At 73.7% G+C, this 57,457-nt stretch carries 51 protein-coding genes (1 of these 51 running past the window's edge); 24 read left to right on the plus strand and 27 right to left on the minus strand.

Features of this window, described 5'->3' with window-relative positions; all coding sequences use genetic code 11:
• The 3 genes from PSD17_RS11020 to PSD17_RS11030 all read right to left on the minus strand — a co-directional run.
• On the minus strand, positions 1–2,714 hold a 2,714-nt coding region (locus PSD17_RS11020), incomplete at its 3' end, for a BTAD domain-containing putative transcriptional regulator (protein WP_339122569.1).
• A gap of 353 nt (positions 2,715–3,067) precedes the next feature.
• On the minus strand, positions 3,068–4,207 hold the full coding sequence (locus tag PSD17_RS11025) for a CaiB/BaiF CoA transferase family protein (protein ID WP_339122570.1): 1,140 nt from the start codon (positions 4,205–4,207) through the stop codon (positions 3,068–3,070).
• Complete coding sequence (locus tag PSD17_RS11030; RefSeq protein WP_339122571.1) at positions 4,204–5,313, minus strand: zinc-binding dehydrogenase; 1,110 nt, start codon at positions 5,311–5,313, stop codon at positions 4,204–4,206. Before PSD17_RS11030 ends, PSD17_RS11025 begins: the two co-directional genes overlap by 4 nt.
• A 116-nt stretch (positions 5,314–5,429) precedes the next feature.
• On the opposite strand from PSD17_RS11030, the gene PSD17_RS11035 reads away from it, so the two are divergent.
• On the plus strand, positions 5,430–6,779 hold the full coding sequence (locus PSD17_RS11035; protein ID WP_013676214.1) for a hypothetical protein: 1,350 nt from the start codon (positions 5,430–5,432) through the stop codon (positions 6,777–6,779).
• A gap of 27 nt (positions 6,780–6,806) precedes the next feature.
• Here PSD17_RS11035 and PSD17_RS11040 read toward each other — a convergent pair whose 3' ends face one another.
• The 10 genes from PSD17_RS11040 to PSD17_RS11085 all read right to left on the minus strand — a co-directional run bounded on the left by PSD17_RS11040 (position 6,807) and on the right by PSD17_RS11085 (position 18,911).
• Positions 6,807–7,424, minus strand: coding sequence for a TetR/AcrR family transcriptional regulator (locus PSD17_RS11040; RefSeq protein ID WP_339122572.1), 618 nt, complete (start codon positions 7,422–7,424; stop codon positions 6,807–6,809).
• A 65-nt stretch (positions 7,425–7,489) separates the two neighbouring features.
• Positions 7,490–8,368, minus strand: a complete 879-nt coding sequence (locus PSD17_RS11045; RefSeq protein WP_339122573.1) for an LLM class flavin-dependent oxidoreductase — start codon at positions 8,366–8,368, stop codon at positions 7,490–7,492.
• Positions 8,369–8,497: 129 nt separating this feature from the next.
• Positions 8,498–10,339, minus strand: a complete 1,842-nt coding sequence (locus PSD17_RS11050) for a helix-turn-helix domain-containing protein (RefSeq protein WP_339122574.1) — start codon at positions 10,337–10,339, stop codon at positions 8,498–8,500.
• 14 nt (positions 10,340–10,353) lie between these two features.
• A complete protein-coding gene (locus tag PSD17_RS11055) occupies positions 10,354–12,297 on the minus strand; it encodes a helix-turn-helix domain-containing protein (RefSeq protein ID WP_158703464.1) in 1,944 nt (647 codons plus the stop codon).
• 119 nt (positions 12,298–12,416) lie between these two features.
• Positions 12,417–13,667, minus strand: a complete 1,251-nt coding sequence (locus tag PSD17_RS11060) for an LLM class flavin-dependent oxidoreductase (protein ID WP_013676209.1) — start codon at positions 13,665–13,667, stop codon at positions 12,417–12,419.
• Positions 13,668–13,700: 33 nt separating this feature from the next.
• The gene (locus PSD17_RS11065) at positions 13,701–14,462 is read right to left on the minus strand and encodes an SDR family NAD(P)-dependent oxidoreductase (protein WP_013676208.1); all 762 of its coding nucleotides are present in this window, start codon (positions 14,460–14,462) and stop codon (positions 13,701–13,703) included.
• Positions 14,459–15,244 (minus strand): alpha/beta fold hydrolase, encoded by a 786-nt coding sequence (locus PSD17_RS11070; RefSeq protein ID WP_013676207.1) that lies wholly within the window; start codon positions 15,242–15,244, stop codon positions 14,459–14,461. The genes PSD17_RS11065 and PSD17_RS11070 overlap by 4 nt, the downstream gene beginning before the upstream one ends.
• Positions 15,245–15,389: 145 nt before the next feature.
• Complete coding sequence (locus tag PSD17_RS11075; RefSeq protein WP_013676206.1) at positions 15,390–16,727, minus strand: MFS transporter; 1,338 nt, start codon at positions 16,725–16,727, stop codon at positions 15,390–15,392.
• Positions 16,728–17,026: 299 nt separating this feature from the next.
• Complete coding sequence (locus tag PSD17_RS11080; RefSeq protein ID WP_013676205.1) at positions 17,027–17,821, minus strand: SDR family NAD(P)-dependent oxidoreductase; 795 nt, start codon at positions 17,819–17,821, stop codon at positions 17,027–17,029.
• A 31-nt stretch (positions 17,822–17,852) separates the two neighbouring features.
• Positions 17,853–18,911 (minus strand): zinc-dependent alcohol dehydrogenase, encoded by a 1,059-nt coding sequence (locus tag PSD17_RS11085; RefSeq protein ID WP_339122575.1) that lies wholly within the window; start codon positions 18,909–18,911, stop codon positions 17,853–17,855.
• A 358-nt stretch (positions 18,912–19,269) separates the two neighbouring features.
• On the opposite strand from PSD17_RS11085, the gene PSD17_RS11090 reads away from it, so the two are divergent.
• From PSD17_RS11090 to PSD17_RS11110, 5 genes are all read left to right on the plus strand, one after another.
• Complete coding sequence (locus PSD17_RS11090) at positions 19,270–20,082, plus strand: alpha/beta fold hydrolase (protein WP_339122576.1); 813 nt, start codon at positions 19,270–19,272, stop codon at positions 20,080–20,082.
• Between the two features lie 91 nt (positions 20,083–20,173).
• Positions 20,174–21,169 carry a 3,4-dihydroxy-2-butanone-4-phosphate synthase gene (locus PSD17_RS11095; protein WP_013676202.1) on the plus strand — a complete coding sequence of 332 codons (996 nt, stop codon included), beginning with the start codon at positions 20,174–20,176 and terminating at the stop codon, positions 21,167–21,169.
• Between the two features lie 17 nt (positions 21,170–21,186).
• A complete protein-coding gene (locus tag PSD17_RS11100; protein WP_013676201.1) occupies positions 21,187–21,855 on the plus strand; it encodes a nitroreductase family protein in 669 nt (222 codons plus the stop codon).
• 149 nt (positions 21,856–22,004) lie between these two features.
• Positions 22,005–23,738, plus strand: coding sequence for an L-lactate permease (locus PSD17_RS11105; protein WP_339122577.1), 1,734 nt, complete (start codon positions 22,005–22,007; stop codon positions 23,736–23,738).
• Between the two features lie 190 nt (positions 23,739–23,928).
• The gene (locus tag PSD17_RS11110; RefSeq protein ID WP_013676199.1) at positions 23,929–25,017 is read left to right on the plus strand and encodes a VIT1/CCC1 transporter family protein; all 1,089 of its coding nucleotides are present in this window, start codon (positions 23,929–23,931) and stop codon (positions 25,015–25,017) included.
• Positions 25,018–25,138: 121 nt separating this feature from the next.
• Here PSD17_RS11110 and PSD17_RS11115 read toward each other — a convergent pair whose 3' ends face one another.
• The gene (locus PSD17_RS11115; RefSeq protein ID WP_339122578.1) at positions 25,139–25,582 is read right to left on the minus strand and encodes an SRPBCC family protein; all 444 of its coding nucleotides are present in this window, start codon (positions 25,580–25,582) and stop codon (positions 25,139–25,141) included.
• 177 nt (positions 25,583–25,759) lie between these two features.
• Between PSD17_RS11115 and PSD17_RS11120 the strand changes: the two genes are divergently transcribed.
• The gene (locus PSD17_RS11120; RefSeq protein ID WP_013676197.1) at positions 25,760–26,101 is read left to right on the plus strand and encodes a YciI family protein; all 342 of its coding nucleotides are present in this window, start codon (positions 25,760–25,762) and stop codon (positions 26,099–26,101) included.
• Positions 26,091–27,299, plus strand: coding sequence for an RNA polymerase sigma factor (locus PSD17_RS11125; protein WP_339122579.1), 1,209 nt, complete (start codon positions 26,091–26,093; stop codon positions 27,297–27,299). Before PSD17_RS11120 ends, PSD17_RS11125 begins: the two co-directional genes overlap by 11 nt.
• On the opposite strand, the gene PSD17_RS11130 is transcribed toward PSD17_RS11125, so the two are convergent.
• Positions 27,286–29,382, minus strand: coding sequence for an ATP-dependent Clp protease ATP-binding subunit (locus PSD17_RS11130; protein WP_339122580.1), 2,097 nt, complete (start codon positions 29,380–29,382; stop codon positions 27,286–27,288). The genes PSD17_RS11125 and PSD17_RS11130 overlap by 14 nt on opposite strands.
• A gap of 157 nt (positions 29,383–29,539) precedes the next feature.
• On the opposite strand from PSD17_RS11130, the gene PSD17_RS11135 reads away from it, so the two are divergent.
• Positions 29,540–30,361, plus strand: coding sequence for an oxygenase MpaB family protein (locus tag PSD17_RS11135; RefSeq protein WP_013676194.1), 822 nt, complete (start codon positions 29,540–29,542; stop codon positions 30,359–30,361).
• Positions 30,362–30,374: 13 nt separating this feature from the next.
• Here the strand turns inward: PSD17_RS11135 and PSD17_RS11140 are convergent, their stop codons facing one another.
• From PSD17_RS11140 to PSD17_RS11165, 6 genes are all read right to left on the minus strand, one after another.
• Positions 30,375–30,725 carry a VOC family protein gene (locus tag PSD17_RS11140; protein ID WP_339122581.1) on the minus strand — a complete coding sequence of 117 codons (351 nt, stop codon included), beginning with the start codon at positions 30,723–30,725 and terminating at the stop codon, positions 30,375–30,377.
• 97 nt (positions 30,726–30,822) lie between these two features.
• On the minus strand, positions 30,823–31,332 hold the full coding sequence (locus PSD17_RS11145) for a MaoC family dehydratase (protein ID WP_013676192.1): 510 nt from the start codon (positions 31,330–31,332) through the stop codon (positions 30,823–30,825).
• A 41-nt stretch (positions 31,333–31,373) separates the two neighbouring features.
• Positions 31,374–32,525: an acyl-CoA dehydrogenase family protein gene (locus tag PSD17_RS11150; RefSeq protein WP_339122582.1), complete on the minus strand. Its 1,152-nt coding sequence runs from the start codon at positions 32,523–32,525 to the stop codon at positions 31,374–31,376.
• 39 nt (positions 32,526–32,564) lie between these two features.
• Positions 32,565–33,749 (minus strand): CaiB/BaiF CoA transferase family protein, encoded by a 1,185-nt coding sequence (locus PSD17_RS11155; RefSeq protein ID WP_013676190.1) that lies wholly within the window; start codon positions 33,747–33,749, stop codon positions 32,565–32,567.
• The gene (locus PSD17_RS11160; RefSeq protein WP_339122583.1) at positions 33,746–35,146 is read right to left on the minus strand and encodes an MmgE/PrpD family protein; all 1,401 of its coding nucleotides are present in this window, start codon (positions 35,144–35,146) and stop codon (positions 33,746–33,748) included. The genes PSD17_RS11155 and PSD17_RS11160 overlap by 4 nt, the downstream gene beginning before the upstream one ends.
• Positions 35,143–36,192 (minus strand): HpcH/HpaI aldolase/citrate lyase family protein, encoded by a 1,050-nt coding sequence (locus PSD17_RS11165; RefSeq protein WP_267895054.1) that lies wholly within the window; start codon positions 36,190–36,192, stop codon positions 35,143–35,145. Before PSD17_RS11165 ends, PSD17_RS11160 begins: the two co-directional genes overlap by 4 nt.
• Between PSD17_RS11165 and PSD17_RS11170 the strand changes: the two genes are divergently transcribed.
• Together PSD17_RS11170 and PSD17_RS11175 are read left to right on the plus strand one after the other, a co-directional pair.
• The gene (locus PSD17_RS11170; RefSeq protein WP_339122584.1) at positions 36,170–36,931 is read left to right on the plus strand and encodes an IclR family transcriptional regulator; all 762 of its coding nucleotides are present in this window, start codon (positions 36,170–36,172) and stop codon (positions 36,929–36,931) included. The genes PSD17_RS11165 and PSD17_RS11170 overlap by 23 nt on opposite strands.
• A gap of 242 nt (positions 36,932–37,173) precedes the next feature.
• Positions 37,174–37,788: a hypothetical protein gene (locus tag PSD17_RS11175; RefSeq protein ID WP_339122585.1), complete on the plus strand. Its 615-nt coding sequence runs from the start codon at positions 37,174–37,176 to the stop codon at positions 37,786–37,788.
• Positions 37,789–37,815: 27 nt separating this feature from the next.
• Here the strand turns inward: PSD17_RS11175 and PSD17_RS11180 are convergent, their stop codons facing one another.
• The gene (locus PSD17_RS11180; RefSeq protein ID WP_339122586.1) at positions 37,816–39,333 is read right to left on the minus strand and encodes a catalase; all 1,518 of its coding nucleotides are present in this window, start codon (positions 39,331–39,333) and stop codon (positions 37,816–37,818) included.
• Positions 39,334–39,613: 280 nt separating this feature from the next.
• Here PSD17_RS11180 and PSD17_RS11185 point away from each other — a divergent pair, with 280 nt between their 5' ends.
• The 5 genes from PSD17_RS11185 to PSD17_RS11205 all read left to right on the plus strand — a co-directional run bounded on the left by PSD17_RS11185 (position 39,614) and on the right by PSD17_RS11205 (position 43,963).
• Complete coding sequence (locus tag PSD17_RS11185; RefSeq protein WP_013676184.1) at positions 39,614–39,769, plus strand: hypothetical protein; 156 nt, start codon at positions 39,614–39,616, stop codon at positions 39,767–39,769.
• 184 nt (positions 39,770–39,953) lie between these two features.
• The gene (locus tag PSD17_RS11190) at positions 39,954–41,033 is read left to right on the plus strand and encodes an NADH:flavin oxidoreductase/NADH oxidase (RefSeq protein WP_339122587.1); all 1,080 of its coding nucleotides are present in this window, start codon (positions 39,954–39,956) and stop codon (positions 41,031–41,033) included.
• A gap of 62 nt (positions 41,034–41,095) precedes the next feature.
• Positions 41,096–42,790 (plus strand): AMP-binding protein, encoded by a 1,695-nt coding sequence (locus PSD17_RS11195; RefSeq protein ID WP_339122588.1) that lies wholly within the window; start codon positions 41,096–41,098, stop codon positions 42,788–42,790.
• A 47-nt stretch (positions 42,791–42,837) separates the two neighbouring features.
• Complete coding sequence (locus PSD17_RS11200) at positions 42,838–43,095, plus strand: DUF7218 family protein (RefSeq protein WP_013676181.1); 258 nt, start codon at positions 42,838–42,840, stop codon at positions 43,093–43,095.
• A gap of 70 nt (positions 43,096–43,165) precedes the next feature.
• Complete coding sequence (locus PSD17_RS11205; protein ID WP_339122589.1) at positions 43,166–43,963, plus strand: SDR family NAD(P)-dependent oxidoreductase; 798 nt, start codon at positions 43,166–43,168, stop codon at positions 43,961–43,963.
• 51 nt (positions 43,964–44,014) lie between these two features.
• On the opposite strand, the gene PSD17_RS11210 is transcribed toward PSD17_RS11205, so the two are convergent.
• The 4 genes from PSD17_RS11210 to PSD17_RS11225 form a co-directional block, all read right to left on the minus strand.
• Positions 44,015–44,311, minus strand: a complete 297-nt coding sequence (locus tag PSD17_RS11210) for a hypothetical protein (RefSeq protein WP_339122590.1) — start codon at positions 44,309–44,311, stop codon at positions 44,015–44,017.
• A 90-nt stretch (positions 44,312–44,401) separates the two neighbouring features.
• Positions 44,402–45,547, minus strand: a complete 1,146-nt coding sequence (locus tag PSD17_RS11215; protein ID WP_339122591.1) for an acyl-CoA dehydrogenase family protein — start codon at positions 45,545–45,547, stop codon at positions 44,402–44,404.
• Positions 45,548–45,557: 10 nt separating this feature from the next.
• A complete protein-coding gene (locus PSD17_RS11220; protein ID WP_339122592.1) occupies positions 45,558–46,358 on the minus strand; it encodes an enoyl-CoA hydratase-related protein in 801 nt (266 codons plus the stop codon).
• Complete coding sequence (locus PSD17_RS11225) at positions 46,355–47,026, minus strand: TetR/AcrR family transcriptional regulator (RefSeq protein WP_339122593.1); 672 nt, start codon at positions 47,024–47,026, stop codon at positions 46,355–46,357. The genes PSD17_RS11220 and PSD17_RS11225 overlap by 4 nt, the downstream gene beginning before the upstream one ends.
• Before the next feature lie 107 nt (positions 47,027–47,133).
• Between PSD17_RS11225 and PSD17_RS11230 the strand changes: the two genes are divergently transcribed.
• From PSD17_RS11230 to PSD17_RS11240, 3 genes are read left to right on the plus strand one after another with little or no spacing between them, the layout of a single operon-like run.
• Complete coding sequence (locus PSD17_RS11230) at positions 47,134–48,072, plus strand: LLM class flavin-dependent oxidoreductase (protein ID WP_339122594.1); 939 nt, start codon at positions 47,134–47,136, stop codon at positions 48,070–48,072.
• Between the two features lie 31 nt (positions 48,073–48,103).
• On the plus strand, positions 48,104–49,771 hold the full coding sequence (locus tag PSD17_RS11235; RefSeq protein ID WP_339122595.1) for an AMP-binding protein: 1,668 nt from the start codon (positions 48,104–48,106) through the stop codon (positions 49,769–49,771).
• A complete protein-coding gene (locus PSD17_RS11240; protein ID WP_339122596.1) occupies positions 49,768–50,499 on the plus strand; it encodes an SDR family NAD(P)-dependent oxidoreductase in 732 nt (243 codons plus the stop codon). The genes PSD17_RS11235 and PSD17_RS11240 overlap by 4 nt, the downstream gene beginning before the upstream one ends.
• Positions 50,500–50,576: 77 nt before the next feature.
• Here PSD17_RS11240 and PSD17_RS11245 read toward each other — a convergent pair whose 3' ends face one another.
• The gene (locus PSD17_RS11245; protein WP_339122597.1) at positions 50,577–51,059 is read right to left on the minus strand and encodes an SRPBCC family protein; all 483 of its coding nucleotides are present in this window, start codon (positions 51,057–51,059) and stop codon (positions 50,577–50,579) included.
• A gap of 441 nt (positions 51,060–51,500) precedes the next feature.
• On the opposite strand from PSD17_RS11245, the gene PSD17_RS11250 reads away from it, so the two are divergent.
• The 5 genes from PSD17_RS11250 to PSD17_RS11270 form a co-directional block, all read left to right on the plus strand.
• Positions 51,501–52,496, plus strand: coding sequence for an ABC transporter permease (locus tag PSD17_RS11250; protein WP_339122598.1), 996 nt, complete (start codon positions 51,501–51,503; stop codon positions 52,494–52,496).
• A gap of 66 nt (positions 52,497–52,562) precedes the next feature.
• Entirely contained in the window at positions 52,563–54,314 is a 1,752-nt protein-coding gene (locus tag PSD17_RS11255; protein WP_013676170.1) for an ABC transporter substrate-binding protein, read from the plus strand.
• A gap of 108 nt (positions 54,315–54,422) precedes the next feature.
• Positions 54,423–55,436, plus strand: coding sequence for an ABC transporter permease (locus PSD17_RS11260; RefSeq protein WP_013676169.1), 1,014 nt, complete (start codon positions 54,423–54,425; stop codon positions 55,434–55,436).
• Between the two features lie 17 nt (positions 55,437–55,453).
• The gene (locus tag PSD17_RS11265) at positions 55,454–56,536 is read left to right on the plus strand and encodes an ABC transporter ATP-binding protein (RefSeq protein ID WP_339122599.1); all 1,083 of its coding nucleotides are present in this window, start codon (positions 55,454–55,456) and stop codon (positions 56,534–56,536) included.
• Positions 56,533–57,457: the 5' portion of an ABC transporter ATP-binding protein gene (locus tag PSD17_RS11270; protein WP_339122600.1), read on the plus strand. It continues 188 nt past the right edge of the window; the window shows 925 of its 1,113 coding nt (coding positions 1–925); it begins with the start codon at positions 56,533–56,535; the stop codon falls past the right edge of the window. The genes PSD17_RS11265 and PSD17_RS11270 overlap by 4 nt, the downstream gene beginning before the upstream one ends.

Consider the following 57,457-nt stretch of genomic DNA (forward strand, 5'->3'; position numbering starts at 1 on the left):
AGCGCGGCGGCGTGCAGCCGTCGTGCCTCGTCGGCCTCGCCCGCGGCCGCGGCGACCCGTCCGCGGGCGGTCAGCACCGCGTGGCCCGACCCGGCCCCCGCCAACGCCTCCCGCGCCGCCGCCACCTGCCCGCGGGCCAGCGCGATCTCCGCCGACGACAGCAGCGCCTCGTCGGGCAGCGGGGTGCGGCCCGCCGCCGCCCACAGCTCGCGGGCGTGCGCGACGTCGGCGGTCGCGGCATCGAGCTCCCCGTGCCGGAGCAGGCTCGCCGCCCGGTGACACAGCACCTCGGCGCACTCGTCGAGCGCACCCAGCTCCTCGTGCAGCCGCAGCGCGGCGGCCCACAGCTCGTGCGCCCGGGTCCACTCCCCGCGCCGGCTCGCGATCAGCGCCGACCAGTCCAGGGCCTGCGCACCGCCCCACCGCTCGCCGAGCGCACCGAACGCCTCCCGGGCCGCGGACAGCTCCGGTTCGGCCTCGGCAGGTCGCCCGTCGAGCAGGGCGAGCAGGGCGCGGCTGAGCCGGTCGAGGGCGCGGCTCCACGCGTCGGACCCGAGCAGCCGCGGGTCGGGGTCCGAGCTGTCGGGCGGTCCCGCGACCATGCCCCACAGTGCCGCGCCGAACGGGTAGCGCAGCTCCCGGCCGTGCGTGCGCATGATCGCCTCGCCGCGCGCCCAGTGCTCGGGGGCGGCGCGCGGCACGGCGTGCGCCACGACCGCGACGTACTCCTCGGCCATGCCCTCCGGCACCTCGGCGGCGAGCAGCTCGGCCGCGACCGGACCCGGTCTGCTGTGCCGCCCGGAGAGCCACCAGTACGCGGCGAGCGCCGCGACCAGCGCGAACGCCGTCGGCCGGTCGTGGGTGGCGGACCAGCGCAGTGCCGCAGTCAGGTTCGCGTCCTCCGCGGACAGCCGGGCGAGCCACCGCAGCTGGTCGGCCCCGCGCAGCTGCGGGTCGGCCTCGCGGGCCAGCGCGAGGTGGTGACGGGCGTGCGCGGCGGCGACGGCATCGCGCTCGCCGGCCTCCTCGAGCCGGGCGAGGCAGAACAGCCGGACCGTCTCGAGCATCCGGTAGCGCTCGCCGTCTGTCTCGACGAGCGAACGGTCGACCAGGTCGGCGAGCACGTCCTCGCCGACCCCGCACACCGGCTCGACCGCCTCGGCAGGCGCCCCGCCTGCGAAGATCGCGAACCGGCGGGCGAGCGTCTGCTCCTCGGCGCCGAGCAGGTCCCAGCTCCACGCGACGACCGCCGCCAGCGTGCGGTGCCGGGCGTCGGCGGTGGGATCGCCGCGCGACAGCACCCGGAACCGGTCGTCGTCGGAGAGCTTGCGCGCCAAGGTGTCGACGCCGAACGTCCGCAGCCGCGCCGCCGCGAGCTCGACGGCCAGCGGCAGACCGTCGAGGTCGGCGCAGATGGCCTCGACGGTGGCGGCGTTGCCGTCGTCGACGACGAATCCGGGCCGCACCGCCGCGGCCCGCTCGGCGAACAGGCGTACCGCATCCGGCAGCGGGCCGAGCGGCAGCAGCGTCTCGCCGGTCAGGCCCAGCGGCTCGCGGCTGGTCGCGAGCACCCGCACGCGCGGACATGCGGTGAGGACGGTGCGGGCCACGGCGCCCGCCCCGCCGACGACCTGCTCGCAGTTGTCGAGCACCAGCAGGACCTCCTGCCCGGCGAGTGCCGTCACGAGGCGGTCGAGGGGCCCGTCGGAGCCGGTGGGGGAGTCGCGCACGCCGAGCGCGGCGAGCACCGCGGCGGCGACGGCCTCGCCGTCGTCGGCCGGCCCGAGCGGGGCCAGCTCGACCCAGCACACCGGTGCGCCCGTTCGGGCGGCGTGCTCGGCGGCCAGCCGCGTCTTGCCCATGCCGCCGGGACCCAGGATCGTCACCAGCCGGGCGTCGCCGAGTGCGGCCAGCCGATCGAGCTCCACCCGCCTCCCGACGAACGACGTCAGCTGCGCCGGCACCCGGCGCCGCCGACGCGGGGCGGGGTGCTCGGCCCGCAGGATCGCCGCGTTCACCTCGGCGAGCTCCGGGGACGGGTCCGCGCCGAGCTCGGTGCGCAGGAGCCTGCGGACCTTCTCGTACTCCTCGAGTGCCTCGGCCGGCCGGCCCGCGGCGTGCAGGGCACGCATCAGCAGCCCGCGCAGGTGCTCCCGCATCGGGTGCTCCGCGGCGAGCGCCGCCAGCGTCGCGACGGACGTGCCGCCAGGCAGCGCCAGCTCGGCCTCGGCGAGGTCCTCCCGGGTGTCGAGGTGCAGCCCGTCGAGCCGGGTCGGGTCCGGGCCGGGCGGCAGGTCCGGAACTGCGGGCCCGCGCCACAACGCCAGCGCCGCCCGCAGGACGGCGGCCGCCTCGGCGGTACGGCCCGACCGCAGGAGCCTGCGCCCCTCGGCCGCGAGCCGGGCGAAGCGCAGGGCGTCGACGTCGTCGGGATCGGCCACCACCCGGTACCCGCCGCCGGTGAACTCGATCGTCCCGGGTGGCAGGGCCCGCCGTAGCCGCGACACCTGTGCCTGCACCGCGTTGGCCGCACCCGCGGGCGGGTCGTCGCCGTACTGGCCGTCGACCAGCGCCTCCACCGGGACGACGCGCCCGGCCCGCAGCAGCAGCATCGTCAGCAGCGCCCGCGGCCGAGGGCCGCCGACGGCGACCTCCTCACCCTCGGGGGTCCGGACCTGCAGCGGTCCGAGGATGCCGAACTGCACGATCTCCATCCTTGCAGGGCGGCCCCCGAGTGCAGGAGCTGCGCCGGGGGCGCGCCCGGGAGATCGCGCGCAACCTCACCGTCGTCGGGTGGCCGTCGGGGAGCAGTGGGTTGCGCTCGGGTGGGTGTCGCGGACCACGCCGGTGAGCGCCGGGGTTGCGCTCCCGAGAGCGGGCGCAACCTCACGGTCGCCGCGACGCCGCGACGCAGCAGTCAGGTTGCGCTCCGGGGCTGCCGCGGCGACTTCCGTCGTATCCACCGGATGGGCATCATCGCCTGCCACTACCGGGCCGCGGAGGGGCGGCACAAGGAGATCGAGCTCGCCGCGCACGAGCTGCTGCAGTACCTGGACGCCGCCACGGCCTAACGGATCTCGCGCAGCACCTCCTCGGTGTGTTGCCCCGGCGTCGGCGGGTTGCGGAGCGCGACGTCGGGGGACAGGAACGGCAACCGCGGCAGGGCGGGGGCGCCAGGAGGGGCGTCGACCGGGTCCACCAACATCCGGCGTTCCTGCGCGACGGGGGTGGCGAGGGCCTCGTCGAGCCGGTTGACCGCGGACACCGGGACCTTGGCGTCGCCGAGGAGCTTCTCCAGGTCACGACGGGTGTGCAGCGACGTGCGGGCCTCCAGCAGCGCGTGCAACGCCTCCCGGTTCACGACGCGTTCGCCGACCGACCCGAACCGCGGGTCGTCGGCGACCTCGGGGACGCCGAGGGCGGCGCACATGCGTCGGAAGATCGCGTCGTTCCCCGCGGCGACCATCAGCTCGCCGTCGGCGCAGCGGAAGGTCTCGTAGGGGGCGGCCATCGGCGTCACCGCACCGGTCTTGACGGGCGGGCGGCCCGTCGCGACGAGGTTGACCATCTGGTGGCACATCAGGGCGAAGCCCGAGTCGACGAGCGCGACCTCGACCCGCTCCCCGCGGCCGCTCTCCGACCGGCGGGCCAGCGCCGACATGACGCCCATCGCCGCCCACATGCCCGTCGTGATGTCGACGACCGACGCCGGCACCCGCGCCGACGGCCCGCCGGGGTGCCCGGTGGCGTCGACGATGCCGGTGAAGGCCTGCACGACGGGGTCGTAGCCGGGCAGCTCGGCGCCGAGCGGGCCACGGCCGAAGGCCGACACCGAGCAGTAGACGAGCCGCGGGTTGCGCGCCGACAGCGTCTCCCACGACAGCCCGAGCCTGTCGAACTTCCCTGGCCGGTAGCTCTCCATGACGACGTCGGCCCCGTCGCACAACCGCAGCGCCGTCTCGCGTCCCGCGTCGGTGGTCAGGTCGAGGACGACGCTGCGCTTGTTGCGGTTGAACGTCGTGAAGATCGTCGAGATGCCGTCGGCGGCGAAGGGCGCGAGGCGGCGCGAGTCGTCGCCACCGGGCTTCTCGATCTTGATGACGTCGGCGCCCTGGTCGGCCAGGATCATCGCCGCGAACGGCCCGGCGATCATGGCGGTGAAGTCGACGACCCGCAGCCCGGCGTAGGTCCGACCGGGGCTCGTCACGGCCGGGAGGGGTCGAGCACCGGCTTGATCTCGGCCATGGCGCGCATGGCATCCATGGCCCGGTCGAGCTCGGAGAGGCCGTAGGTCGAGCCGAGGATCCGGTTCCAGTCGAAGCGGTCGGAGAACCGGTCGAGCGCGTCGAGGGCGACGGCGTAGTCGCCGATGTCGCCGCTCATCGAACCGCGGATCCGCAGCCCGTGGCCCACGATACGGGCGACGTCGACCTCCTGCCGGGGGCCGCCGAGCGTGCCCATCAGGACGTAGCGGCCGTTGCGCCCCGTCATGTCGATGCCTTCCGCGCCCGCACCCGGGGCGCCCGCCATCTCGAACCCGACGCTCGGCCCGCCGCCGGTGAGGTCGCGGACCAGCTCGACGCGTGCCGCCGGGTCGGGGTGCTCGTCGACGGACACGACGTCGGTGGCACCCCATTCCTGCGCGACGGCCAGCCGGTCGGCCGGACCCCCCACGACGACGAGCTTGCGGGGGCCGTGCAGGGAGGCGAGCGCCGTCGTGAACAGGCCGACGGGACCCGCGCCCTGGACGAGGACGGTGTCGGTGAACTCGATGCGCCCCATGACGTCGAGCGCGCGGACGACGGTGCGCACGGCGCAGCTGCCCGCCGCGGCCCAGGTGCTCTCGACACCGTCGGGGACCACGAGCCGGCCCGCTCCCGGGACGACGTAGCCGACCTCGGCGAACGTTCCGGTGAAGTGCGGCGGGCGGCTGCAGTCGGACATGTAGCCGATGTAGCGCTGCGGGCACAGCGTCGGCTCCTTGTCCAGCGTGCACTGCCGGCAGCGCCCGCACGGGGTGTGCGCCCAGACGACGCGGTCCCCGATGCGCACGGGGTTGCCGAGGCTGTCGACGTCGGCGCCCGCGCCGATCGCGGTGACGCGCCCGGCCATCTCGTGGCCGAGGATCAACGGGAGGGAGATCGGGAGGCGTCCTTCGAGGTCACCGGCCCACACGTGCACGTCGGAGCCGCAGACGGTGGCGGCCTCGATGTCGACGACGAGCGCGCCCGGCTCGGGCTCGGGGCGGGGGAACGTCTCGACGGTGAACGGGGCCCGGTACTCGGTGAGGACGGCTGCTCTGGCGTCGGTCACCCCCTCTTCCTAGCCGATCCCGCCGCGACGCGCCCGGGTTCTCCGGGGTCCCGAGGCCGGGCCCTCGATCGGGTGAGGTGCCGGGCCGGAGCGCTCGGCGATGCCACTCTGACGCCATGCGCGAGGGTGGGCGACGGGTCACGACCGCACTCGCGGGTGCGGTGGTCGCCGGTGCGGTCGTCGTGGCGGGTCTGGCGGGTGTCCCGACGCCCGCGGCGGCGGCCGCGCCCCCGCCGACAGCCCAGCCGACGGCCCTGCCTCCGGCGCCCTCCGCCGCGCCGAGCACCCTGCCGTTGCTCGTCCCGCCGACGTCCGAGCTGCCGCTGCTGGTCCCGACGAGCACCGTCCCGGCGACCGCGTCCGCTCCGGCCCCGGCGCCGACCTCCTCGGTCGTCCCCACGACGGGACCGTCGGCTCCGAGCGGCGTCACGATCTCGGGGCTGGACCTGCACGACGGCACGATGCTGCAGTCCGGCGGTGTCGACCTGCTCTACGGGACGATGTACGGCTGCGGGTTCGAGTGGGGCGTCTCGTCACCGTGGTGCGGGTTCGGGGTGTCCGAGGCGTCGACGCCCGCAGGCCCGTGGTCGGCCCCGACGCGCCTGTTCGCGCCGACCGACGTCAGCCCGTTCACGGGTACGACCTGGCAGGCGATCTGCGGCGACTCGGGCGCGGGCTGCTTCAACCCGCGCATGTTGCACCGCAGCGGCTGGGGTGACGACGACGGCGCCTGGATCCTCTGGTTCAACGCGCCCGACGACTTCGCCCGGACCCGGGCGAACGCGTACTACGCCATGGAGTGCGCGGGCCCCACCGGCCCGTGTGGCGGTGCCGGCCGCACGACGACGAAGCCCTCGCTGCACGACTGCACCGACAACGGCGACTTCTCGCTCGTCCCCGACGACCCCCGCCCGCCGATGATGCTGTGCACCATGGCCGACCAGACGCTCGCGTCGGAACGGCTGAGCGCATCGGGCACCGCCGGCGCCGGCGGCGGCTCGCACGACCTCGCGGGCCTGACGAACACCGAGGCCCCCGGCGCCTACCGCGACCCGTCGACGGGGACCTGGATCCTGACCTACAGCGACCCGAACTGCGGGTACTGCGCCGGCGCACCGACCGGGTACGCGACCGCGCCGGGTCTCGACGGGCCCTGGACCGCGCCGGCCAACACCAACCCCGACTGGGGCGCGCCGCCCTCGGGACGCCGGGCGATCTCCGCGACGTCGTGCGGCGGGCAGAGCCGCACCGTCGTCACCCTGTCCGGGCAGGCCTATCAGCTGATCGACCTCTGGCTCGGCACGCGCAACGAGACGCGGGCGGGTATCCGGCTCGAACCGCTGGTCTACCGCGGCGCCTCGGCGCCGGGGACGCCGCTGCAGGCCTTCGCGCCGTGGACGTGCGGCGCCGTCGAGGGCGGCCCGCACGGGACGGGGCACCGCGGCTCGGCCGCGTCCCCGGGGTGAGGCCGGAGCGCCGGGAGAGTCACCGCATCAGGCCACGCCGACGTAGGCGAGCACCCCGTCGAGCGCGCGCTCGAGGTGGACGAACTCGCCGGTCGACTGGTACATCGACGCCCCGCCCTGCACGGCCGCGAGCACGACCGAGGCGGCGGCCTCCGGGGCGACGTCGCCACCGCCACCGGGGGTGGCGACGTCGCCACCGCCACCGGAGGACCACAGCCGCGCGACGGCCTGCGTCATCAGGGCGTGCCAGCGCGTCTGCATGTCGACGACGATGCCCTCGGCCTCCGGACCGGTCCGCGAGATCTCGACGACGAGCGCCGTGACCGGGCAGTACCGCCCCAGCTCCGAGTAGCGCGCGATCACGGCGGCCCGCCAGGCGCGCCACGACTCCGGTGTGGACAGGTCCTCGATGTAGGGCTGCTGGTCGGCGATCACCCGGTCGGCCTCGAACCGGGCGATCGCGGCGAACAGCTCGGAGCGGCCGTCGGGGAAGTAGTGGAAGAGCTGGCTCTTGCTCGCGCCGGTGCTGGTGCAGATCCGCTCGAGGCTGACACCCGCGGTCCCGTTGGTGCGCAGCAGTTCGGCGGCACCCTCGAGGATTCGGCGACGGGTCTCCGCGCCCTTGGCCGTCAGCACCCGCTGCATGGCACGATCCTACGTGCGTCGCGGACGGTCCGAAACGGCCCGATGGCCTTCCGTCGCCAGTCCACTCACGCCGTCGTCGTCAGAGTGCGTCGCTGCGTGGCGGTTTCCCTTGCGCGAGCTGCTCGTCCCGGCGTGAGGACAGGGGCGACGACGTCCGCGATCGCCCGCATCGTCGTGACGTGCCCGGTGAGCCGCACGGCCGGCGGGCTGGTCTGGACGACGAGCTCGGTCGCCCAGTGCAGCGCCGGGTCGCGCCGCAGCCGGGCCACGGTGACGGCCGGGTCCTCGCCCGCGGGGACCAGTCGCGACACGGCCACCCGTGGGCTGCCCGCGGCGCGTGACCAGTACCGCGCCAGGTCCGCGGCGACGGGGGAGCCGGCGACGTCGGCGGGGCGACCGGTGAGCACCCCGATCCCGCGAGCGGCCGCCTCGTCGATCGCGACTCCCGAACCCGTCGCCCACCAGAGTCGCTGCGCGACCCCGGGCGCCGCCGGCACCAGCCGTGGACCCCGCAGGACGGTGCGCACCCGGTCGAGGACGGCGAGCGTCTCGTCGTGGCGGGCGCCGTGGTCGCGGCCGAACGCGGCCGCGGCGGCGGCGTCGGTTCCGGTGCCGACCCCGAGCTCCAGCCGGCCGCCGGACAGGGTGTCGACGACGGCGGCGTCCTCGGCCAGTCGCAGCGGGTCCTCGAGCGGAGCGGCGACCACCCCGGTCCCGAGCCGGATGCGCGACGTCGCGGTCGCGATCGCGGCCAGCAGGACCAGCGGGGAGGGCAGGAGGCCCGCCGAGTCGTCGGCGTGGTGCTGGGCGACCCAGAACGTGTCGAAGCCGAGCTCCTCGGCGGCGACGGCGGCGGCGATCGTGTCGCGGTAGGTCTCGGCGGGTGCGCCCCGACCGCTGACGTGCGTGAGGTAGCCGAGCCGCATGTGCGGAACGTAGCGCACCGTTGACACACCGTGGCGCCCGCCGTCACCGCTCGGGCCGGCCGCGACCGACGGAGCAGCGGGCGGCCGCGCGGCCATCGGACCAGCGGCGGCCGCGCGGACCACCGGATCATCGGCCCACCGCGGTGGCTACCGGAGCAGCTCGAGGAACCGCAGCACGACCTGCATCTCCAGGCTGCCCCGCGCCGACCGCCAGTCCTCGTCCCCGAGCACGGCGTCGATCCGTGCGATGCGCTGGTAGACGGTGTTGACGTGGACGCCGAGGGCCCGGGCGGTCGCCGGCGGGTTGCGGTCGTGCGCGAAGTAGCAGCGGACGGTCTCGACGAGCGGCGTCCCGTGCTCGCGGTCGTACCCGGTGAGCGGCCCGATCCGGCGATCGAGCAGCGCCCGCACGCGCTCGGGGGCCACGTCGTCGAGCAGCGCCCCGAGCACTCCCAGCTCATCGGCGGCCACCCCCTGACCGGCGCGCCCCAGCGCCCCGAGCAGCCGGGCGCTGCGCGCCGCGCCGGGATGCAGGTCGCGCAGGGCGGCGATCTCGCCCGCGGGGCCGTCCGCGCCCGCCGCCACGGGTGTCCCGGTCGTCGCCGACAGCGCGGCCGCGACCCGGCGGGCCGCCGCCCCCGCGTCGGCGTCGGGCAGCACCAGCACGGCGAGCCCGCCCTGCTCACCCGCGAGGCCGCCCTCGTCGTCGGCGAGATCGGCGGCGGCCGCGAGCAGGGTCCGCCGCGGCAGCGTCCCGCCCACGACCACCACGACGCAGTGCGCGCGCCCGGGATCGAGCACACCCAGGCGCGCGGCCCGCCGCTGCAGCACGTCCGGGTCCGCGGCGGACGCCCCGACCAGGTCGGCGACGAGCTCCGCGCGTAGCTCGCGGGCGACGCCGTCGGTCTGCCGGCGCATGAGGACGAGCAGCGCCGCGGTCTGGGCGGCGCGTTCGACGATGCGGGCGTCGCCGTCGTCGAAGGGAGCCGCGCGGTGCACCCGCAACGTCCCGAACGACTCGTGGCCCGCCTGCACGGTGACCTCGCGGGCGGCGCCGGCTCCGGCAGCGGGGAGAGCCGCGCCCGCCTCGGCCAGTACCGAGCCGTCGACGCCCACGAGGCTGACGCCCGCGTCGAGCAGCGCCGCCACGGCCGTCGCGAACTCGTCGAGCCCGGCCCGGCGCAACGCCATCGGCATCAGCTCCTCGTGGGCGCGGGCGGCGCGTTCGAGCGCCTCGCGGTGGGCGTCGAGCCGGGCGTTCGCCGCCCGCAGCCCGGCGGAGTCGGCCTGCACCCGCTCGAACAGCCGCGCGTTCTCGATGACGATCGCGGCGTGCGCCGCCAGCGAGGCGAGCAGCGCGATCTCGTCCTGGTCGAACGTGCGGTGGTGCCGGTCGGCGGCGAACAACGCCCCGATCACCGCGCCGCCCGAGGTCATCGGCACGCCCGCGATGCTGACGACGGCGTCGGCCGCGACCGCGGCGGCGACGTGGGGGTCGTGACGGATGCGCTCGTCGTTGAGGTAGTCGGAGGTGGCCAGCGGCCGCCCGGTCTGGATGACGTAGCCGCCGACGCCGTAGCCCATCGCCTGCCGGACCTGGCGCAGCGCGAGTGTCCGGGTGCCGGCCGTGACGCGCATGTAGGCGTCCCCGGTGTGCTCGTCGACGAGCGCGATGTAGCTGGAGTCGCAGGCCAGCAGCCGGCGTGCGCGGTCGACGATCGCGACGAGCACGTCGTCGCCGGGGCGCAGCGAGGTGAGGTCCGCGGCGGTCTGCAGCAGCGCCTGGCCCTCCCGCTCGCGCCGGGCGGTGCGCTCCAGCAGTGCCCGGACCCGCCCCGCGTCGGCGAGGGCCGCGGCGACGGCGGGTCCCGGCCGGTCGGTGCCGTCCAGGACGGCGGTGAGCTCCTCGGCGGGGGCCTCGTCGGCCAGCATCCGCAGGAGCGCGGTCAACGACCCCGTGCTCGTGCTGTGCTCGGCGGCGATGGGCACGCGGCGAACCTCCCTCACGTCCCCGTCGCGGGGACGAGCTCCTCCAGCGGGATCTCCGCGGTGAGGCGGTGCAGCTGCAATCCCAGCTGCATGGTGACCGCCCCCTCGCCCTCGCGCCAACGGCGGTGCCCGAGCACCAGGTCGATGCGGTCGAGGCGCTGGTAGACGGTGTTGGGGTGGACCTGCAGGGTGCGCGCGGCCGCGCGCGGGTTCTGCCCGGCGGCGAACCAGGCGTCGAGGGTGTCGAGCAGCAGCGCGTGGTGGGTGTCGTCGTAGCGGCGCACCGGGTCGACGGTCCGGCCCAGTAGCGCGCGAACCTGCTGCTGGGTGGTGCCGTCGAGGATGACGCCGAGCATCCCGAGATCGGTGGGACACGCGCCCTGGCCGTGGCGCCCGAGCGCGACGAGCAGGCGCAGGCAGCGCTGCGCCTCGCGGTGCCGCGCCCGGATCTCGGCGGCGGAGTCGGCCGGCCCGGCGACGCCCGCGGTGACGACCCCGCCGGCCAGCCTCTCCAGCTCGGACGCGACGGACCGGGCGACGGCGTCGGGGTCCTGGCGCGGCAGCACCATGACCACCCGGCCGTCGTGCTCGGTGGCCAGCCCCCCGCGCACCCCGACGTACTCGTTCGCGGCCCGTAGCAGCCGGGCGCGGGTCACACCCGTCGCCGCCGCGACCACCACGGTGTGCGCGACCCGCAGGTCCAGCGCACCCGAGCTGCGGGCCCGGCGCGTGAGCGCCGCCCAGTCGGGCTCGCGCGCGGCGAGCAGGTCGTCGATCAGCTCGCCGCGCACCTGGTGCTCGGCCGCGCCCACCTGCTGCTCGATCAGCAACATCAGCGCCGCGGTCTGGGCGGCCCGCTCGAACGTCCGGACGTCGGCGTCGGAGGGCACCTCGTCGGTGACGAGGACGAGATGGCCGAACGTCTCGTCACCGGCGCGCACCGGGACCGTCCAGCACGTCGGTGTGCCGCCGGGCTGGGCGGCGTGCGCGTCGTGCGGCGGCGCCGGCAAGGGGCTGGGAAGGTCGCCGTCGCCGCTGGTCACGAGCAGGCCGCCGTCGACGCCGACCGCGGCGACCGTGCCACCGAGCATGCTCGCGACGGACTCGACGAGCTCGCCCAGGTCGGCGCGGCGCAGCGCCAGCGGCATCATCTGCTCGTGCGCGGCGCTCGCCCGCTCCAGCGCCCGCTGCCGCTCGGCGAGCTCCTCGTTGACCGCGCGCAGCTCGGCGGCCGTGCGCTCGGCCCGCTCGAACAGCTCGGCGTTGCCGATGACGATCGACGCGTGGTCGGCCAGCGAGCACAGCAGGTCCATCTCGGCGTCGTCGAACGCGCGCTCGTAGCGGTTGGCGACGAACAGCACCCCGATGACCTCGTCGCCGAGCCGCAACGGCGCGCCCGCGATGCTGACGATGCCGTCCTCGATCACCGCGTCGGTGACGTGGGGGTCGCGGGACAGCCGGGCGTCGGCGAGGTAGTCGGCCGTCGCGAACGGCACCCCGGTGGCGACGACGCGGCCGCCGATGCCGGTGCCCACCGGCTGCCGGATCGACTCGATCGCCTTGGTCAGGGTGCCGAGCGTGATCCGCATGTAGACGTCGCCGCGCTCCGGGTCGCGCAGCGCGAGGTAGGTCGCGTCGGTGCCGAGGAGCTGGCGGGCCCGCCGGACCATCGCGTCGAGGACCTGGTCGACGTCGCGCATCGCGGCCAGGTCACGTGCCGACTCGACCAGCGCGAGCGCCGCCTTCTCCCGCCGCCGACGGTGTGCCAGCAGGTCGCGGACGCGTCCGGCGCTGCCGAGGGCCAGGAACATCTCGTCGCGCGCCGGCCCGGGCGGGCAGGCCTCCACCTCGGCGGCCAGCAGGTCGAAGGCGGCGGGCGGGGCCTCGGTCGCGAGCAGGTGCAGCAGCCGTGCGGCCAGCCGTTCGGCTGTCCGGGGAGCCGGGTCACCGTCGGCCATCGTCGCTCACCTGCCTTCTCGTGTCGTGACGTCACTCACCCGGCCTGCCGCCCGCCCGGACCACCCGCCGTTCACGCTAGGCGGGCGGTCCGGCCGACGGGCATCGGCCGATCAGGCGCTCAGGCCGCGGGCAGTCCCGCGTTCGCGCCGAACTTCGCCGCGACCCGCTCCTGGCTGACCCTGGGCGTCCAGCGGTCCTCCTCGTCCGCCCAGACGTCGCGCAGCTTCGGGATGACCTGGGTGCCGAACAGCTCGTTGTTGCGCATCGCGACCTGCTCGGGCAGGTCACCGACGTGCATGCACGTGATCAGCTGGCCGATGCGCAGCTCGGTGGCCAGCTCGCGGACACGCTGCTCGACCCGCTCGGGCGTGCCGGCGATGATGTAGCCGAGCTCGTCGTACTCCCAGAACGACAGCTCGCCGCGCGCCGCCTTCGTCCGCTCCTCGGCCGACTGCGTGCGCGCCCGCTCGAGGTTGGCCCGGATCGAGGGCAGGGTGTTGTAGCCGGGCGGCGTCGCGAACTCCAGCCCGGTCGGGTTCTGCCGGTAGAAGTACTTGACGGCGTCCGCGTACTGCTCCTCGGCCTCCTTCTCGGAGTCGGCGCAGCAGATGATCTGGGTGAACGCCATCCGGTTCGGGTTCATGTTGGCGCTCTGGCTCGCGGTGTAGTCCCAGAACCCGCCGACGATGGGCGCCGCGCTCTGCTTGCCGGAGAACGACAGGTAGCCGTAGCAGTAGTCCAGCGCGTTGACGACGTCCCAGGTCTCCGGGCTGCCCGAGCCCGGGATCCAGACGGGCAGCTCGTCCTGGATCGGCCGCGGCCAGGTGTTGACGTAGCGCAGCTGGGTGTACTTCCCGTTGAACGCGAAGGGCTCCTGCGCGGTCCACGCGCGCGTGATCAGCTCGCGTGCCTCGTGGAACCGTTCGCGCAGCTCGATCGGCGGCACACCGTAGGAGAACGCGGTGTCCATCGGGGTGCCGAAGACGATGCCCGCGATGATCCGGCCGCCGGAGAGGCAGTCGAGCATCGCGATCTCCTCGGCCACCCGCACCGGGGGGTTGTAGAGCGCCAACGAGTTGCCGCACAGCGCGATGGCGGCGTTCTCGGTGGTCGCGGCGAGGACCGACGCGATCAGGTTGGGCGACGGCGTCATCGCGAGGGTGGTCTGGTGGTGCTCGTTGAGCAGCAACGAGTCCCAGCCGAGGGTGTCGGCCTGCTGCATCAGCCGGATGTAGAGGTGGTAGTCCTCGCCGACCTGCTGCGGGTCGGCCACCGAGATCGGCGGCGTGACCCACGAGCTGTGGACGGTCTCGCCGAAGTCGGCGGGCAGTTTCGTGTAGTACTGCTGGGCGAACCAGTGGAACTTCACTTCGTCAGCTCCTGCTCTCGAAAGAAGGGGGCGTCAGCCGGCCGTCATCCCGCCGCCGTCGACCCGGTAGACCTCGCCGTTGACGAACTCCGAGTCGTCCGAGGCCAGGAAGAGGACCATGTTCGCGATGTCCGACGGCTCGCCGACCCGCGGCGCCGCGACACCGGCGAGTGCCTGGGCGGGTAGGTCCGGCACCGCGTCGAGCAGCTGCTGGGTGCGGATGACGCCGGGTGCGATCGCGTTGCAGCGCACGCCCTGCTTGCCGTGCTGCGCCGCCACGTAGCGGGTCAGCCCGATCACCGCGGCCTTCGACGACCCGTAGGCCGTCAGCGCGGGGGAGCCGCGCAGGCCGGCGACCGACGCCATGTTGACGATCGAGCCCCTGCCCGCCGCGGCCATGTGCGGCAACACGTTCTTGCACATGACGAAGATGCTGCGGACGTTCGTCGCGAACGCGCGGTCCCACATCTCGATCGAGGTGTCGACGACCGAGCCGTCGGTGAACCACGCGTCCGGCCCGACGAGCGCCGCGTTGTTGTGCACGACGTCGATCCGGCCGTGGCGCCCGATCACCTCGGCGACGAGCGCCTCGATCGAGGCGGCGTCGGTGGCGTCGAAGTGCAGGGCGGAGGCACGTGCCCCGATCTCGTCGGCGACCTGCTTCGCCCGGTCGAGGTCGATGTCGGCGACGACGACCTCGGCACCCTCGCGGGCCAGCGTCCGCGCGGTCTCCCGTCCGATGCCCGCGGCGCCGCCGGTGACCAGCGCGATCTTGCCCTCGACGCGGCCGGTCACGACGCGTCCCGGGCGGTGAGGAACTCGCTGACGACGGACACGAACGCGTCCTCCTGCTCGATCTGCGGGTAGTGGCCGGCCTCGGGCAGCACCTCGAGCCGGGCGTCGGGGATGAGCCGGGCGAACTCGTGGGCGTAGGAGACGGGCAGCAGCCCGTCGGACGCGCCGTGCACGACGAGGGTCGGCGCGTGCACCAGCGGCAGCCGCCTGCGCAGGCCGCGGTCGGCGATGGGCCACATGAACTTGGTGGCCGAGCCCAGGTTGCGGGCGCTGAACAGGATGGCGGCGTGCGGGTCGTCCGGGTCCGCGACGAAGTTCGACGGCTCCCGCTCGGGCGGGGTGCCGTGCCACTTCGCGGCGGCGACCTCGGCGGCGGGACCGAACGGGTCGAGCGCGGGCTCGTCGTCGAGCCACAGCCCGAACGCGTCGACCAGCACGAGGCGGCGGACGAGCTGGGGCGCGAGCACGGCCAGCTCCGCGGCGAACATGCCGCCGAGGGAGTGCCCGACGACGTCGATGCGGTCGACGCCCCACGACGCGACGAGCTCGCGATGGAACAGCGCCACGTCGTGGACGTCGACGAAGGCCTCGAAGCCGGTGGAGCGCCCCCAGCCCGGCTGCTCGGGGGCCAGCACCCGGCGGTCGGCGGCCAGCCGGGTCAGGAACCCCGCCCCGCCGGGATGGCGCTCGTATCCGTGCAGGTAGAGCAGCGGCTCGCCGCTGCCCTGCTCCCACACGTCGACGTCGAACGCGCCGACGTGCGGGATCTCGAGGGTGGTCACGCGGTCCTCCTTCCGGCGCGGCACGACGGATGAGCGTCGTGTCCGCGCAGCGAGTCTGTGGCGGCTGCCCGGGATGGACAACGGGACGATGTCCACCCCGGGCGGCATCGGTGTGTGCGGAGACCCATCCGCCGGGTGGCGGGCCTCAGGTGGTGAGCGACGGCTGCGCCGCCGGTTCGGCCTTCGAGGCGACGGCCTGGTGCACGCGCACCTCGCGCGAGAGCAGCACCGGCACGATGGCCAGGGCGAAGATCACCGCGCCGACGATCCAGACCGTGTTGAGCTGCGCGCGGCCCTCGACGGCGGTGTTGATCCACTTGCCGCTCTGGTCGGTGATGATCCAGCCGACGGCGACCTGCATGGCCGCCGACGCCCCGTTGAGCGTTCCGGTCACCTCGGGACGGGCGATGCCCGACCAGTAGCTGTTGACGGTGCCCCAGAACATCGGGTCGCACAGGAACGCGAACGCGCCGATGAAGAAGCCCCACAACACCCAGGTCGAGTTGTCGAGCACCACGCCCATGAGGAACCCGACGACGCCGCACGCTGGGCCGGCCACCAGCCACGGCCGGGTGCGACCACCGAAGAACCGTGCGACGAGGGAGCCGTTGACGAGCCCGAACAGCACGGGCACGACGGCGATGAGCGGGCTGACCCAGGCGACGGTGTCGGGGTTGACCTTCTCGAGGGTGATCAGCCCGTAGGGCAGCCACGGCCCGGACAGCCACGTGGGCGTGGTGGCGAACGCCGTCGCGATGATCATCGTGAGGACGCTGCGGCTGCGCAGCGCCCGGCCGAGCTCGCGGAAGGTGAGCTTCTCGCGGACCGTCGCGCCACGGTGCTCCTCCTGGATCGTGGCGATCTCGGCGGCGCTGATGCCACGCAGCTTCTCGGGCTTGTTCGACGTGAACAGCAGGAGCAGCACGAGCGCCGGGATGCCCAGCGCCGCGACGATCAGGAACGCGTCACGCCACGACAGGTGGTTGGCCAGCGGCAGCGCGATCGCGGGTGCGATCACCCCCGCGACCAGGCAGGAGCTCATCCAGGTCGACGTCGCCCGTGCGTTGAGCGCACCGGGGAACCACACCGAGAGCAACCGCTGCGACGGTGCCCACAGGAACCCGAAGAAGATGCCGAACAGGAAGTTCCGCCACCACATCTCCTCGTAGGTGTGGACGAAGGCCATCGTCGCCGACAGCACGGTCACACCGGCGATGCAGATGACGAGCATCAGCTTGGCGCCGATGCGGTCGGCCATGATCCCGGCGAGCAGCAGCAGGGGGAAGTAGCCGAGCAGGTAGCTCGCGGTGACGCTGGAGATCTGGGCCGTCGTCAGGTGCAGGTCGACCGACCAGAACGGGTTGAGCAGGCTGAACTTCGCGCTGTCGAGCCAGACGACGAAGTTGAGGAAGAGGATGCTCGCGAGCATCAGGCCGCGCTTGCCCGCGAAGAGGCGCGGAGACGCGGTCGCGGTGATCGACATGGTTGTCCTCCGGTCGGCCGGCGGCGGTGCCGGCGCGGATCGGCCCGGACACGGCGGGCGGATGCGCCCGCGACCCGGCGGAGGTCCCCCTGGGAGGGACCTCCGCCGGTTGACGTCCGGGGTGGTGCGTCCTGAAAGGACCGAGGGGCGGCCGTGCAAGGGCGTCACCACGAGGACGCCCCGGTTCATGACGTGGTGACCGGTTCACTGTGATCGCGCTCGCACCCGCTCACAACGGGAGGACGACCAGGCCGGCCAGGGTGCGGGTGGTCGGATCCACACTGCGGGATCCGTGTGGTTCACCCGGTGAACTGACCACCCGCCGGATGGAGCATCTGTCCGGTCATGAAGGACGACTCGTCGGTCGCGAGGAACAGGCACGCCGCCGCGATCTCCTCGGGTCGGCCGAGCCGGTTCATGGGGGTGATGCTCATCGCCGACGCGAACGCCGCGGGTTGCTGCTCGATGCCGTCGATCATCGGGGTGGCGGTGTACCCCGGCCCGACGGCGTTGACCCGCACCCCCGTCGTCGCCAGCTCGAGGCCCAGCACCTTCGTGAGCATCCAGACCCCGGCCTTGGAGACGCAGTAGGGGGCGGCCCCCGCCAGCGGGATGCGCGCGGCGCTGGACGCGATGTTGACGATCGAGCCGCTGCCCTGCGCGACCATCCGCCGCGCCAGCGCGCGGTCGGTCTGCATCACACCGACGACGTTGACGTCGAGCACCCGCTCGAACGTCTCCGTCGCCAGATTGACCACGTGCGTCGCGTTCGCGGCGTCGCCCGCGCGGGTCTGGACGTTGCTCGGGCCCGCGGCCGTCGCGATGCCGGCGGACGCGACGCCCACGTCGACCCGGCCGAACCTGTCGACGGCCGCGGCGACGAGCGCCTCGCAGTCGTCCTCGCTGGTGGTGTCCGTGCGCAGGTACACCGCGCGGCCACCGGCCTTCTCGACCTCGGCGACCGCGTCGTCGCCGGGGGCGAGGTCGCCGATGACGACGTCGGCCCCCTCGGCCGCGAAGCGGACGGCGGTGGCGCGGCCGATGCCGCTCGCCCCACCGGTGATCACGGCGACCTTGCCGTCGAGCGCACCCATCTGGGCTCCTCTTCTCCGAGAACGTCGGGGGTCAGGGACGGTCCGGCAGCACGACGACCTTCACCGAGCCGTCCGTGGCGTGCTGGGCGGCGAAGGCCTCGTCGACCTTCGACAGCGGGATGCGGTGGGTCACCAGCGGGGCGACGTCGACCGCACCGCTCGCCAGCAGCCGGAAGGCCTCCGTCGCGTCGTCGCCGGTGTAGGCGAACGTGCCGCGCAGCCGCAGCTCCTTCTGCACGACGGTGTCGAGGTCCACGCGCGGCCGCGAGCCGGACAGCCCGGTGAGCGCGACGACGCCGCCCGCCCGGGTGACGGCCGTCGCGACGCTGATCATCGCCTGGGCACCGGAGCACTCGAAGAACGCCGCGACGTTGCCGCTGCCGGGCTGGTAGGGCGAGTCCGAGGTGCCCCAGCGGTCCCGGACCGCGGCGACGACGCCGTCGCCCCCGCCCTCGCGGGCGTCGAGCACGTCGATCCCGGCGGCCGCCGCGATCTGCAGCCGCGGTGGCGAGACGTCGACCCCCAGCACGTCGGCGGCACCGTAGGCCCGCAGGACACGGACCACGCACTGCCCGATCGAGCCCAACCCGGCCACGACGATCGGCGCCGCGAGGTCGGCGTCGACCGTGCGCACGGCGCGGACCGCGACCGACAGCGGCTCCAGGAACGCGCCCTCCTCGAACGACATCGTGTCGGGCATCCGGAAGAGCCGGGCGCCGGACTCGGCGTGCGCGACGAGGACCTGGTCACCCAGCCCGCCGAACGAGCTGTGCACGGGCCGCGCGCAGAGGTTCGACGACCCGGCCGCGCACTGGGCGCAGGACCCGCAGGGCCCCATGGGGTTGACCGCGACGCGGTCCCCGACCGAGAAGGCGGAGACCTCGGACCCGACGGCGCCGACCGTTCCGGAGAACTCGTGGCCCATCGGGTCGCCCGTCGAGATCCAGGCACCCTCGGCGAAGGCGTGCACGTCGGAACCACAGATCCCGCAGGCGCCGACGTCCAGGACGACGTCGTACGGGCCGGCCTGCGGTGCCGGCACCTCGACGAGACCGACCGTGCCGATCGTCTGCCATCGCGTGGACCGCACGGTGCTTCTCGCGGTCGCTGTCACAGCGCACCACTCTCCTCGACGTCGTCGTCGGTGGGATCGGGCAGAGCACCCGGGAGGCCGTCCGGACCGGGGTGGGCCGGGCGGCGGGACGGTCCGACTGTAGGAACCGGCATCGGGCCGGCGCGATGTGAAGGGCTCCACGAAATCCGCGGCCGGAGTGGTCACCGCTCCGTTGCCGGGCCCGTCGTGGCGACCCACGATGATCGGGCCGGCGTGCAGGCGGCCGGCGTCGCGGCGCCGGCGAGCCGCGTGCCGGGGGCGGTCCCGTCGTGAGTGGCGATGGTCGCCGTGGCGACCTGCCACTCACAGACCGCAGGTCCCGAGGGGAGAACCGATGGCACAGTCCACTGTGAACGGGGTCCGGCTGCACCACGAGACCGTCGGGTCGGGCCCGCCGCTGCTGCTCGTCTCGGGCCTCGGCGCGAGCTCCGCGGCCTGGGCGGGCGTGGTCCCGGTGCTCGCGCAGCGCTACACGGTGACGACGCTGGACAACCGGGGGACCGGCCGCAGCGACGTGCCGCCCGGCCCCTACGCGATCGACGACCTCGGTGACGACGTCGCGGCGCTGGTCGACCGGCTGGGGGCCGGCCCGACGGCGGTCGTGGGCTGGTCGATGGGTGGTTCGATCACCCAGTCGCTGCTGGTGAGGCACCCCGGGGTCGTGTCGCGGGCCGTGCTGCTCAACGCCTTCCCGTCCTACACCCGGCTCCAGGACGCCTGGCTCGACGCGGGCCTCGCGCTGCGCCGCGCGGGGGTCGACCCCGTGACGACGGGGATCGACTCGATGCCGTGGGTGTACACGCCGCGGCTGCTCACCGACCACGACGCCGCCCTCGCCGCGGCCGAGCTCGCGCGCAAGGACCCCTACCCGACCACGCTCGCCGGGTTCGAGGCGCAGGCCGCCGGGCTGCGCGTGTACGACTCGCGACCCCACCTGCCGCGGGTCACCACTCCGACGCTGGTGCTCGTCGGGGCCGAGGACGTCCTCACCCCCGTCGCGCAGTCCGCCGAGATCGCGGCCCTCGTGCCGACGGCGAGACTGCAGGTGCTGCCCCGCGGCGGCCACGGCATGGTGCTGGAGTACCCGGACGACACCCTGGCGGCGATCACCGCGTTCCTCGACGAGGCGCCCGGGGCGGCGTCGTGAGTCCGCACCGGCCGGCCCGGCCGGGCACCGTCGTCGACCGGGGCGACGAGCGCGACCGGAAGGCGGGCCCCGCGCGGTTCGGGGCGGGCCGGTGACCGCTGGTCAGGGGCTCACGGGCGGCCGGCCCGTCGTCCTGCTGGACGACGCCGGGCCCCACCCCGGCACCGGCGTCCTCGTCGTGGCGGCAGCGGCCGTCGACCCGGCGACCATGGCGTTCGTGGTGCGGGCGAGCAGCGGTGTGGTCGGCGTCGCGCTGCCGGAGGAGCGGCTCGACGCCCTTCGGGTGCCGCCACAGGTGGCGGGCGCCGCAGGACCGGATGCCACGGCGTTCGCCGTGTCCGTCGACCTCCGCCGCGGGATCACGACCGGCATCTCCGCCCGCGACCGGGCCGCGACCGTCCGCGCCCTCGCCGACCCGGCCCTGCGCCCCGACGACCTCGTGCGCCCGGGGCACGTCCTGCCGGTCCGGGCGCGTGCCGGCGGCCTCGCCGAGCGGCCGCGTCCCGCCGAGGCCGCGCTCGCCCTGTGCGAGGCCGCGGGAGTGCAGCCGGCCGCCGTGCTCGCGACGCTGGTCGGCGCCGACGGCGACGCCGCCGGGCCGGTCGCCGCCACGGCGTTCGCGACCGGGCACGGCCTCACCACCCTCGCCGTCTCGGACCTCGCCCGCCCGTCGGGGAGCCGGCCGCCGTTGCGCCGCAGCGCACCTGCCGTGATCCCGACGCGCCACGGCCCGTTCACGGCCATCGCCTTCGACGACGGCGCCGCCGAGCACCTCGTGCTGGTGCGCGGGAACCCGGGTCGCGGGTCCGCGGTCGCGGTGCACGAGGAGTGCCTCGCCGCCGACGTCCTCGGCTCGCTGCGCTGCGGCTGCGCCGGCCGCCTCGACTCCGCACTGGCCGCGCTCGGCCGCGGCGGGTGCGGTGCCGTCGTGCTGCTGCGGGCGCCCCGCCGCGGGTTCGCCGCGGACCCCGTCGGCTGCACCGCGGGACGTCGCCCGCCCGGCGACCCCACGGCCGACCGCATCCTCGCCGACCTCGGCCTCACCGCGCCGACGGCACTGCCCGACCCGCTCGCCGACGCGGGCTGACGACCGGAGACCCCCTGATGAGCGACCTGACGACCGACCCCGACGCCCTGCCCGTCCTCGAGGCGCTGCACACGACACCGGCCCGTCGCTATCTCTCCACCGACCCCGTCCCCGACGAGGTCGTGTGGTCGATGCTCGACGCCGCCGTGCGGGGACCCTCGGGCGGGAACTCCCAGGGCTGGGGCTGGGTCGTCGTCACCGATCCCGACGTCAAGAAGCGCGTCGCGGGCTGGTACCGCGAGAACTGGAACGCGGTCTACGGGAGCAGGCGCGCTGAGATCCTCGCCCAGCCGCCGGGCACGCCGGGCCTGAGCCGCAACGGTTTCCTGGGTGCCGAGCACCTCGCCGAACACCTGGAGGACGCGCCGCTGTGGATCTTCCCCGTGCTGCGCGGCGCCGCGGGCGCCACCGACCCCATGATCGGGGCGTCGATCTACGGCGCGGTGCAGAACCTGTGCCTCGCCGCCCGCGCGCACGGCCTGGGCACCTCCCTCACGACGCTCTACCGCGGCCACGAGGACGAGCTGCGTGAGCTGCTCGGCCTTCCCGACGACGCCCTCACCATGGCGCTCGTCCCGATCGGCCGGCCCGTCCGGGGCCGCTGGGCACAGCCGCGGCGCCGGCCCGTCGAGGAGGTCGTGCACTGGGACCGCTGGGGTGCAACCCGCCCCCGTGAGGGGCGCTGACCCGGGCCCGGGTTGGGCCGTTCGGGTGGCCGGACGTGCCTCGTCGTGCGGGCGGTGCGAGACGGGCGGATTCTCCCGGCGCGGCCGTCGTCACCGGGTGGCCGTCCCGTGCCGGCGGGGGCGCCGCCGCTCCAGGGGGGTGCTGCGCGGTGAGCAGCGGGATCGTCCTCGCCTCGTACACGCAGGACTACGACCCGATCGGGAACTCGCTCGGGCTCTCGTCGATCGTGGCGGTCCTGCCGCTGGTGGTCCTGTTCGTGTTGCTGGGCGTCGTGCGGATGCGGGCCTGGCTGGCGTCGGTGATCGGCCTCGCGGTCTCGCTCGTCGTCGCGATCGTGTTCTACGGCATGGGGGTCGGCGACGCGCTCAACAGCGGCCTGCTCGGGGCCGCCTTCGGCTTCTTCCCGATCATGTGGATCGTCATCAACGCGATCTGGGTCTACAACCTGACCGTCGACACCGGGCACTTCGACGTCCTGCGCCGCTCCTTCGCCTCGATCAGCGACGACCAGCGCATCCAGGCGATCATCATCGCGTTCTGCTTCGGCGCGTTGATGGAGGCGCTCGCCGGGTTCGGCACACCCGTCGCCATCAGTTCGGTCATGTTGATGGCACTGGGGTTCCGACCGCTGAAGGCCGCCGCGGTCGCGCTGGTGGCGAACACCGCACCGGTCGCGTTCGGGGCGCTGGCCGTCCCGATCACGACGCTCGCGGCGGTCACGAAGCTCCCGGTCGACGACCTCGGCGCGATGGTCGGCCGGCAGACCCCGATCCTCGCCGTGTTCGTGCCGCTGGCGCTGGTGTTCATCGTCGACGGAAAGCGTGGGCTGCGGCAGTGCTGGCCCGCGGCGCTGGTGTGCGGGCTGGTGTTCGGGATCGCGCAGTACGCCGCGTCGAACTTCTGGTCCATCCCGCTGACCGACATCATCGCGGCGCTCGCCTCGGCGCTCGCGGTCCTCGCCTTCTCGAAGCTCTGGCGGCCGGTCACCCCGCCCGACGTCACCGAGCAGGACGGCGAGCCGCAGCCAACGGCCGCCTCCGGTGCCGCCGGCCCCGAGCCCACCGGCGGCGGTACGGCCACCCGGGTGGAGGAGCGCGTCGTCGACTCGCGGTCGGAGGTGCTCAAGGCGTACGCGCCCTACCTGATCATCATCGTGGTCTTCGTGCTGGCGACGCGCGTCCCGCCGATCACCGGGGTCGCGCCGACCAAGCCGGGGGCGACCGGGACCGGGCTGGAGGCAGCGACCTGGATCGTCAACTGGCCGGGTCTGCACATCGTCAGCGGCACCGGCGCCCCGGTGTCGACGACATTCAAGATCAACATATTGTCCGCCGCGGGGACGTTGCTGCTGATCAGCGGCCTGCTCACGCTCCCGGTGCTCCGGATCGGCGTCGGGCACGCCCTGCGGACCTACTGGCGCACGCTGGTGCAGCTGCGCACGGCGATCGTCACCGTCATGGCCGTGCTCGCGCTGGGGTTCGTCATGAACGAGTCCGGGCAGACCCAGACGCTGGGCCTGTGGCTGGCGGGCGCGGGTGGGCTGTTCGCCCTGCTCTCACCGATCCTGGGCTGGCTCGGCACCGCCGTCACCGGCTCGGACACGTCGTCGAACTCGCTGTTCGGTGCGCTGCAGGTCAGCGCCGCGACGTCGGCGCACCTGTCGCCGACGCTGCTCGCCGCGGCGAACTCGTCCGGCGGTGTGCTCGGGAAGATGATCTCGCCGCAGAACCTCGCGATCGCAGCGGGCGCGGTCGGGCTGGCCGGGCGCGAGGGCGAGATCTTCCGCAGGGTCCTGTGGTGGAGCATCGGGTTCCTGGCGTTCATGTGCGTGCTCGTCTACCTGCAGTCGACGCCGGTGCTGTCCTGGATGGTCGTCGCCTGAGCCGGGACGGACCCGGACGCCGCCCGGGCGACGACACCACCCGCCGCGCCCGTCACCTCCGACGGTCCTGTCGGAGCTGAGCGGCACGCTCGGGCGGGCGCGCTCGGGGGTGGGCCGCCCGGTGCCGCGGCCGCGCCTCGTGGCAGCGTTGCCCGCGTCGGCGGAGCGCGTGCGTGTGGAGGTGGTCGCGGTGGCGGACCCGGGGGTGGGCACGGGGGCGTCGCGGTCGTCGGTGCGTCGCTGGCGGCGGATGCTGGCCGACGAACGCGCGGAGTCCGCGCTCTACCGCGACCTCGCCCGGCGGCGCACCGGTGAGGACCGTGAGATCCTGCTCGGCCTCGCGCGCGCCGAGGAACGTCATGCCGCGCACTGGGAGAGCAAGCTCGGGCCACGTGCGGGCAGGCTGCCGCGGCCCGCGTTGCGAAGCCGACTGCTCGCGTTGCTGGCCCGCCGGTTCGGGTCGGTGTTCGTGCTCGCGCTCGCGCAGCGGGCGGAGAGCCGGTCGCCGTACGCGACCGACCCCGAGGCCACCGCGACCATGGCCGCCGACGAGCGGATCCACGAGGAGGTGCTGCGGGGGCTGGCGGCGCGCGGCCGGGCGCGGGTGTCGGGGTCGTTCCGGGCCGCGGTGTTCGGCGCCAACGACGGTCTCGTCAGCAACCTCGCGCTGGTCCTGGGCATCGCCGGTGCCGGCGAGAGCGCGCGGACGGTCCTGCTCACCGGCATCGCCGGGCTGCTGGCCGGTGCGTTGTCGATGGGGGCGGGGGAGTACGTGTCGGTGCGCTCGCAGCGCGAGCTGCTGGAGGTCTCGGCGCCGGTGCTGACCGACGCACCGCAGGTGCTGCCCGCACTCGACGTCGACGAGAACGAGCTGGCACTGGTGATGCGCGCCCGCGGCCTCTCCGCCGAGGAGGCACAGGAGCGGTCCCAGGAGATGCTGCGGACCCACGACCCGGCCGTCGGGCTCCGCGGCGGGGCCGGCGACGACGCCCACGAGACGGTCGGCACCGCGCTGGCCGCGGCGGCGTCGAGCTTCGCGTTCTTCGCATCCGGGGCCGCGATCCCGATCCTGCCGTTCATGTTCGGCGCCGCCGGGCTGTCGGCCTACCTGGTCTCCGCGGTGCTGGTCGGGCTCGCGCTGCTGACGACGGGCGCGGTCGTCGGGCTGCTCTCCGGCGGGCCGCCGCTGCGCCGCGGGCTGCGCCAGCTGCTGATCGGCGCCGCCGCCGCGGGTGTCACCTACGGGCTGGGCCTGCTGTTCGGGTCGGTCCTCGGCTGACCCGGCCGGCCTGCTGTTCGGGTCGGTCCTCGGCTCACCCGGCCGGCCGCGGGCTCCGCCCCGTGGCGGAACTCCGGCCCGCGCCGACGCCGCCGGCGACCCCGCGCAGGACGGGCCGGGCTCATCCGCCGAACGGGCTGCCGGCCCCGTCCTCGAGGTGCCGGACCAGGCTCGCGAGGTGGGTGTTCCAGCCGTCGGTGCACATCTCGATGCATTCGAGCGCGGAGTTCAGGCCGTGGTGGCGGAAGTGCACCGTGGTGCGCTCGTCGCCGGGAACGATCGTGAACGTCGGCCGGGTGCCGACCCACTCCGGCAGGAACGCGCAGTCGGTCACGGTCCACTCCACCCGTCCCGGCCGGTCGGCCCGGTCCACGCGCATCACGCACGGCTCGGGCACGGAGAAGAAGAACCGCAGCTCACCGCCGGTCTTCCCGGAGCCGGTGGCGCGGGTCCACCACGAGCCGAGGCCGTCGGTGGTGGTGACGGCGTCGAACACGGCGTCGGCGTCGGCGCGGATGTGCAGGGTGGTCCGGTAGTCGGTCGTCGTGGTGGCGTCGATGGTCATGGGGGTGTCCTCCCGAGCGTGTCGGCCGGCGGGGTGCCGGGCCGGCAGGACGACGAACGGCGACTCGCCCGACGGACACCCGCTCGCCGAGAATTCGTCGCGAGAGGGTGTCCGTCCGGCCGCCGCCCGCTCGTCGAGAGGTCGACGCGAACACACCCGACGCCGGACAGGAGCGACATGCAGTACGCACTGCTGATCCACCGGACCACGGAGGCGACCCCCGAGGAACGGCGGGAGGTCGAGGCCGGGGTCGCGCCCGTCCTCGGCCGGCCCTACGTCCGCAGCTGGACCCGGCTGCACCCGCCCGAGACGGCGACGACCGTGCACGGCCCCCGCGAGGCGCCGCTGCTCACCGACGGGCCCTTCATCGACACGAAGGAGTACCTGGCCGGCATCATCGTGATCGAGGTGGCCGATCTCGACGCGGCGCTGGCGGTGGCGACGGAGCTGCAGGCGCTGCGCCCGGGGCTCGCGATCGAGGTGCGGCCGGTCCGCGAGGAGGTCCCGGGTGGCGGGTGAGGACGCGGTCGAGGCGGCGTTCCGCGCGCACTGGGGCCGGGTGCTCGCGACGCTCGTCGGGATCTTCCGGGACCTCGAGCTCGCCGAGGAGGTCGCCCAGGACGCATTCGTCGTCGCGGCCGAGCGCTGGCCGCGCGAGGGGGAGCCGACGAACCCGGTCGCGTGGCTGGTCACGGTCGCGCGCAACCGCGGCATCGACCGGATCCGCAGGCGCGCGGCCCTCGACGACAGGACCAGGGCGATCGCCGCCGAGCTCGCCCGCGGGGACCGCCGCCCACCGGCCGAACCGACGACCTTCCGCGACGAGCGCCTGGAGCTCGTCTTCACCTGCTGCCACCCGGCGCTCTCGCGTGCGGCGCAGGTGGCGCTGACGTTGCGGACGCTGGGCGGTCTGTCCACCGAGGAGATCGCGCGGGCGTTCCTGACCCCCGTCGACACGATGAGCAAGCGCCTCACGCGGGCCAAGCACAAGATCCGCACCGCCGGGATCCCGTTCGCCGTACCGGACGACCACCAGCTCCCCGACCGGCTCGCGGCCGTCCTCGCCGTCGTCTACCTGATCTTCAACCAGGGCTGGGGCGACGGCCGGCCGGACCTGGCGGCCGAGGCGATCCGGCTCGGCCGGGCGCTCGTCGAGCTCATGCCCGACGAGCCGGAGGCACTCGGGCTGCTCGCGCTCTTGCTGCTCGACGACGCGCGGCGCGACGCCCGGCAGAGCGACGGCGTGCTGGTCCCGCTGGATGAGCAGGACCGGTCGAGGTGGGACGACCGGCAGCTGCGAGAGGGCCGTGACCTGCTCGAACGTGCAGTCGTCCGGCCGGACCCCGGGCCCTACGTCGTCCAGGCCGCGATCGCCGACCTGCACCTGCACCGGCCGCGCGACTGGGTGCAGATCGAGGCGCTCTACGCCGTGCTCTCCCGGCTGACCGGCTCGCCCGTCGTCGAGCTCAACCGGGCCGTCGCCGTCGCGGAGCTCGACGGGCCCGAGGCGGCCCTGGCCGTCGTCGACACGCTCGCCCTCGACGGCTACCGCTACTACCACTCGACCCGCGCCGAGCTGCTCCGCCGGGCCGGCCGGACCGAGTGCGCGGCGGCGGCGTACGCCCGGGCCGTCGAGCTCGCGGAGACCGGTCCCGAGCGTCTGCTGCTGGCCCGCCGGCTCGCCGAGCTGCAGCCTGACCGGGTCAGGTCGCGGTGAGCGTGAGCGCCGTCGCGTCGGGACCGGTGACGTCGACGAGCACCCGGGCCCCGCCCCCGAGGTCCTGCGCGATGAGCAGCCGCGACAGCCGCCGTTCCAGCTCGCGGCCGACCGTGCGGCGCAACGGCCGCGCCCCGAGCCCGGGCTCGTGGCCGCGGCGGGCGAGCCAGTCGACCGCGGCCGAGCTGACGTCGAGGGTGATGTGCTGTGCCGCCAGCCGGGCGGTGGTCTCCGCGAGCAGCAACGTGGTGATCCGCCGCAGGTCGGCGTCGTCGAGCGAGCGGAACGCGACGACGTCGTCGACCCGGTTGAGGAACTCCGGGCGGAAGTGCGCGCGGGCGGCGGCCAGCAGCATGTCGCGCGTGGCCGGGCCTGCGGCGGCGAGCAGCGGCGGCGCGCCCAGGTTGCTGGTGAGCACCACGACCGTGCGGGTGAAGTCGACCGTGCGCCCGTGCGAGTCGGTGAGCCGGCCCGCGTCGAGCACCTGCAGCAGCGTCGACACGACGTCGGGGTGGGCCTTCTCGACCTCGTCGATCAGCACGACGGCGTAGGGGGTGCGCCGTACGGCCTCGGTGAGCTGGCCCGGCTCGTCGAACCCGGCGTGCCCGGGAGGGGCCCCGACCAGCCGGTACGCGCTCGCCCGGTCGGTGTACTCGCTCATGTCGAAGCGCAGCAACGCGTCCTCGCCGCCGAAGAGCGCGCCGGCGAGCGTCCGCGCCAGCTCGGTCTTGCCGACGCCCGTCGTCCCGAGGAACAGGAACGATCCGACCGGCCGGCCGGGGTGCGCGAGCCCGGCCCGCCCGGCTCGGACGGCGTCGGCGACGATCCCGACGGCCTCGTCCTGGCCGACGATCCTGCGGCGCAACGTGTCCTCGAGCCCCAGCAGCGAGCGGCGGTCGTCGGCGGTGAGCCGGGCGACGGGGATGCCGGTGGTCTCGGCGAGCAGCCGGGCGACGTCGTCGGCGGTGACGGTGACGCGACCGCCGCGGATCGTGCCGCCATCGGCCTCGGCGGCGTCGATCTCCCGGGTGAGCTGCAGTGCCCGCTCGTAGTCCTCGGCGTCGACGGCGACCTCGCGGGCCCGGCGCAGCTCCTCGACGGCCCCCGCCGGCCGGCCGCGGGACGCCCGGATCCGGGCGCGGGCCCCGGCCCGGTCGACGAGGTCGATCGCCTTGTCGGGCAGGAACCGGTCGGTGATGTGCCGGTCGGAGAGCTCGGCGGCGGCGACGAGCGCGGCGTCGTCGATCGCGACGTCGTGGTGTCCCTCGTAGCGCTCCCGCAGCCCGCGCAGGATCGCGACGGTGGCGGCCACGTCCGGCTCCGCGACGCGCACCGGGGCAAGCCTGCGTTCCAGCGCGGGGTCGCGCTCGATGTGCCTGCGGTACTCACCGGCCGTCGTGGCCCCGACGAGCTGCAGGTCGCCGCGGGCGAGCGCGGGCTTGAGCAGGGTGCCCGCGTCCATGGCCTGGCCCTCGGCCGAGCCCGCGCCGACGACGGCGTGCAGCTCGTCGACGAACACGACGACCTGCCGGCGCGCGGCGACGATCTCGTCGATCACCCGGGTCAGCCGCTGCTCGAAGTCACCGCGGTAGCGGGTGCCCGCGACCATCCCGGCGAGGTCGAGCGCGAGGACCCGCACGCCCTGCAGCGCGGGCGGCACGTCGCCGTCGGCGACGCGGTGGGCGATCCCCTCGACGATGGCCGTCTTGCCGACGCCCGGATCGCCGACCAGCACCGGGTTGTTCTTGGTCCGCCGGGCGAGCACCTCCAGCACCTGGTCGATCTCGGCCTCGCGGCCGATGACGGGATCGAGCTCGCCGGCCGCGGCGGCGGCGGTGAGGTCGCGGGCGAACCGGTCGAGCCGCGGGGTGCGGGCCCGCGGGACACCGGCGGGCGGGGTCTGCGGGCCCGCCTCGGACGTGCGCCGCTCGCCGCCCAGGTCCCCGAAGCCGAGGTCGCCGAGGCCGCCGAACGGCGAGCCGCCCTCGCCACGGCCCATGTCGCCGAGCGCCGTGCCGAGATTGCCGATGAGCCGTTCGACGATCTCGTCGAACGGGCCGAAGTCGGGTCGGTCCTGTGCCACGTGCACCTCCGTCGACGGGCGTCGACATCGATGCTCCTCCGATCCCGCGCGTTCGGCACGCGCCCGGCAAGGACGCCGGGTCCGGCGGAGCGCCGGACCGGGTGCCGGGGCCACCGCTCCGGTCGCCGTCCCGGGCGCGCAGTGGTGTCCTGTAGGCATGCTGGAACGTGTGGACCACGGGCTGTTCGGCCCCGCCTCGGTGACCTGGCGGGTGCACCTGGAACCCGTCATGTGGGTGGCCGGGATGCGGGCGTTGCTGCTGCAGTCGCTGCACCCGCACGTGATGCGCGCGACGTGGCAGAACTCGGCGCTCTTCGACCCGAAGAAGGCCTATCCGCGGTTCCAGCGGACCGTCGAGTTCGTCGGTACCCGCACGTTCGGCAGCACCGACGAGGTCGAGGCGGCCGCGGCGCGGGTGCGGCGGCTGCACGCCTCGCTGACCGGGTTCGACCCCGACACCGGCCGCACCTTCCGGGTCGACGCGCCCGCGGGCCTGCTGTGGGTGCACTGCGCGGAGATCGACTCCTACGTCGACATCGCCCGCCGGGCCGGGATCGTCGACACCGCGGGCGTCGACGCCTACATCGCCGAGAGCGTCCGCGCGGCCGAGGTGATCGGCATCGACCCCGCCGTCGCGCCGCGCTCGCGCGCGGAGCTCGACGACTACTTCACCGCCGTCCGCCCGCAGCTGCGGCTCACCGAGGAGGCCACCCGCGGCGTCGCGAACCTGCTGGCGCCGCGCGGTGAGGCGCCGCGCTGGACCAAGGCGGCCATCTCGACGGTGTCGACGCTGGCGGTCGCCACCCTGCCCCGCTGGGCCCGGCGGATCTACGGCCTGCCCGGACTGCCGACGACCGACCTGGTGACCGCGGCCCTGCTGCGCGTGGTCAGGACCGGGACGCAACTGCTGCCGGAGGTCCCGGCGCCGCCGGAGATCCGCGAGGCCCGCCGGCTGGTCCGCGAGGCCCGCGGCGCCTAGGCCGGCTCAGACATCAGAGTGCGGTCGGGTGGCGTGGCTCGTACAGGCCGATCTCGCCTGCGCCGGGGACGCGCAGCGACGTCACGAGGCCCCAGCCGCGGTCGGCGACGGGCGAGGTGAACTCGACGCCCTTCGCGGTCAGCGCGGCCACCGTCGCGGTGACGTCGTCGCACATCAGGTACAGCTCCGCGCGCCCGCTGCTCGCGGCGTCGGTGGGGTGGACGGCCACCTCGGTCGGCGGCGCGGCGAAGACGAGCCATCCGTCGCCCGCGTCGACCCACCCGAGGCCGAGCACGTCGCGCAGGAACTCGCGGGCCCGCGCGGCGTCCTGCGCATAGACGATCGTGTGCAGTCCGGAGATCATGGGTCCTCCTCGACGGCCGACGCGCGGACCGTACCGGGCGGCGGTGCGGCGCGGGCGGTCGGCGCGGGCGGCGACGGGCCGCGCAGGCCCGCGACCGTCAGCTCGTGCCCTCCGAGCCGGCGTCGCCGGCGGTGCTCGGCCGCTGCCCCCGCTTGTAGACCATCACGGTCCGGCGGAACGTCATGATCGTCGTGCCGTCCTGGTTGAAGCCCTCGGTGCGGACCGTGAGCAGCCCCGCGTGCGGGCGCGACCGCGACTCGCGCTTCTCGAGGATCTCGGTGCGCGAGTAGACGGTGTCGCCCTCGAAGACCGGGTTGGGGATCTTCACGTCGTCCCAGCCGAGGTTGGCGATGACGTTGTGCGAGATGTCGCGCACGCTCTGCCCGTTGACCAGCGCGAACGTCAGCGTGGAGTTGACCAGCGGCTTGCCGAACTCCGTCCGGGCGGCGTAGGCGTGGTCGAGGTGCGCGGCCGCGGTGTTCTGGGTGAGCAGCGTGAACCAGATGTTGTCGGTGGTGGTGATCGTGCGGCCGACGCCGTGCTCGTAGACGTCGCCGGGGACGAAGTCCTCGAAGAAGTGGCCGGTCGAGGTGTGGTGCACGGTCATGGGGAGCCTCCTCGGGCGGGGGTGGTGGGGACGCGAGCCGGTCAGAACGAGCGCGGCATGCCCAGGACGTGCTGTCCGATGTGGGCGAGGATGAGGTTCGTGGAGATCGGCGCGATCTGGTAGAGCCGCGTCTCGCGGAACTTGCGCTCGACGTCGTACTCCGCGGCCATCCCGAAGCCGCCGTGGGTCTGCAGGCACGCGTTGGCGGCTTCCCAGGACGCGTCGGCGGCCAGCAGCTTGGCCATGTTGGCCTCGGCGCCGCACGGCTGGTCGGCGTCGAAGAGGTCGGCGGCGCGCCAGCGCATCAGGTCGGCCGACTCGACGTGCACGTGCGCGCGGGCGATGGGGAACTGGATCCCTTGGTTCTGCCCGATGGGCCGGTCGAACACGACGCGCTCGCACGCGTAGCGCGAGGCCCGCTCGACGAACCAGCGCCCGTCGCCGATGCACTCCGCCGCGACGAGGACGCGCTCGGCGTTCATCCCGTCCAGGATGTAGCGGAAGCCCTTGCCCTCCTCGCCGACCAGGGCCGAGGCCGGGATGCGGACGTCGTCGAAGAACACCTCGTTGGTCTCGTGGTTGACCATGGTGCGGATCGGGTTGACGGTGATGCCCTCGACCTCGCGCAGGTCGATCAGGAACATCGACATGCCCTGCGACTTCTTCTCCACCTGGTCGAGCGGGGTGGTGCGGGCGAGCAGCAGCATGAGGTCGGAGTGCTGGACCCGCGACGTCCACACCTTCTGCCCGTTGACGACGTAGGAGTCCCCGTCACGGCGGGCGAACGTGCGGATCTTCGTCGTGTCGGTGCCCGCCGTGGGCTCCGTGACGCCGAAGGCCTGCAGCCGGATGTCGCCGGACGCGATGCCGGGCAGGTAGTGTTCGCGCTGCTCGGGGCTGCCGTGCCGCAGCACCGCGCCCATCGTGTAGAGCTGGGCGTGCACGGCCGCGGCGTTGCCGCCGTTGCGGTTGATCTGCTCGACGATGACCGACGCGTCGCCGACGCCCAGCCCGAGCCCGCCGTGCTCCTCGGGGACCAGCGCACCGAGGACGCCCGTCGTCGTCAGCGCGTCGACGAACGCCTCCGGGTAGGAGTGGGTCTGCTCGAGCTCGCGCCAGTAGGCGTCGGGGTGGTCGGCGCACACCCGGTCGATCAGGGAGCGCAGGTCGCGGCGGACCTCGGAGTCGGTCATGGCGGTGCAGTCCTTTCGGTCCGGCGTCCGGGGTGGGTGTCAGACGACGCCGTCGGCGCGCAGGGCGGCGATGTCGTCGGGGGACAGGCCGATGCCGCGCAGCACGGCGTCGGTGTGCTCGCCGACGGCGGGCACCGCCCCGAGGGGGGCCCGCCCGTCGCCGGGCAGGCCCGGCGGGTAGAGGGTGCGGGCCGGGCCGGTGGGGGTCGGGGTGTCGACCCAGCGGTCGCGTTCGACGAGCTGCGGGTGGGTGGGCAGGTCGGCGATGTCGTTGATCCGGGCCTGCGCGATCCCCGCCTCGTCGAGCAGCGCCTGCGCCTGCGCCGTGGGCAGCGCGGCCAGCCGGGCGCCGACGAGCGAGTCCAGCGCGGTGCGGTGGGCGATGCGGTCGTGGTTGGTGGCGAAGAGCGGGTCGTCGGCGCGGGCGGGGTCGCCGAGCACGACCTCGCACAGCCGCCGCCATTCGCGGTCGTTCTGCACGGCGACGAGCACCGGGGTGCCGTCGGCGGTCGGGAACGCGCCGTAGGGGGCGATCGTCGGGTGCGTCGTGCCCATCCGCGCGGGCGCGGTCCCGCCGTAGAGCGTGTAGTAGAGCGGGTAGGCCAGCCACTCGGCCAGCGAGTCGAACAACGACACCTCGACCGGCAGCGCCTCGCCCGTGCGGTCGCGGTGCACGAGGGCCGCGAGGACCGCGCTGTAGGTGTACATGCCGGCGGAGATGTCCGCGATCGAGATGCCCACCTTCGCCATCGCGGCGGGGTCGCCGTTGATCGAAATGATCCCGGTCTCGCCCTGGACGAGCAGGTCGTAGGCCTTGGCGTCGCGCATCGGGCCGCCGGTGCCGTACCCGGACACCCCGCAGGCGATCACCCGCGGGTGCCGGGCCCGGACCGCGGCCGGGTCCAGCCCGGCCCGCGCCGCGGCGGCGGGGGAGAGATTCTGCACGAACACGTCGGCACCGGCCAGCAGCCGTTCCAGGACGTCGCGCCCCGCCGCGGCCTTGAGGTCGAGGGAGAGCGACTCCTTGCCCCGGTTGAGCCACAGGAACACGCTCGACGTCCCGTTGACGGTGCGGTCGTAGCCGCGCGCGAAGTCCCCGCCACCGGGCCGTTCGATCTTGACGACGCGCGCGCCGAGGTCGGCCAGCTGGCGCGTCGCGAAGGGGGCCGCGACCGCCTGCTCCACGGTGACGACGGTGACGCCGTCGAGCGGGCGTGGCGTCACGAGCCGACCCGGGCGGCCAGGCTGACGCGGTCGAGCTCGCGCAGTCCGGACAGTCGCTCCCACACGGCGTCGGCGTCGGCGCCGTGCCCGCCACGGGCGAGGCAGTCGTCGAACTTGGCGCGCAACGCCTGCGCGCCGGCGGGACGGGTGGCGTGCCCGAGCGGCGCCGGACAGTGTGCGGTGTGCTCGGCGCCGTCGCGGGTGCGGACGGTGACCTCCGCGCTGAACTCGAGCCCGTCTGCGGCGCCACCGCCGGTGGACTCCTTGTGGGGCAACGTCTCCGTCGACCCGACACGGGCCGCGAGGTCCGCGACGGCGGGGCGGGTGACGGCCTCGTCGGTGAAGCTGGCGAGCCGCAGCGCGCCGTCGTGCAGGCACGCGGCGACGACGTAGCCCATCGAGAACTTGCCCTCCAGCTCCGTGCGCGGCGCCCGGGTGATGAGCGGGCGCAGCCCACCCGGCGGCACGCGCACCGAGACCGTGTCGATCTCGGCCGCGACGACCCCGCGCCCGGCGAGGTCGAGCGCGGCGTCGGCGGGCGCGTGGGTGGCGTAGCAGCAGGGGTGCAGCTTGACGTTCAGTGCCGCCGGACCGGGGTCGGCGACGACGGCGAGCGCGCGGGCCGCGGCCGCCGCCAGGTCGGTCGTGCCCGGGTCCCCGGTCTCGCCGGAGAACAGCGCGAGGTAGCCGAACGGGCTGTCGAGCTGGTCGGCGTCGGCGGTGAAGCCCGCGGCGGCGAGCCGGGCGGCGAGCACCGCGTCCGAGGCCGCGACACCGGCGTGCAGCGGCTTGGTCATCGACCCGAAGTTGCGCCTGCTGCCCGCGGCCCGGGACGCGGAGATGCCCAGTGCGTGCCGGGTGGCGTCGGCGTCGAGGCCCAGCAGCACGGCGGCGGCCGCCGCGGCGCCGACGACGCCGAGCGTCGCCGTGGAGTGCCAGCCGCGGGCGTAGTGGCCGCCGATCCCGACGCCCGCGGCCAGCGCCCGTTCGACGACGAGCCCGCGCCAGAACGCCTCGACGACCGTCGCCCCGTCGGCGCCCACCTGCTCGGCGACGGCCAGCACGGCCGGGACGAGGACCGTGCTCGGGTGGCCCGTGAGGGCGTCGTCGACGTCGTCGAAGTCGAGCGCGTGGCCTGCGGTGCCGTTGAGCAGGGCGGCGGTGGGCGCGTCGGTCCGGGAGCCGTCGACGAGCACTGTGCACGGTCCCTCGGGCAGCGGCCCGTCGGGCGCGACGGCGGTGCGCAGCCGCGTCACGGCCGGCTCCGCGGTGGCGGCGAGCGCACATCCGACGGTGTCGAGGACAGCCGTCGTGACGAGGGTGGCGACGTCGTCGCCCGCGTGCCGGCCGGGGTCGGCGACGAACTCCGCGAGGGCGGGGGTGAGCCGGGTGGTCACGTGTCTGCCTCCTGTCCCACGAGCAGGTCCCGCGCCCGGCGCGCGACGGGCTCGTCGATGAACGTGCCGTCGGCGAGCCGGGCCACGCCCGACCCGGACGACTGTGCGGCCTCGTGGGCCGCGACGATCTCCCGGGCCCGGGCGAGGGCCCGCGCGTCGGGGGTGAACTCCGCGTGGACCGCGGGGATCTGCGCGGGGTGGATCGTGGCCTTGCCGCCGAAGCCCAGCTCGCGGGCGGTGCGGACGGACCGGGCGAGGCCCTCGGGGTCGTCGAGGGTGAGGTAGGGACCGTCGAGCGGGGGCAGCAGGCCTGCGGCCGCCGACGCGAGGACCAGGTGTGCCCGGGCGTGCGCCAGCTCGGATCCCTCCGCGGTGACGGTGACGCCCAGCTCGGCGGACAGGTCGGCGACGCCGAACATCATCGTCGTGACCCGGGCCGACGCGGCCCCCGTCGCGCGGGCGTCGAGGATCCCCGCGGCGGTCTCGGCGATCGCGAGCACCTGCAGGCCGTCGGGAGCGGAGTGGGTGGTGAGCAGCCTGTCGAGCTCGGCTGCGGCCGCGGGCGAGGCCTTGGGCAGGACCAGCGCCTCCAGCGCGCCGAGGACGGGCGCGAGCGCGGCGACGTCGTCGGCGAACCAGGGCGTGTCGGCGGCGTTGACCCGCACCATGACGCGGCCGTCGATCCGGCTGTCGCGCAACAGCTCCACGAGACCCTCGCGGGCGGCGGGCTTGGCGTCGGGGGCCACGGCGTCCTCGAGGTCGGCGACGACGGCGTCGGCGCCGCGGCGGGGCGCGGACTGCACGCGGTCGGTCCGGTCGGCCGGCACGAACAGGACGCTCCGGTATCTCCGGCGGACGGCCACGGTGCCCCTTCCCTCGTCCCACGGTGTTCCGTACCATGGAACGTCGTATCGACAGTGCGTACGATTCTCGGCAGCCTGGTCGGCCCCCGTCAAGGCGGGGCGGCAGTGACGGCGGCAACGACGAGCCGGTGCGCGGCACGGACGGGACGGGACGGGAGCGGTGCCAGGGGACTCGGGCGGCATCCAGAGCGCGCTGAGCACGTTGCGCGTCCTGGAGGAGGTCGCCCGCCGCCAGCCCGTCGGCGTCTCGGAGATCGCCCGCGCGACCGAGATGCCCAAGAGCTCGGTCCAGCGCTGCCTGGTCACGCTGCAGCAGGCCGGCTGGCTGCGGGTCGTCGACACCACACGCGCCCGCTGGGGTCTCACCGCCAAGCCCGTGGGCATCGGGCTGCGCGCGGCGGGCGAGGGCGGGCTGCGCGAGGCGGCGCTGCCCGTCATGCGGGAGCTGTCCAAGGAGCTCAACGAGACGGTGCACCTCGCCGTCCGGGACGGCGACGGCCTGCTCATCGTCGCCCGCCGCGACGGCACCCGGACGCTGCGTACCTACGTCGAGCTCGGCACCGTCGCGCCCCTGCACGGCACGGCGAGCGGCCTCGCGATCCTCGCCGGGCTGCCCGACGCCGAGATCGACGACGTCGTGGCCGCCGGTCTGGAGGCCTTCACCGAGACGACGATCGTCGACGGTGACGCGCTGCGTGCCGAGATCGACGCCACCCGCGCACGCGGCTTCGCGGTCAACGTCGTGAGCTGGTGGCGACCGCACGTGGCCGCTGTCGCGGCGGCGATCACCGGCCCGGCCGGGCGGCCCGTCGCCGCGTTCGCGGTGTCGATCCCGAGCGTGCGTTTCGACCCCGACGATGTCGAGCGGATCGGCGGGCTGGCGGTGCAGGCGGCCGACCAGGTGTCGGAGCTGCTGGACTGACCGCCGCCCGCCCGGGCGGTCCCGACGGCACCGCACGGTTCGCGGCCGGCTGCCCTGGTCGTGCCGCCCGGCGCTGCGGACCGCCCGGTGGACGGAGCCGCGCTGCGTCCTCCGTCCGGACGACAGCGACGCGCGCCGTTCAGCGCATCGTGGTCGGACGGATTCCGGCAGATCGGGCAAGACGTACCACTTCCGCGCGACCGGCGAGTAATCTCCTCCTCACGGAGAGCAAGGAGCTGACCATGGGCGGCCGTGCGGTCGACCGGATCGTCACCGGTCTGCTCGAGTGGGGATGCAGACGGATGTGGGGCTTCGCCCCGCGCATGATCCCGCACATCGTGGCACACAAAGGGGCCGCCGGTTCGCTGCGCTGGTTCGCCGCGAACATGCCGCGTTACCTGACGACGCTGCACGTACTGGGCCCCGCCCGGACCCATCTCGCGGCGCTGGTCGTCTCCCTGCTCAACGGCTGCGTCTACTGCGCGTACGGGCACGGGTACGCCCTCGAGCTGATCTACCTGCGCGACCGCGACCGCCTGTTCCCGTTCGACGCGCGCGCCGTGCACTCCTGGGCGGGGCTGCCGCCGCGGGCGCTGGCCGAGCGGATGCGCGCGGTCCTGCAGGCCGCGGGCATGCACGCCGAGGTCATCTGGGCCGACCGGACGATCGAGATGCTCGCCGGCAGCCAGCCCGTCGACGCGGCCGAGGCGCGGATCGCGCACGTCGTGCGGATGCTCTCGGAGATGAACGCGATCGCCTCGGCCGCGGGCGTCGAGCCCGACGAGGCGCAGAACCCCGTCAACAAGGACCACGGCCTCAAGGAGCGGCACGCCGCCATGCGCGCCGGCGTGGGCTGACCCGCACGCCGGCGCGGGCGTCGTACGTCAGGCCTTGGCCTGCATGCTCTCCCTGGCCGGGTTGCCCTGCTCGCCCGCCTTCGGGTCCGGCTGCGCGGCCTTCTCCCGAACCCCGGCCTCGATGCGCCCGCCGAGGTGCTTGTCGACGTTGCGCCAGTACTCGAACGCCCGCTCGAGCACGGGTGCGCTGACGCCGTTGAGCAGGTGCCCCACGACGTTGTCGACGAGGCGGCCGCGGGCGTCGTCGTCGAGCACCTCCCGCACGAGCGTGCCGGCCTGGCCCCAGTCGTCGTCCTCCGCGTGGTCGACGTAGGCGGTGCGCATGATGTCGCCGTCCGCATGCCAGGTCGGGACGTGCTGGGTGGTGTCAGCGGCCGGGCCGCCGTAGGAGTTCGGGGCGTAGACGGGGTCGGAGACCTTGGTCATCCGCATCGCCCCGTCCTTCGAGTAGGAGTGCACGGGACAGACCGGGGCGTTCACCGGGATCTGCTGGTAGTTGCCGCCGAGGCGGTGCCGGTGGGCGTCGGCGTAGGAGAACAGCCGGGCGAGCAGCATCCGGTCCGGGCTCGGCCCGATGCCCGGCACGAGGTTGTTGGGCTGGAACGCCAGCTGTTCGATCTCGGTGTGGTTGTCGGTGGGGTTGCGGTCCAACGTCATCCGCCCCACCTCGTGCAGCGGGTAGTCGCCGTGCGGCCACACCTTCGTCAGGTCGAACGGGTTGAAGCGGTAGTCCTTCGCGTCCGCGTACGGCATCACCTGCACGTACAGCGTCCACGACGGGAAGTCGCCGTCGCGGATGTGCTCGAAGAGGTCCCGCGTGTGGTAGTCCGTGTCGGCCGCGGCCATCTGGTCGGCCTCGTGCTGGGTGAAGAACTCCACGCCCTGGTCGGTCTTGAAGTGGTACTTCACCCAGGACTGCTCGCCGGCCTCGTTGATCCACATGTAGGTGTGGCTGGTGTAGCCGTTCATGTGCCGCCACGTGCGCGGGATGCCGCGGTCGCCCATCAGCCACGTGACCTGGTGCGCCGACTCGGGCGAGAGGGTCCAGAAGTCCCACTGCATGTCGTGGTCGCGCAGGTTGTTGTCGGCACGACGCTTCTGGGACCGGATGAAGTGCTGGAACTTCATCGGGTCCTTGACGAAGAAGACCGGAGTGTTGTTGCCGACCATGTCGTAGTTGCCCTCGGACGTGTAGAACTTCACCGCGAACCCGCGCGGATCCCGCCACGTGTCGGGGCTGCCGCGCTCGCCGGCGACGGTCGAGAACCGGACGCCGAGCTCGGTCGTCGTCCCGGGCCGGAAGACCGCGGCCTTCGTCCAGCGTGACACGTCGGCCGTCACCTCGAAGCGGCCGAACGCGCCGCTGCCCTTGGCGTGCGGCTGACGCTCCGGGATGCGCTCTCGGTTGAACTGCGCCATCTGCTCGATGAGATAGCTGTCCTGCAACAGGATCGGGCCGCCGGCACCGACGGTGAGCGAGTGCTCGTCGCTCTCCACGGGGATGCCCGCATCGGTCGTCGTCGGGGTGGGCCGCGCGTGGGTCACAGCGTCGTCTCCTCTGGGTCGGAACGGGGCTCGTACCCGGGTCACCGTTTTCCCCGACGTCAAACCTCCGCCTCCGGAACACCATCGGGCGGAACACCATTCGGGCGGGCCGGGGCGTACGCGTCCGCGCGGGTGACCGGCATTCGGGGAACCGGCGGCGCGCACTGCGACGAACGGAGTGAAATCACATCCGTAGGTTTCGAAGACGGGCCTGCGGTGCATTCTCGGCCAGCTTTTCGACCCTTCCTCCCGGAAGGGCCCCCTTCGGAAAGGAACGCCAATGATCATCCTCGGGCTGATACTCCTGGTCATCGGTCTGATCGTCGGGATCCCGGTGCTCTACTACATCGGCGGCCTGCTGCTGCTGATCGGCATCGTCCTGCTCGTGCTGGGCAGCGTCGGCCGTCCGGTCGGTGGTCGAAAAGTCTGGTTCTGACGCGCGGCAGAGCCGCGTGACCGACTGACCGGCGACGGCCGGTTCCCGGGCTCCGGGGGCCGGCCGTCGTCGTGCGTGGGCGCGCTGCGAGAGACGTCGATCACGCTGTGCGATGCCCCGGCGACATCCGGCCGTTGATCAGCGTGGTGGGCCACGCGGGTGGCCATGTCGTGAGGAGCGCTGCATGCCGGCCCTGTTCGACCCGATCACGCTGCGCGGGCTCACCGTCCGCAACCGGATCTGGCTCGCCCCGATGTGTCAGTACGCCGTGGACGCCCGCGACGGGGTGCCGACGGACTGGCACCTGGTCCACCTGGGTTCGCGTGCGACGGGCGGCTTCGGCCTGGTGCTCACCGAGGCGGCCGCGGTGCTGCCCGAGGGTCGGATCAGCCCGCAGGACGTCGGCATCTGGGACGACGCGCAGGCACAGGTGTGGGAGCGCATCGTCGGGTTCCTCCACGCCCAGGGTGCGGCCGCGGGCGTCCAGCTGGCGCACGCGGGCCGCAAGGCCTCGATCGAGGCGCCCTGGCGAGGCGGCGGGACCGTCCCGGCCGACGAGGGCGGCTGGCCGTCCGTCGGCCCGTCGGCCACCGCGTTCGGCCGGTTGGCCGAGCCCCTGGCGTTGGACGCGGCCGGGCTGCGTGGGGTCGTCGACGCCTTCGCGGCCGCTGCGGCCCGCGCCGACGCCGCCGGGTTCGACACCGTCGAGCTGCACGGCGCGCACGGCTACCTGCTCCACCAGTTCCTCTCGCCGCTGGCCAACCGCCGCGACGACGCCTACGGCGGCTCCTTCGAGAACCGGGTCCGGCTGCTGCTCGAGGTCGTCGACGCGGTCCGCGGGGTCGTCCCCGAGCGCAAGCCCGTCCTCGTGCGGCTCTCGGCGACGGACTGGGTCGACGGCGGCTGGAGCGTCGAGGAGACCTGTGAGGTCTCCGGGCTGCTCGTCGAGCACGGCGTCGATCTCGTCGACGTCAGCTCCGGCGGCCTCGACCCGCGGCAGCAGATCGACCTCGGGCCGGGCTACCAGGTGCCCTTCGCCGCGCAGGTCCGGGCGAAGGCCGGCATCGCGACCGGCGCGGTCGGGCTCATCACCGAACCGGGGCAGGCCCAGCAGGTCCTCGACGACGGCGCGGCGGACGTCGTGCTGCTCGCCCGGGCCGCGCTGCGTGAGCCGGCCTGGCCGTTGCGGGCCGCGCACGAGCTCGGTGTCCCGGCGGCGCAGGCTCCCTATCCGGTGCAGTACGAGCGCGGCGCCTGGGCCTAGGCGCCCTCCCAGCACCCGCGCGGACGGCACCGCGCGGGATCCGGCGGAGGTAGGTTCGCCGGGTGCCCGAGGAGATCAGTACCGAGGAGATCAGCACGGACGCGGGGCCACCGGGTCCGCATCGGGTGGCGCCGCACCCGGCCCCGCCAGCCGCGCCGGCCGACCTCCATGCGCTGCTCGGCGATCTCGCCCGTCGCGACCCCGGGGCGGTGGTCGTGCTCGACCGCACCGCGGCCGGCACGACCGTCCCTGTCACCCGCGGTGAGCTGTGGCGGCGCACCTGCCGGCTCGCGGCCGGCCTCGCCGAGCGCGGCGTCGGGCCGGGCGACTGCGTCGCGGTCTGGCTCCCCAACTGGGCCGACGCGTTGGCCTGGCAGTTCGCCGTCGCCGCGCGCGGCGCGCACGTCATCGGGATCAACACCCGCTACAACGTCGACGAGGTCGCCCACGTCCTGGAACGGGCGCGACCGGTCCTCGTCGTGCTCGCGCACGCGTTCCACGGCCTCGACCTGCTCGGGAGGCTGCGCCAGGCGCTGAGCGCGATCGACGCCCCGGCTCCCGCCGTGGCGCTCGTCGCCGGGCCGGGCGAGCCGGCGCCCGATCCGGGCGCTGCCGACGTCGGCGGCGGGTCCTGGGCCCCGGACCCGACGAGCCCGGCCCCGGAGCCGGCTCCGTCCGACCCGGCCGCACTGGTCGTCGCCTTCACCACGTCCGGCTCGACCGGGATGCCCAAGCTCGCCGCGCACAGCGGGTCCGCGGTCGTCCGGCAGGCCGTCGCCGACGCCGCCGCGATGGGCCTCGGCGAGGCCGACACGATGCTGTGCGCGCTGCCGCTGTCGGGCGTGTACGGGTTCAACGCGGCGACCGCGACGCTCGCGGCCGGCGGGCGTTGCCTGTTCGTCCCGGTGTTCGATCCCGACGAGGTGCTCGACCTGATGGCCGAGCACGGGGTCACGCACGTCCCGGCCGGCGACGACATGGTGATCCGGCTCCGGGCGGCGCAGCAGGCCCGACCGCGTGACCTCCGGAGCTGGCGGTGGTGGGGCGCGGCGGACTTCCAGGGCAGGATGCGGGAGCTGGCCCGGTGGGCGGCCGACGAGCTCGGCGTCCGCACGACCGGCGTGTACGGCGCGTCGGAGCTGTTCGCCCTCCTCACGATGTGGCCGGACGCGGAGCCTGCGCCGGGACGCTGGTTCGGTGGCGGACGCGTCGTCGACCCGGCGACGGAGGTGCGGACCGTCGACCCGGCGACGGGAGAGCCCGTCGCCCACGGGGTCGAGGGCGAGCTGCAGTTCCGCGGCCCGTGCGTCGTGGACGCCTACCTGGGGGAGCCCGAGCGGGCCGCCCTGTCGCGCACCGCCGACGGCTGGTTCGGCTCCGGCGACCTCGGCGTGCTGGTCGACGACGGCGCCTTCGCCTACGTCTGCCGGATGGGCGACGCGCTGCGGCTGCGCGGGTTCCTCGTCGACCCGGCCGAGATCGAGAACCGGCTCGGCGCGCACCCGGACGTCGGGATCGCCAAGGTCGTCGGCGTCACCGCGGACGACGGCGCGACGGTCGCGGTCGCGTTCGTGACGGCTGCGGACGGGGCGGCGCCCGACGCGGCCGCGCTGCGCGCCTGGTGTGCCCAGGGGCTGGCGCACTTCAAGGTGCCGGAGTCCGTCCACGTCGTCGACGCGATGCCGACGACGTCGGGCACCAACGGCACGAAGATCCGCGCCGCCGTGCTGCGGGAGTGGGCGCGCGAGCGTCGCTGACGGGTGTCGCGCGTTTCGCGGGGTGGCGATGCGGGCACGTCGGGAGCATGCCGAACTCGAGCATCAAGGACGAGAAGACCTACGAGGAGATCCGCAAGCAGGGCGCCTCGAAGGAGAAGGCTGCGCGGATCGCGAACGCCTCGGCGAACGAGGGCCGCAAGAAGGTGTCCTCGCGCGGCGGCAGGTCGGGCAGCTACGAGGACATGACCAAGGGCGAGCTCTACGACCGCGCGAAGAAGGTCGGCATCGACGGCCGGTCGTCGATGAGCAAGAAGGAGCTCGTCGACGCCCTGCGCAACCACTGAGCCGGGCGGCCGCACCGAAGATCCGTCACGATCGTCGTCGCAACCCTCACGACGAACGGAGCGGACGACGATGACCCCTTCTGGTGAGACCGTGGCCGACAGGGCGGCCCCGGGCCCCGACGTGCTGCGCGACAAGGTCGCGGTGGTGACCGGCGCGGCGGGCGGGCTCGGCCGGGCGATCTCTCGACGGCTGCACGCGGCCGGGGCACGGCTGGCGCTGGTCGACCTCGACGAGGCGAGCCTGGCCGATGCCGCGGCCGAGTTCGGGGAGCAGGCGGCCACGTTCGTCGTCGACCTCTCCGACGACGAGCAGACCGAGGCGCTCCCCGGCCGGGTCCGCACGCAGCTGGGCGGCCTCGACGTCCTCGTCAACAACGCCGGCGTCCGCCAGATCGCCTCGATCCTCGACCTCACGCCGAAGGAGTGGCGCCACACCCTCGACGTCGACCTCACCGCGCCGTTCGTGCTCTCGCGCGCGGCGATCCCCGGCATGATCGAGCAGGGCCGCGGCAAGATCGTGAACATCGCGTCGATCACCGGGGAGCTGGCCTTCGCCGACCGTTCGGCCTACTGCGTCGCCAAGGCCGGGATCATCATGCTCACCAAGACGATCACGCTGGAGTTCGCCGCCCGCGGCATCTGGTGCAACGCCATCGGTCCCGGGGTCGTCGAGACGCCGATGACGCGCGCGTACTTCGAGTCGCCCGCCATGCGGGAGTCGATCGAGCGCAACGCCCCGATGAAGCGGTGGGCCCAGCCGGAGGAGATCGCCGGGCCCGTCGCGTTCCTGTGCGGCCCCGAGTCGGACTACGTCAACGGGACGACCCTGTTCGTCGACGGCGGCTGGAACAGCGCGAAGACGTACTGACCCGGACGTACTGACCGGGACGTACCGACGGACCGGCCGGCTCCGGGCGCCTCAGCCGTGCCCGGAGCCGCTCCTGCGCACCTTCGCCAGCCGGGCGCGGCACCCCACGAAGATGCCGATGCAGACCAGCGCGATGACGGCGAAGACGATCGCCGCGGCGATCGTCTCGAGGTAGATGAAGACGACCGCCACGAACAGGCACAGGATGGTCGCCATCACCGAGATCGCGGCGTGCAGCTTGAGGGTGCTCTGGCCGTCGTGCGAGTCGACCGCCCAGCCCGGGCCGCCGACGGAACCGCCGCGCGCGTGGGCGGGCGACGCTGCGGGGGGCGGGGTACCGTCCGTCACCGGTGTCGGGGTCGGCTCGGCGGCGTGCGATGTGGACATACGGCAGGGTACCCATGGCGACCGGCCCACATGCCAGAGTCCCCCCACGTGTCATGGCGCATACGCCCTCCCCAACAGGTGACGGGCGACCACGAGCTTCGCGATCTGGGCGGTTCCGTCACCGATCTCGAGGCCGATGACGTCGCGCAGCCGCTGCCCCTGCGGGTTGTCGGTCGACCAGGCCGCGTGCCCGAAGGTCAGCAGCGACTGGTGGACGATGTCGGCGGCCAGCTTGGGCGCCCACCACTTGGCCATGTTCGCCGGGACGGCCGGGTCCTGGCCGGCGTCCTTGAGGGCCAGGGCCTCGTAACAGAGGTGCCGTGCGGCGCGCAGCTGCGTCGCGCACTCCACCAGCGGGAACGCGAGCCCCTGGAACCGTCCGATCGGCTGCCCGAACGCCTCGCGCTCGCGGGCATAGGCGAAGGCGTCGTCGAGCGCGGCGGAGGCGATGCCCAGGCACATCAGCCCGATGACCGCGCGCGAGTAGTCGAAGCCGCGCATCACCGACACGAAGCCCTCGCCCTCGCCGCCGACGAGCTGGTCGCGGCCCACGCGCACGCCGTCGAAGTACAGGCTCGCCCGGCCGATCGCGCGGCTGCCGTGGTCGTCGAGCGGGCTGCGGGCCAGGTCGGGGTCGGACAGATCGACCATGAACGCCGACACGCCCCGCGCCCCCTCGCCGCCGGTGCGCGCGAACACCGCCCCGACGTGGGCGTACATCCCCAGCGAGATCGAGGTCTTCTCGCCGAAGAGCCGCCATCCGTCGCCGTCGGGCTCGGCGCGCAGCTGCAGGTGCGCGGCGTCGGAGCCGTGCCCCGGCTCCGTCAGACAGAGCGCCGGGACGTGCTCTCCCGACGCGATCGGCGGCAGCCACCCGGCCAGCTGCTCCTCGGTCGCGCCCGCCAGCAGGATGTCGGTGACGAGTGCGGAGTTGAGCACCAGGTAGCACGCGTTGAAGTCGGCCCGCGACACCTCCTCGGCCACCAGCCCGGTCGTGACGGCGTCGGCGTCCTGGCCGCCGAAGCGCTCGGGCGCCCGTAGGCCGGTCAGGCCCATGGCGCCGAGCTCGCCCGCCAGCGCGGGCCGCAGCGAGCCGGCGAGGTCGTCGGCACGGTAGTGCGGGGCGAGCCTCGTCGTCGCGAACGCCCGCACCTCCTGACGGAAGGCCTCCTGCTCGGCGCTGAGCCCGAAGTCCACGGCGTCCCTCCTAGCGGACCGCGTAGCCGCTGAAGTCCGGCGGCCGCTTCTCGGCGAAGGCCCGGGCGCCCTCCCTGCCCTCCTCGGACTCGACGAACAGCGCGAGTCCGGCCGACGCGACGTTCGCCAGTCCCGCCTGGTGCTCGGTGTCGGTGTTGAACGAGTGCTTGAGGAAGGTGATGGCCGTCGGGCTCATCCGCCCGATGTCGGCGGCCCAGCGCAGCGCCTCGGCCATCAGGTCGGCGGCCGGGACGACCGTGTTGACCAGACCCCACCGCTCGGCGGTCGCCGCGTCGTACTGACGGCACAGGTACCAGATCTCGCGCGCCCGCTTCTCGCCGACGACGCGCGCGAGGTAGGTGGTGCCGAACCCGGCGTCGAACGACCCCACACGCGGTCCGGCCTGCCCGAACCGGGCGGTGTCCGCGGCGATCGAGAGGTCGCACAGCACGTGCAGCACGTGGCCGCCGCCGATCGCGAGGCCGTTGACCGCCGCGATGACGGGTTTGGGGATGTCGCGGATGAGCTTGTGCAGCGCGTCGATCTCGAACAGCCCGCTCTCGGTGGGGCCGTAGTCGCCGGTCTCGGCGCGCTGCTTGACGTCGCCGCCCGTGCAGAACGCCTTGTCGCCCGCCCCGGTGAGCACGACGACCCGCACCGCCCTGTCGGCCCACGCCGTGCGCAGCGCGGAGATCAGCTCCTCGACGGTCCTGCCGCGGAACGCGTTGTAGCGCTTCGGCCGGTTGATCGTCACGACGGCCGTCGTGTCCTCGACGCGGTAGAGGACGTCCTCGAAGTCGGTGGGCGTCACGCGCTGTTCCCTTCGTGCGGGGTCGGGGTGAGGGCGGGCCGGACGAGCGTCGCGACCTGGTCCGCGACGAACCGTTCGACGCCGTAGCCCTCGGGGAAGTGCCAGTGTTTGAGCGCCCAGACCTGGGCGAGCACCGTGAGGTCGAAGACGAGCACCTCGGGGGAGACACCGTCGGCGAGCAGCCCCGCGGCGGCGGCCTGCTCGACCACGGCGGTCAGCGGCGCGAACGTCCGGCGCTCGGCCTCCTTGAGCCGTTCGCGGGCGGCGGGGCCGAGCTCGGCGGACTGCCGGTAGGTCAGCAGCCCGGCGTTGCGGTGGGAGTCCATCGCCACGCAGTAGCCGGCGAACCCGGCGGCGAGCCGCTCGACGGGGTCGGCCCCGGCGGCGGCGATGCGGTCGTCGACCTCCCGGCGAATCTGCTCGGCCAGGTCGGCCACCACGGCGACGACGACGTCCTCCTTGCCGCCGAAGTAGCTGTAGATGAGGCCGACGCTGATCTGCGCCTCCTTGGCCAGCGCCTGCATCGACATGCCGTGCAGGCCGCCGGTGTTGATCAACCTGACCGCGGCGTCGAGGACCTGGCGGGTGCGCCAGCGGGCCCGGACGTCGCGGATGTCGCGGCGGACCTGCTCCTCGGCCGCCGGCCGCTCGCCTGCGAGGTCCGGCACGCGGCCTCCCGGGACGTTGTTGAACGGGTCTTCTCTTGACAATGAAGCTACGTTCAACCCGGGTCGGCCGTCAACGGGCGGTGGCCGGGCGAGAGCGGGAGGCGCGCGTGATCCAGCCGTCGGATGCGGGGTTCGGGGTCATGCTGCCGAGCTTCGACCCCTTCCGCAGGGGCCGGACGCCGGTCGTCGAGGGCGCCGTCCTGGCCGAGGAGCTCGGGTTCGACTCCGGCTGGGTCGGCGACCACCTGAGCTTCCACCCCCCGCTGCTCGACGCCCTGACCGCGCTCACCGCCGCAGCCGTCCGCACCGAACGCCTCGTCCTCGGCACGGGTGTGCTGCTGCTGCCGATGCGCAACGCAGTGTGGACGGCCAAGCAGCTCGCCTCGATCGACGCCCTCGCCCCCGGCCGGCTGCTGTTCGGCGTCGGAGTGGGCGGGGAGAACCCGGCGGAGTTCGAGGCCGCCGGGGTGCCGACCGCGCGGCGTGGCGCCCGGCTCGACGAGGGTCTCGACATCGTGACGGCGCTGCTGCGCGGCGAGGCGGTCGACCATCCGGGCCCGCTGCTGCCGACGCGCTCGCCCGCGCTCGAACCCGCACCGTCCGCGATGCCCCCGCTGGTCGTCGGCGGCCGGTCGGAGGCGGCGCTGCGCCGGGCCGCACGGCGCGGCGCCGGCTGGCTGGGCGTGTGGATGTCGGCGGGTCGCGTCGCCGGCGTGCGCGCACGGCTCGACGAGCTCGCCGCGGAGTACGCGCGGCCCTCGCCGACGCCCCTGCTGATGGTGTTCGTGCACGTCACGGACGGCCCGAGCGGGCTGGAGACGGGCCGAGCCGAGGTCGCCGGGTTCGTGAACGGGCAGTACGGGCTGCCGGTCGAGCGGCTCGAACGGTGGGTGCTCGTCGGCGACACCGACCACGTCGCGAAGGGACTCGACGAGCTCGTCGCCGCCGGGGTCGAGGGGTTCGTACTGATGCCGGCGGCGTCGGATCCGCTCGAGCAGTTCCGCAGGCTGGCCCGGGTGCGGGAGCGTATGACGAGCTCGCTCTGACCGGGATCGGACCCGAGGACGGGAGTCGACGATGACTGTCACGACCCTCACCACCGATTTCGACGCGGCCTACCGCGCCGAGATGGCGCCGTACTGGCCCGGGCGCACCCTGCTCGACCATCTCGACGAGGCCGTCGCCGCCCACCCCGACAAACCCGCGATCATCGGCCACGTCGCCGGTGCGGGCGGTGCGCCGCAGCGGTTCTCCGTCACGTATCGCGAGCTGCTCGACGCCGCGGACCGCATCGCGGCGGGCCTGCTCGACCTCGGCGTCGAACCGGGCCGCGTCGTCGCCGCGCAGCTGCCCAACTGGTGGGAGCTCGCCGCGCTGCACCTCGGCTGCCTGCGGGTCGGTGCCGTCACCAACGCGCTCATGCCGATCTTCCGGCGCCGCGAGCTCGAGTTCATGCTCGGACTCGCCGAGTCGGCGGTGTTCGTCGTCCCGGAGACGTTCAACGGGTTCGACCACGGCGCCCTCGCCCGGGAGCTGCAACCGGCGCTGCCGGCGTTGCGGCACATCCTGTCCGTCCGGCCCGGCGGTGGCGGGACGTTCGACGGGCTGCTCCTCGGCCGCGCCCCGACCGACGCCGACCGCGCCGAGTTCACCCGCCGCGCCCCCGGCCCCGGCGACGTCGTGCAGCTCGCCTACACCTCGGGCACGACGGGCGAGCCCAAGGGCGTGCTGATCACACCCGACGTGGCGCTGTGCAACGTCCGCGACTTCGCCGACCGGCTCGGCCTCACCGGCGACGACGTCGTGCTCATGGCCTCGCCCCTCGCGCACCAGACCGGCTTCCTCTACGGGCTGATGATGCCGATCGTGCGCGGCCAGACCGCCGTCCTGCAGGACGTCTGGAAGCCCGCGCGGGCGACGGAGATCGTGCGGACCGAGGGCGTCACGTTCACGATGGCGTCGACGCCGTTCCTGTCCGACCTCACCGCGCAGGCCGAGGCGGACCCCGACGCGTTCACGACGTTCCGGCTGTTCCTGTGCGCCGGCGCGCCCGTCCCGCGCGAGCTCGTCCGCCGCGCGACGACGGCGCTGTCCGCGCGGATCAGCTCCGGGTGGGGGATGAGCGAGATGGGAGCGGTGACGATCACCGGCCCCGACGACCCCGACTCCCGCGTCTTCGAGACCGACGGCCATCCGCTGCCCGGTGTGTGGCTGAAGATCGTCGGCACCGACGGGAACGAGGCCGCCCCCGACGAGGAGGGTCGGCTGCTCGTGCGCGCCGCGAGCCTGTTCGGCGGCTACCTGCACCGTCCGGAGCTGCGGGGGCTCGACGACGAGGGGTGGTTCGACACGGGTGACCTCGCGCGGGTCGACGCCGACGGCTACCTGCGCATCACCGGGCGCTCCAAGGACATCATCATCCGCGGGGGCGAGAACGTCCCGGTCGTGGAGATCGAGAACCTGCTCTACGCGCACCCGGCGGTGGCGGAGGTCGCGCTCGTCGCGATGCCCGACGAGCGGCTGGGGGAGCGGGCGTGCGCGTTCGTCGTCCCTGCCCCCGGTGCCGCGCCCACGCTCGACGAGCTGACCGGGCACCTGCGCGCGCAGGGCACCGCCGCCAACTACCTACCGGAACGTCTCGAGCTGATCGACGCGTTGCCGCGCACGCTGACCGGGAAGATCCAGAAGTTCAAGCTGCGGGAGAGGCTGGCCGCCTCGCCCGGGAACGGGGAAGTGGGCTCATGACGGACAGGATCGCGGTCGTCACCGGGGCGGCGTCGGGGATCGGCCGGGCCGTCGCGCTCGGACTGGCCCGCACCGGGGCGCGGGTCGTCGCCGCCGACCTCGACCTCGACGGCGCCACCGCCGTGTCCCGTGAGGTCGGCGGCATCACCCCACTGGTCGTCGACGTCGCCGACCCGGACTCGGTGACGGCGCTCGCCGGTCAGGTCGCCACCGACATCGGCACCACGAACGTGCTGGTCAACTGCGCCGGCTGGGATCGGACGGGCAAGTTCCTCGACTCGACGCCCGACTTCGCGGACAAGGTCGTCGGCATCAACTACCTCGGCCAGGTCCACATGTGCCGGGCGTTCCTCCCGGGGATGGTCGAGGCGGGGGAGGGCGGCAAGGTCGTCAACGTCGCGAGCGACGCGGGGCGCGTCGGCAGCTCGGGGGAGACGATCTACGCGGGCGCCAAGGGCGGCGTGATCGCGATGAGCAAGTCGCTCGCCCGGGAGATGGCGCGGCACGCGATCAACGTCAACGTCGTGTGCCCCGGGCCGACCGACACACCGCTGTTCGCCGCCCAGGACGAACGGCTCAAGGAAGCCCTGATCAGGGCGATCCCGTTCCGCCGGCTCGCGAAGCCGGAGGAGGTCGCCGACGCGGTGCTGTTCTTCGCCTCCGACGCCGCGTCCTACGTCACCGGCCAGGTGCTCAGCGTCAGCGGCGGGCTCACGATGGCCGGGTGAGCCGGCCCGCACCCGCCCGCTGACCGACGGGCGGGCCCCACACGCGGGGTGGGGCAGGCCGCCGCCGGGCGCTCAGCTCACGAGACGGCCGTGGCGATCCGGGCGAGGGTGCCCTCGAGGTCCTTCTCCGAGACGAGTGGGAACGACTCGAGGAACTTCTCGTCGTGGACGCTCATCCACTCGTAGGTCTCGGTGACCCTGGTGCCGCCGTCGACCTCGGCGAGGTCGTAGGTGAAGGTGTGACCGCCCATCGTCATGTCGCCGACCTTCGACGCCAGCTCGCACGTCGGGTCGATCGCCGGGGCCCAGCCGATCCGACTCGTGGGCTGGTACGCGGTCACCGTGTTGACCATGCGGTAGTCGCCCAGCGAGTCCTGGTGCATGTTCATCGTGAACACCTGGCCGATGCCACCGAGGGGCACGCAGTCGCCGTCGACACCTCGCACCATGCCGGCGTCGTCGAGATCGGCGTGCCTGCCCGGGTCCGCCAGCAGCGCGAAGATCGCGTCCGCGGGCGCGTCGATCACCCTCGACACCTGCAGCTTCCTGGACGTGTCCACCATCGCTCCCTCACGACGTCGGGACGGCCCGGGACGCTCGCGGCCCTGGGCCGTTCGGGTCACACGGGCTACCCCGGGTGGCGGGCGTGAAACGTTCCCGGGTCGGCGAGCGGGTGGCCCGCCGGTCGGCGTAATTGGACGATTCGGGCAAATCGCGCCGATATCCGCGGGGATTCGCGCCGGACTCACCCGGACGCCGTCTGTACGTGGACCCTACTGGCGAGTAATGGTCTCTCACCTTTGTCGTGTGATCGCCCGGAGATCGTTTTCGGGTGGAACCGGGACATTCGTGTGGAGATGAGGGGAGCCTGGCCTGTGCGCCTTGCGCGGATCGTTATGGAAGAGGAGCTTTCGAGGCCTTCCGCATGATCGGGCACCCGTTAGTGTCTCGAATTCGGGAGTGACCGATTCCAGCCCGCCGCGCTCCGGAGGACGTGCACGATGACGGCACCGCTCGACGTTCCCGGTGCGGCCGAACAGGCCGTGCCCGAGGCCGTCACCGCGGGCATGGGCCGCGCGATCGAGGGGCGTTCGCTCTGGCAGATCGCCTGGCGACGGCTCCGTCGGGACAAGGTGGCGCTCGCGGGCGGCGTGGTCATCGTGCTGCTCGTCCTCGTCGCGATCTTCGCGCCGCTGATCGTCCACCTGCTCGGGCACCCGCCGCTGGAGTTCCACTACGACCAGATCGACCCCGACCTGCAGATCTCGCCGGCGCCGTTCGGTGGGATCAGCCGGGAGTTCCTGTTCGGCGTCGAACCGGTCAACGGCCGCGACATCTTCTCCCGCGTCGTCTACGGCGCGCGAATCTCGTTGCTCGTCGCCTTTCTCGCAACGCTCGTCGCGGTCGTGATCGGAACGGTCGCAGGAATCGTCGCCGGGTACTACGGCGGCTGGATCGACTCGCTGATCAGCCGCACGATGGACGTCTTCCTCGCGTTCCCCGTGCTGCTCTTCGCCCTCGCCCTCGCGGGCGTCATCACCGACGGCTCGTTCGGGCTCTCGGGCGACACGCTGCGGATCGTCGTGATCATCGCGATCATCGGGTTCACCAGCTGGCCCTACATCGGTCGCATCATCCGGGGCCAGGCGCTCTCGCTGCGGGAACGCGAGTTCGTCGACGCCGCGCGCAGCCTCGGTGCACGCACCCCGCGCATCCTGATGACCGAGCTGCTGCCCAACCTCGTCGCCCCGGTACTGGTCTACGCCACGCTGCTGATCCCGACCAACATCCTCTTCGAGGCCGCGCTGAGCTTCCTGTCCGTCGGCATCCGGCCGCCCACCCCCAGCTGGGGCGGGATGCTCTCGGACGCGACGCACTGGTTCCAGATCGCGCCGAACTTCATGCTCTTCCCCGGCCTCGCGATCTTCGTGACCGTGCTGGCCTTCAACCTCTTCGGCGACGGGCTGCGCGACGCGCTGGACCCGCGGGGCCGATGACCGGCACGTCCCAACGGACAGAGAACGACACAAACGGTGTTCGAGGGAGATTCGAGGGGTGGTCCGATGAGGCACACGCGAAGGTTCGCGGTGGCGGCCGTCGGCGCGGTGACCGCGCTGGTGCTCGCCGCCTGCGGTGGCGGGACGTCCGGGGGGTCGTCCGGTTCGGGCAGCGGTGGCGGCACCGGTGACGGCAGCATCCACAACCCGTCGGACGCCAAGGGCGGCACCCTGCGGTACGCCAACTCCGGCGACTGGGACTCCCTGGACCCCGCCGACACCTACTACGCGTACTCGTGGAACTTCGTGCGGCTCTACGGTCGGGCGCTGGTGATGTTCAAGTCCGCACCCGGCGCCGACGGCGCGACGCTCGTCCCCGACCTCGCCGAGTCCCTCGGGAAGTCCTCCGACGGCGGCAAGACATGGACCTACACGCTGCGCAAGGGCGTCAAGTTCGAGGACGGCACACCCGTCACCAGCAAGGACGTCAAGTACGCCGTCGAGCGCTCGCTCGACAAGACCACGTTCCCGAACGGCCCCACGTACTTCAACGACTTCCTCGACCTGCAGGGCTACACCAGCCCGTACGAGGACCCCTCGCCCGACAAGCTCGGCCTCAAGGCCATCGAGACCCCGGACGACTCGACGATCGTCTTCCACCTGAACAAGCCGTTCAGCGGGTTCGACTACTTCGCCCAGCTGCCGGCGACGATCCCGGTGCCGCCGGCCAAGGACACCGGCACGAAGTACAAGGAACACGTGGTGTCCTCGGGCCCCTACATGTTCCAGACGAACGACCTGGGCAAGAGCTTCACGATGGTCCGCAACCCCAACTGGGACCCGGCCACCGACCCCAACCGCAAGGCGCTGCCCGACCAGATCGAGGTGGCGCTCAACGTCAACTCCGACGACATCGACAACCGGTTGATCTCCGGTGACCTCGACGTCGCGATCGAGGGCTCCGGCGTCGGACCGTCGGCGCAGGGCCGCATCCTGGCCGACCAGAACCTCAAGGCCAACACCGACTCGTCGCTGCAGGCCCGCATCTGGTTCACCGTGCTCAACGCCGACGTCGCGCCGCTGGACAACGTCCACTGCCGCCGTGCGGTGATGTACGCGGCCGACAAGACCGGCTACCAGCGCGCCTACGGCGGCGCGACGGGCGGCGAGATCGCGACGAACCTCATGCCGCCGGTCATCCCCGGCGCGCAGCAGTTCGACACCTACCCGACGCCGGGCAACGCGGGCGACATCGCGAAGGCCAAGGACGAGCTCGCGCAGTGCGGGCAGCCCAACGGCTTCACGACGAGCATCTCCTACCGCGCCGAGCGGCCGAAGGAGAAGGCGACCGCCGAGACCCTGCAGCAGTCGCTGGCCAAGGCGGGGATCAACCTCGAGATCAAGCCCTACCCGCTCGCCGACTACCTGAAGCTCTACGCCGGCAAGCCCGACTACGCCAAGGCCAACAACCTCGGGCTGATGGTGTACGGCTGGGGCGCGGACTGGCCCGACGGCTACGGCTTCCTGTCGCAGATCGTCGACAGCCGCACGATCCGGCCCACCGGCGGCAACAGCAACCTGGGTGTGCGTGACCCGGCGGTCGACGCCATCATCGACCAGGCCGTGAACGAGCAGGACACGGCCAAGCGTCAGCAGGACTGGGTCGACGTCGACAAGAAGGTCATGGACGACGCGTACATGCTCCCGGGCATCTGGGCCAAGGGCCTGCTCTACCGCCCGCCGAACCTGACGAACGTGTTCATCACCAACGGGTTCCAGATGTACGACTACCTGGCGCTCGGCACGACGAGGAAGTGACCGGGCAGATGACACGGGCTCGTCCGGGCACGACCGGGAGGTAGGTGAGGGCACCGGTTCCCGTCCGCCCGCGCGCTGGGGCGCGGGCGGACGGGGGCCTGCCGGGACATGGCGGTCTACATCGTCCGGCGGCTCATTGCGGCGATCTTCCTGCTGCTGATCGTCACCGCCGCCTGTTTCGTGATCTTCTTCCTGGTGCCGCGCCTCGGCGGCGCGACCCCGGAGGACCTCGCGTCGCGCTACGTCGGCAAAACCGCCGACGTCGAGACGATCCACAACATCGCGGTGCGGCTGGGCTTCACCGAGCCGGTCTACGTGCAGTACGGGCGGTTCCTGCGCGGGCTGGTGCTCGGCGCGGACTACCCGACCGGCCCGACGACCACGCACTGCCCGGCGCCCTGCTTCGGGTACTCGTACCTGACGCAGCAGCCGGTGCTGCCCGAGATCCTCGACCGCCTCCCGGTGACGATGTCGCTCGCCGCGGGCGCGGCGGTGATCTGGGTCGTCGCCGGGGTGTCGACGGGCGTCGTCTCCGCGCTGCGCCGGGGCAGCGTCTTCGACCGCACCGCCATGAGCGTCTCGCTCGCCGGTGTCTCGCTGCCCATCTTCTTCACCGGCCTGCTGACGCTGTCGGTCTTCAGCTACACCCTCGGCATCACCGCGCCGGGCGGCAGCTACACCCCGATCGAGGAGAACCCGCTGCTGTGGGCCTACGACCTGCTCCTGCCGTGGATCACGCTCGCGTTCCTCTACGCCGCCGGGTACGCGCGGCTCACCCGCGCCGGCATGCTCGACACGATGGGTGAGGACTTCATCCGCACCGCGCGGGCGAAGGGGCTGCCGGAGCGCACCGTCGTCGTCAGACACGGGCTGCGGTCGGCGCTGACCCCGATCCTGACGATCTTCGGGCTCGACCTGGGCCTGCTGCTCGGCGGCGCGATCCTCACGGAGTCGACGTTCTCGCTGCCGGGCATCGGGAAGTACTCCGTCGACGCCATCACCAACAACGACCTGCCGAAGGTGCTCGGTGTCGTGCTGGTGGGCAGCCTGTTCATCATCATCGCCAACCTCGTCGTCGACGTGCTCTACGCCGTCGTCGACCCCCGGGTACGGCTGTCGTGAGGGGGGAGGAGCCGGTGATGGGGGAGGACGTGCTGGCCGGCGCACCGGAGTCCGGTCCCGCGCCCCGGCCGTCGGGATCGGGACGGCCGTTCCTCGACGTCCGCGACCTGCGGGTGCACTTCCCGACCGACGACGGCGTCGTCAAGGCCGTCGACGGGCTGTCGTTCTCCGTCGAGCGCGGCAAGCGGCTCGGGATCGTCGGGGAGTCCGGATCGGGCAAGTCGGTGACGAGCCTGTCGATCATGGGCCTGCACAAGCGCGGCTCGGCACGGATCTCCGGCGAGATCTGGCTGGGTGACGACGAGCTGGTCGCCGCCGACCCGGAGCGGGTGCGCAGGCTGCGCGGCGAGACGATGGCGATGATCTTCCAGGACCCGCTGTCGGCGATGCACCCGTACTACACGGTCGGCGACCAGATCATGGAGGCCTACCGGCTGCACAACGACGTCAGCCGGAGGGCCGCCCGCAAGCGCGCCGTCGAGCTGCTCGACCGCGTCGGCATCCCGCGGGCCGACGCCCGCGTCGACGACTACCCCCACCACTTCTCCGGCGGCATGCGGCAGCGGGCGATGATCGCGATGGCCCTGTCCTGCAACCCGCAGCTGCTCATCGCCGACGAGCCCACCACCGCGCTCGACGTCACCGTGCAGGCCCAGATCCTCGACCTCATCGTCGACCTGCAGGCCGAGTTCCACACCGCCGTCGTGATCATCACCCATGACCTGGGCGTCGTCGCCGAGCTGGCCGACGACATCCTCGTCATGTACGCGGGACGGGCCGCCGAGAGCGGGCCCGCCGTCGACGTCTTCACCGAGCCGCGCCACCCCTACACCTGGGGGCTGCTCGGCTCGGTGCCGCGCTGGGACCGCGAGCGTTCCGAGCGACTGCTGCCGATCAGCGGCAGCCCGCCGTCGCTGATCAACGTGCCGCCGGGCTGCGCGTTCCATCCGCGGTGCCCCTACGCCGACCGCAACGGCGACCGCTCGCGCACCGAGCGGCCCGAGCTGGTCGAGGTCGGGCCGCGGCATCTCGCCGCCTGTCACATGGGCCTCGAGGAGCGTGCGACGCTCTTCCACGACGAGATCCGGCCGAAGCTGTGAACGCCCCGGCCGCCGGCAGCTCGTCGTCCGCCGCGGCGCCGCCCGCCACCGAACCCCTCCTCGTCGCCACCGGCCTGCAGAAGCACTTCCCGGTGCGGCGCGGGCTGTTGCAGCGCAAGGTCGGCGCCGTGCAGGCCGTCGACGGGGTCGACTTCGAGGTGCTGCCCGGCGAGACGCTCTCGATCGTCGGCGAGTCCGGTTGCGGGAAGACCACCACCGGCAGGCTGCTGACCCGGCTGCTGGAGCCGACCGCCGGCTCGGTCGTGTTCGACGGGCGCGACATCAGCCATCTCCCGCCGCGGGCCATGCGGCCCCTGCGCCGCGACGTCCAGATGATCTTCCAGGACCCGTACTCCTCGCTGAACCCCCGGCACACCGTCGGGACGATCGTCGGGGCGCCGTTCCGCATCCAGGGCGTCGAGCCGCCGGGCGGCATCCGCTCGGCGGTGCAGGACCTGCTGTCGCTCGTCGGGCTCTCGCCCGAGCACTACAACCGCTACCCGCACGAGTTCTCCGGCGGCCAGCGCCAGCGCATCGGCATCGCGCGGACGCTGGCGTTGCGGCCCAAGCTGATCGTCGCCGACGAGCCCGTGTCCGCGCTCGACGTGTCGATCCAGGCGCAGGTCGTGAACCTGCTGGAGGACCTGCAGGACGAGCTGGGGCTCACCTACGTCCTGATCGCGCACGACCTCTCGGTGGTGCGCCACGTCTCGGACCGGGTCGCGGTGATGTACCTGGGCAAGATCGTGGAGATCGGGGACCGGGCCGACGTCTACGAGCGGCCGATGCACCCCTACACGGTCGCGCTGCTCTCGGCCGTGCCGATCCCCGACCCGCGCCGGGGCCGCTCGCGGGCGCGCATCCTCGTCACCGGTGACGTGCCCAGCCCCCTCGACCCGCCCCCCGCGTGCCGGTTCCACA

Origin of the sequence: Pseudonocardia sp. D17, assembly GCF_036984265.1 — a bacterium.
In the GTDB taxonomy this organism is placed as follows: Bacteria; Actinomycetota; Actinomycetes; order Mycobacteriales; family Pseudonocardiaceae; genus Pseudonocardia; species Pseudonocardia benzenivorans.

Bases quoted from the DNA above. Each gene is read 5' to 3' on its own strand.
- PSD17_RS11035 (WP_013676214.1), top strand. From the start codon at position 5,430: ATGCGCGAGGGTGGGCGACGGGTCACGACCGCACTCGCGGGTGCGGTG.
- PSD17_RS11040 (WP_339122572.1), bottom strand. From the start codon at position 7,424: ATGCAGCGGGTGCTGACGGCCAAGGGCGCGGAGACCCGTCGCCGAATC.
- PSD17_RS11055 (WP_158703464.1), bottom strand. From the start codon at position 12,297: ATGGCCGACGGTGACCCGGCTCCCCGGACAGCCGAACGGCTGGCCGCA.
- PSD17_RS11075 (WP_013676206.1), bottom strand. From the start codon at position 16,727: ATGTCGATCACCGCGACCGCGTCTCCGCGCCTCTTCGCGGGCAAGCGC.
- PSD17_RS11080 (WP_013676205.1), bottom strand. From the start codon at position 17,821: ATGGGTGCGCTCGACGGCAAGGTCGCCGTGATCACCGGTGGGGCGAGC.
- PSD17_RS11090 (WP_339122576.1), top strand. From the start codon at position 19,270: ATGGCACAGTCCACTGTGAACGGGGTCCGGCTGCACCACGAGACCGTC.
- PSD17_RS11100 (WP_013676201.1), top strand. From the start codon at position 21,187: ATGAGCGACCTGACGACCGACCCCGACGCCCTGCCCGTCCTCGAGGCG.
- PSD17_RS11115 (WP_339122578.1), bottom strand. From the start codon at position 25,582: ATGACCATCGACGCCACCACGACGACCGACTACCGGACCACCCTGCAC.
- PSD17_RS11120 (WP_013676197.1), top strand. From the start codon at position 25,760: ATGCAGTACGCACTGCTGATCCACCGGACCACGGAGGCGACCCCCGAG.
- PSD17_RS11135 (WP_013676194.1), top strand. From the start codon at position 29,540: ATGCTGGAACGTGTGGACCACGGGCTGTTCGGCCCCGCCTCGGTGACC.
- PSD17_RS11140 (WP_339122581.1), bottom strand. From the start codon at position 30,725: ATGATCTCCGGACTGCACACGATCGTCTATGCGCAGGACGCCGCGCGG.
- PSD17_RS11145 (WP_013676192.1), bottom strand. From the start codon at position 31,332: ATGACCGTGCACCACACCTCGACCGGCCACTTCTTCGAGGACTTCGTC.
- PSD17_RS11150 (WP_339122582.1), bottom strand. From the start codon at position 32,525: ATGACCGACTCCGAGGTCCGCCGCGACCTGCGCTCCCTGATCGACCGG.
- PSD17_RS11165 (WP_267895054.1), bottom strand. From the start codon at position 36,192: ATGCCGCCCGAGTCCCCTGGCACCGCTCCCGTCCCGTCCCGTCCGTGC.
- PSD17_RS11175 (WP_339122585.1), top strand. From the start codon at position 37,174: ATGGGCGGCCGTGCGGTCGACCGGATCGTCACCGGTCTGCTCGAGTGG.
- PSD17_RS11185 (WP_013676184.1), top strand. From the start codon at position 39,614: ATGATCATCCTCGGGCTGATACTCCTGGTCATCGGTCTGATCGTCGGG.
- PSD17_RS11190 (WP_339122587.1), top strand. From the start codon at position 39,954: ATGCCGGCCCTGTTCGACCCGATCACGCTGCGCGGGCTCACCGTCCGC.
- PSD17_RS11200 (WP_013676181.1), top strand. From the start codon at position 42,838: ATGCCGAACTCGAGCATCAAGGACGAGAAGACCTACGAGGAGATCCGC.
- PSD17_RS11205 (WP_339122589.1), top strand. From the start codon at position 43,166: ATGACCCCTTCTGGTGAGACCGTGGCCGACAGGGCGGCCCCGGGCCCC.
- PSD17_RS11235 (WP_339122595.1), top strand. From the start codon at position 48,104: ATGACTGTCACGACCCTCACCACCGATTTCGACGCGGCCTACCGCGCC.
- PSD17_RS11240 (WP_339122596.1), top strand. From the start codon at position 49,768: ATGACGGACAGGATCGCGGTCGTCACCGGGGCGGCGTCGGGGATCGGC.
- PSD17_RS11250 (WP_339122598.1), top strand. From the start codon at position 51,501: ATGACGGCACCGCTCGACGTTCCCGGTGCGGCCGAACAGGCCGTGCCC.
- PSD17_RS11255 (WP_013676170.1), top strand. From the start codon at position 52,563: ATGAGGCACACGCGAAGGTTCGCGGTGGCGGCCGTCGGCGCGGTGACC.
- PSD17_RS11260 (WP_013676169.1), top strand. From the start codon at position 54,423: ATGGCGGTCTACATCGTCCGGCGGCTCATTGCGGCGATCTTCCTGCTG.
- PSD17_RS11265 (WP_339122599.1), top strand. From the start codon at position 55,454: ATGGGGGAGGACGTGCTGGCCGGCGCACCGGAGTCCGGTCCCGCGCCC.